Source organism: Streptomyces sp. NPDC020742 (genome assembly GCF_040641675.1).
Classification (GTDB): domain Bacteria; phylum Actinomycetota; class Actinomycetes; order Streptomycetales; family Streptomycetaceae; genus Streptomyces.
Genome location: NZ_JBFAEA010000021.1, coordinates 1 through 57,671, shown reverse-complemented (window position 1 = coordinate 57,671; position 57,671 = coordinate 1). Strand labels below are relative to the sequence as shown.

General features: G+C 71.7%; 45 protein-coding genes (1 of these 45 running past the window's edge). 35 read left to right on the top strand and 10 right to left on the bottom strand.

All coding sequences use genetic code 11. From position 1 onward, the window contains the following. The 7 genes from AB0G84_RS28105 to AB0G84_RS28075 all read left to right on the top strand — a co-directional run. Positions 1-37 carry the 3' end of a bifunctional diguanylate cyclase/phosphodiesterase gene (locus AB0G84_RS28105; protein ID WP_361326532.1) on the top strand. Its footprint begins 2,072 nt before the window's first position, so 37 of the gene's 2,109 nt are visible here — the last part of the coding sequence; its start codon lies off the left edge, out of view; its stop codon occupies positions 35-37. 152 nt (positions 38-189) lie between these two features. Continuing rightward, positions 190-456, top strand: coding sequence for a hypothetical protein (locus tag AB0G84_RS28100; protein ID WP_361326529.1), 267 nt, complete (start codon positions 190-192; stop codon positions 454-456). Between the two features lie 571 nt (positions 457-1,027). After that, positions 1,028-1,324, top strand: a complete 297-nt coding sequence (gene gatC, locus AB0G84_RS28095) for an Asp-tRNA(Asn)/Glu-tRNA(Gln) amidotransferase subunit GatC (protein WP_006602950.1) — start codon at positions 1,028-1,030, stop codon at positions 1,322-1,324. Beyond that, on the top strand, positions 1,321-2,823 hold the full coding sequence (gatA, locus tag AB0G84_RS28090) for an Asp-tRNA(Asn)/Glu-tRNA(Gln) amidotransferase subunit GatA (protein ID WP_361326525.1): 1,503 nt from the start codon (positions 1,321-1,323) through the stop codon (positions 2,821-2,823). The genes gatC and gatA overlap by 4 nt, the downstream gene beginning before the upstream one ends. A gap of 5 nt (positions 2,824-2,828) precedes the next feature. Beyond that, positions 2,829-3,062 (top strand): hypothetical protein, encoded by a 234-nt coding sequence (locus AB0G84_RS28085; RefSeq protein ID WP_033266953.1) that lies wholly within the window; start codon positions 2,829-2,831, stop codon positions 3,060-3,062. 16 nt (positions 3,063-3,078) lie between these two features. Continuing rightward, positions 3,079-4,587, top strand: a complete 1,509-nt coding sequence (gatB, locus tag AB0G84_RS28080) for an Asp-tRNA(Asn)/Glu-tRNA(Gln) amidotransferase subunit GatB (protein ID WP_361326522.1) — start codon at positions 3,079-3,081, stop codon at positions 4,585-4,587. A gap of 209 nt (positions 4,588-4,796) precedes the next feature. Further along, on the top strand, positions 4,797-5,699 hold the full coding sequence (locus tag AB0G84_RS28075; protein ID WP_361326519.1) for an LLM class F420-dependent oxidoreductase: 903 nt from the start codon (positions 4,797-4,799) through the stop codon (positions 5,697-5,699). Positions 5,700-5,831: 132 nt separating this feature from the next. Here AB0G84_RS28075 and AB0G84_RS28070 read toward each other — a convergent pair whose 3' ends face one another. Then, the gene (locus AB0G84_RS28070; RefSeq protein ID WP_361326516.1) at positions 5,832-6,677 is read right to left on the bottom strand and encodes a hypothetical protein; all 846 of its coding nucleotides are present in this window, start codon (positions 6,675-6,677) and stop codon (positions 5,832-5,834) included. A gap of 234 nt (positions 6,678-6,911) precedes the next feature. On the opposite strand from AB0G84_RS28070, the gene AB0G84_RS28065 reads away from it, so the two are divergent. Beyond that, positions 6,912-7,451 carry a 2'-5' RNA ligase family protein gene (locus AB0G84_RS28065; protein WP_361326513.1) on the top strand — a complete coding sequence of 180 codons (540 nt, stop codon included), beginning with the start codon at positions 6,912-6,914 and terminating at the stop codon, positions 7,449-7,451. Between the two features lie 20 nt (positions 7,452-7,471). On the opposite strand, the gene AB0G84_RS28060 is transcribed toward AB0G84_RS28065, so the two are convergent. From AB0G84_RS28060 to AB0G84_RS28050, 3 genes are read right to left on the bottom strand one after another with little or no spacing between them, the layout of a single operon-like run. Next, entirely contained in the window at positions 7,472-8,476 is a 1,005-nt protein-coding gene (locus AB0G84_RS28060) for an aldo/keto reductase (RefSeq protein WP_361326669.1), read from the bottom strand. Positions 8,477-8,495: 19 nt separating this feature from the next. Then, positions 8,496-8,699, bottom strand: coding sequence for a DUF397 domain-containing protein (locus AB0G84_RS28055; protein ID WP_361326510.1), 204 nt, complete (start codon positions 8,697-8,699; stop codon positions 8,496-8,498). Continuing rightward, complete coding sequence (locus tag AB0G84_RS28050) at positions 8,696-9,520, bottom strand: helix-turn-helix transcriptional regulator (RefSeq protein WP_361326508.1); 825 nt, start codon at positions 9,518-9,520, stop codon at positions 8,696-8,698. The genes AB0G84_RS28055 and AB0G84_RS28050 overlap by 4 nt, the downstream gene beginning before the upstream one ends. A 112-nt stretch (positions 9,521-9,632) precedes the next feature. On the opposite strand from AB0G84_RS28050, the gene AB0G84_RS28045 reads away from it, so the two are divergent. From AB0G84_RS28045 to AB0G84_RS28015, 7 genes are all read left to right on the top strand, one after another. After that, a complete protein-coding gene (locus AB0G84_RS28045) occupies positions 9,633-10,085 on the top strand; it encodes an ATP-binding protein (RefSeq protein ID WP_361326506.1) in 453 nt (150 codons plus the stop codon). An 844-nt stretch (positions 10,086-10,929) separates the two neighbouring features. Next, on the top strand, positions 10,930-11,526 hold the full coding sequence (locus AB0G84_RS28040) for a hypothetical protein (protein WP_361326504.1): 597 nt from the start codon (positions 10,930-10,932) through the stop codon (positions 11,524-11,526). Between the two features lie 270 nt (positions 11,527-11,796). Next, positions 11,797-14,055, top strand: a complete 2,259-nt coding sequence (locus tag AB0G84_RS28035) for an MMPL family transporter (RefSeq protein ID WP_361326501.1) — start codon at positions 11,797-11,799, stop codon at positions 14,053-14,055. 284 nt (positions 14,056-14,339) lie between these two features. Further along, positions 14,340-14,996 (top strand): hypothetical protein, encoded by a 657-nt coding sequence (locus tag AB0G84_RS28030; protein ID WP_361326498.1) that lies wholly within the window; start codon positions 14,340-14,342, stop codon positions 14,994-14,996. A gap of 292 nt (positions 14,997-15,288) precedes the next feature. Further along, entirely contained in the window at positions 15,289-17,979 is a 2,691-nt protein-coding gene (locus AB0G84_RS28025) for an ABC transporter substrate-binding protein (protein ID WP_361326495.1), read from the top strand. A gap of 273 nt (positions 17,980-18,252) precedes the next feature. Beyond that, positions 18,253-18,483: a hypothetical protein gene (locus tag AB0G84_RS28020; protein WP_361326492.1), complete on the top strand. Its 231-nt coding sequence runs from the start codon at positions 18,253-18,255 to the stop codon at positions 18,481-18,483. Positions 18,484-18,672: 189 nt separating this feature from the next. Then, on the top strand, positions 18,673-21,789 hold the full coding sequence (locus tag AB0G84_RS28015; protein WP_361326489.1) for an AAA family ATPase: 3,117 nt from the start codon (positions 18,673-18,675) through the stop codon (positions 21,787-21,789). A gap of 97 nt (positions 21,790-21,886) precedes the next feature. Here AB0G84_RS28015 and AB0G84_RS28010 read toward each other — a convergent pair whose 3' ends face one another. Together AB0G84_RS28010 and AB0G84_RS28005 are read right to left on the bottom strand one after the other, a co-directional pair. After that, a complete protein-coding gene (locus AB0G84_RS28010; protein WP_361326486.1) occupies positions 21,887-23,071 on the bottom strand; it encodes a PQQ-dependent sugar dehydrogenase in 1,185 nt (394 codons plus the stop codon). 218 nt (positions 23,072-23,289) lie between these two features. Next, positions 23,290-24,318 carry an aldo/keto reductase gene (locus AB0G84_RS28005; protein ID WP_361326483.1) on the bottom strand — a complete coding sequence of 343 codons (1,029 nt, stop codon included), beginning with the start codon at positions 24,316-24,318 and terminating at the stop codon, positions 23,290-23,292. Positions 24,319-24,406: 88 nt separating this feature from the next. Between AB0G84_RS28005 and AB0G84_RS28000 the strand changes: the two genes are divergently transcribed. The 8 genes from AB0G84_RS28000 (at position 24,407) to AB0G84_RS27965 (ending at position 35,746) form a co-directional block, all read left to right on the top strand. Next, positions 24,407-25,369: a 2-hydroxyacid dehydrogenase gene (locus AB0G84_RS28000; RefSeq protein ID WP_361326480.1), complete on the top strand. Its 963-nt coding sequence runs from the start codon at positions 24,407-24,409 to the stop codon at positions 25,367-25,369. Between the two features lie 324 nt (positions 25,370-25,693). Beyond that, positions 25,694-28,591 carry an EAL domain-containing protein gene (locus AB0G84_RS27995; protein ID WP_361326666.1) on the top strand — a complete coding sequence of 966 codons (2,898 nt, stop codon included), beginning with the start codon at positions 25,694-25,696 and terminating at the stop codon, positions 28,589-28,591. Between the two features lie 204 nt (positions 28,592-28,795). Continuing rightward, positions 28,796-30,670, top strand: a complete 1,875-nt coding sequence (locus AB0G84_RS27990; RefSeq protein WP_361326477.1) for an acetolactate synthase large subunit — start codon at positions 28,796-28,798, stop codon at positions 30,668-30,670. 39 nt (positions 30,671-30,709) lie between these two features. Further along, positions 30,710-31,234: an acetolactate synthase small subunit gene (ilvN, locus tag AB0G84_RS27985; protein WP_006602925.1), complete on the top strand. Its 525-nt coding sequence runs from the start codon at positions 30,710-30,712 to the stop codon at positions 31,232-31,234. Positions 31,235-31,339: 105 nt separating this feature from the next. Then, positions 31,340-32,338 (top strand): ketol-acid reductoisomerase, encoded by a 999-nt coding sequence (gene ilvC, locus AB0G84_RS27980; RefSeq protein ID WP_361326474.1) that lies wholly within the window; start codon positions 31,340-31,342, stop codon positions 32,336-32,338. Positions 32,339-32,609: 271 nt separating this feature from the next. Next, positions 32,610-34,214, top strand: coding sequence for a phosphoglycerate dehydrogenase (gene serA, locus AB0G84_RS27975; protein ID WP_361326471.1), 1,605 nt, complete (start codon positions 32,610-32,612; stop codon positions 34,212-34,214). A gap of 210 nt (positions 34,215-34,424) precedes the next feature. Further along, positions 34,425-35,069 carry a PRC-barrel domain-containing protein gene (locus AB0G84_RS27970; protein WP_361326468.1) on the top strand — a complete coding sequence of 215 codons (645 nt, stop codon included), beginning with the start codon at positions 34,425-34,427 and terminating at the stop codon, positions 35,067-35,069. Between the two features lie 77 nt (positions 35,070-35,146). Next, positions 35,147-35,746: a TetR/AcrR family transcriptional regulator gene (locus tag AB0G84_RS27965; protein WP_361326465.1), complete on the top strand. Its 600-nt coding sequence runs from the start codon at positions 35,147-35,149 to the stop codon at positions 35,744-35,746. On the opposite strand, the gene AB0G84_RS27960 is transcribed toward AB0G84_RS27965, so the two are convergent. After that, the gene (locus AB0G84_RS27960) at positions 35,715-37,400 is read right to left on the bottom strand and encodes an allantoin permease (protein WP_361326463.1); all 1,686 of its coding nucleotides are present in this window, start codon (positions 37,398-37,400) and stop codon (positions 35,715-35,717) included. The two genes, AB0G84_RS27965 and AB0G84_RS27960, sit on opposite strands and share 32 nt — an antisense overlap. 150 nt (positions 37,401-37,550) lie before the next feature. Beyond that, positions 37,551-38,813, bottom strand: coding sequence for a helix-turn-helix domain-containing protein (locus tag AB0G84_RS27955; protein ID WP_361326460.1), 1,263 nt, complete (start codon positions 38,811-38,813; stop codon positions 37,551-37,553). A gap of 207 nt (positions 38,814-39,020) precedes the next feature. Between AB0G84_RS27955 and AB0G84_RS27950 the strand changes: the two genes are divergently transcribed. The 3 genes from AB0G84_RS27950 (at position 39,021) to AB0G84_RS27940 (ending at position 42,249) form a co-directional block, all read left to right on the top strand. Continuing rightward, complete coding sequence (locus AB0G84_RS27950) at positions 39,021-39,947, top strand: proline dehydrogenase family protein (RefSeq protein WP_361326457.1); 927 nt, start codon at positions 39,021-39,023, stop codon at positions 39,945-39,947. 139 nt (positions 39,948-40,086) lie between these two features. Beyond that, positions 40,087-41,727, top strand: a complete 1,641-nt coding sequence (gene pruA, locus AB0G84_RS27945; RefSeq protein ID WP_361326454.1) for an L-glutamate gamma-semialdehyde dehydrogenase — start codon at positions 40,087-40,089, stop codon at positions 41,725-41,727. A 393-nt stretch (positions 41,728-42,120) separates the two neighbouring features. Then, positions 42,121-42,249, top strand: coding sequence for a hypothetical protein (locus AB0G84_RS27940; protein ID WP_361326451.1), 129 nt, complete (start codon positions 42,121-42,123; stop codon positions 42,247-42,249). A gap of 160 nt (positions 42,250-42,409) precedes the next feature. Here AB0G84_RS27940 and AB0G84_RS27935 read toward each other — a convergent pair whose 3' ends face one another. Then, positions 42,410-44,008, bottom strand: coding sequence for a fibronectin type III domain-containing protein (locus tag AB0G84_RS27935; RefSeq protein WP_361326448.1), 1,599 nt, complete (start codon positions 44,006-44,008; stop codon positions 42,410-42,412). 128 nt (positions 44,009-44,136) lie between these two features. On the opposite strand from AB0G84_RS27935, the gene AB0G84_RS27930 reads away from it, so the two are divergent. Together AB0G84_RS27930 and AB0G84_RS27925 are read left to right on the top strand one after the other, a co-directional pair. Beyond that, entirely contained in the window at positions 44,137-45,177 is a 1,041-nt protein-coding gene (locus tag AB0G84_RS27930) for a 3-isopropylmalate dehydrogenase (protein WP_361326445.1), read from the top strand. Positions 45,178-45,541: 364 nt separating this feature from the next. Beyond that, the gene (locus AB0G84_RS27925; RefSeq protein WP_361326442.1) at positions 45,542-46,630 is read left to right on the top strand and encodes a branched-chain amino acid aminotransferase; all 1,089 of its coding nucleotides are present in this window, start codon (positions 45,542-45,544) and stop codon (positions 46,628-46,630) included. 95 nt (positions 46,631-46,725) lie between these two features. On the opposite strand, the gene AB0G84_RS27920 is transcribed toward AB0G84_RS27925, so the two are convergent. After that, positions 46,726-48,180: a cytosine permease gene (locus AB0G84_RS27920; RefSeq protein ID WP_361326439.1), complete on the bottom strand. Its 1,455-nt coding sequence runs from the start codon at positions 48,178-48,180 to the stop codon at positions 46,726-46,728. A gap of 296 nt (positions 48,181-48,476) precedes the next feature. Between AB0G84_RS27920 and ureA the strand changes: the two genes are divergently transcribed. The 7 genes from ureA to cimA all read left to right on the top strand — a co-directional run bounded on the left by ureA (position 48,477) and on the right by cimA (position 57,483). Continuing rightward, entirely contained in the window at positions 48,477-49,187 is a 711-nt protein-coding gene (gene ureA / locus AB0G84_RS27915; protein WP_361326436.1) for an urease subunit gamma, read from the top strand. Beyond that, on the top strand, positions 49,184-50,872 hold the full coding sequence (locus AB0G84_RS27910; protein ID WP_361326433.1) for an urease subunit alpha: 1,689 nt from the start codon (positions 49,184-49,186) through the stop codon (positions 50,870-50,872). The genes ureA and AB0G84_RS27910 overlap by 4 nt, the downstream gene beginning before the upstream one ends. A gap of 101 nt (positions 50,873-50,973) precedes the next feature. Further along, positions 50,974-52,014: an agmatine deiminase family protein gene (locus AB0G84_RS27905; protein ID WP_361326430.1), complete on the top strand. Its 1,041-nt coding sequence runs from the start codon at positions 50,974-50,976 to the stop codon at positions 52,012-52,014. Positions 52,015-52,049: 35 nt separating this feature from the next. Further along, positions 52,050-52,667, top strand: coding sequence for a TetR/AcrR family transcriptional regulator (locus AB0G84_RS27900; RefSeq protein ID WP_361326427.1), 618 nt, complete (start codon positions 52,050-52,052; stop codon positions 52,665-52,667). Between the two features lie 80 nt (positions 52,668-52,747). Further along, positions 52,748-54,076: an MFS transporter gene (locus AB0G84_RS27895; RefSeq protein ID WP_361326424.1), complete on the top strand. Its 1,329-nt coding sequence runs from the start codon at positions 52,748-52,750 to the stop codon at positions 54,074-54,076. A gap of 95 nt (positions 54,077-54,171) precedes the next feature. After that, entirely contained in the window at positions 54,172-55,557 is a 1,386-nt protein-coding gene (locus tag AB0G84_RS27890; protein WP_361326421.1) for a S28 family serine protease, read from the top strand. A 285-nt stretch (positions 55,558-55,842) separates the two neighbouring features. Next, positions 55,843-57,483: a citramalate synthase gene (gene cimA, locus AB0G84_RS27885; protein ID WP_361326418.1), complete on the top strand. Its 1,641-nt coding sequence runs from the start codon at positions 55,843-55,845 to the stop codon at positions 57,481-57,483. Positions 57,484-57,671 lie beyond the last annotated feature (188 nt).

Below are 57,671 nucleotides of genomic sequence, written 5' to 3'. Positions count from 1 at the left end.
GGGCGCTGAGCGCCCTTCGGGACAGGTCCTGAACTGACGACCCGGCCACCGGCCGTCCCGTGTCCCCGCTCCGAGAACACACCGCGCGAACCGCACGAACCGCACGCACGGAACACACCGCGCGAGGCGCACGGCCCGAACGAACCGAGCGCACCGCACGAAGCCCACGATGCGCACGCCTCGACACCAGTGCCCGCCTCGACACCAGCGCCCGCCTCGACACCACTGCACGACCTGAACGAAGAGAACGGCCCGGAAGACCGGCCCGGTGACCATGGTCAGGCCGGGGGCGACCCCGACGGCCGGGACCTGACCGATGCGGCCGCCGACCCCGACCGCGCCGACCGCGCCGCCGACCCCGGCCACGCCGACCGTGCCGCCGACACCGGCCCCACGGCCGCCACCGGCCGCGCCGACGGCACCGATGGCACCGACGGACCACCGGAGACCGCCTGAGAGGGCGGCTCCGGTCCGCTGAGGGGGCGGCCCGGCCGTAACCACCCGTGGCCGGCGCCGCCGTCTCCCTGGGCCCGCCGTCTCCCTGGGCCCGCCGTCTCCCTGGACCCGCCGCTTCCCTGGGCCCGCCGCCTCCCTGGGCCCGCCGCGTCCCCGGACCCGGCGGCGCCCAGGTCCCGGCCCCCCCAGCGGCCCTCCGGCGTGACTGGTGCCCCGCCCACGATCCGCCCGAGCCCCGCCCCGTCAGCCGCCCCGCCGGACCCCACCCGCCCCGCCGTTCACCCGCCTCCCCGCCGTTCACCCGCCTCCCCGCCATTCACCCGCCTCCCGGCCCTCCTGGCCCCCCTCCCGGCTGCCCTCCCGGCCGTCCTCCCGCCGTCCTTCCGCTGCTCTCCCGCCGCCGTCCCGCCCTTCTCGCCGCTCCCCGGCGAAAGGGTTTCGCGGCAGCTCCGCCCTACGCCATAGGATTGGGCCGGAAAAAGTTCACAGGAGCCCGCGAGCATCCGCCTGGAGCCCGCCCCTGGAACACTCCGCCCGGAACACTCCGCCAAGAACACCAGAGGATCGCTGCATGCCTGGCATCACGCGCGAGGAGGTCGCTCACCTCGCCCGGCTGGCACGTCTGGAGCTGAAGGCCGAAGAGCTTGACCACTTCGCCGGACAGCTCGACGACATCATCGGCGCGGTCGCCCGCGTCTCCGAGGTCGCCGACCAAGACGTACCGCCGACCTCCCACCCGCTGCCGCTGACCAACGTCATGCGGCCGGACGAGGTCCGTCCGTCGCTGACCCCCGAGCAGGCGCTCTCCGGCGCCCCCGCCCAGGAGCAGCAGCGTTTCAAGGTGCCGCAGATCCTGGGGGAGGAGTGACCGACATGGCAGACCTGATCAAGCTCACCGCCGCCGAGACCGCGGCGAAGATCGCCTCCGGCGAGCTCACCGCCGTCCAGGTGACCGAGGCGCACCTGGCCCGTATCGAGGCCGTCGACGAGAAGGTGCACGCCTTCCTGCACGTCGACCGCGAGGGCGCGCTCGCCCAGGCCCGTGCCGTGGACGAGAAGCGGGCCCGCGGCGAGAAGCTCGGCCCGCTGGCCGGCGTCCCGCTGGCACTCAAGGACATCTTCACCACCGAGGGCGTTCCCACCACCGTCGGTTCCAAGATCCTCGAGGGCTGGCTCCCGCCGTACGACGCCACGCTCACCAAGAAGCTCAAGGCCGCCGACGTCGTCATCCTCGGCAAGACCAACATGGACGAGTTCGCCATGGGGTCCTCCACCGAGAACAGCGCCTACGGCCCGACCGGCAACCCCTGGGACCTGACCAAGATCCCCGGCGGCTCCGGCGGCGGCTCCTCGGCCGCGCTGGCCTCCTTCCAGGCCCCGCTGGCCATCGGCACGGACACCGGCGGCTCCATCCGCCAGCCCGCGGCCGTGACCGGCACCGTCGGCGTCAAGCCCACCTACGGCGGGGTCTCCCGTTACGGCATGGTCGCCTTCTCGTCCTCCCTGGACCAGGGCGGCCCCTGCGCCCGTACGGTCCTGGACACCGCGCTGCTCCACGAGGTCATCGCGGGCCACGACCCGCTCGACTCCACCTCCATCGACGCGCCGGTGCCGCCGGTCGTCGAGGCGGCCCGCAACGGCAGCGTCGAGGGCATGCGGGTCGGCGTCGTCAAGCAGTTCCGTGGTGAGGGCTACCAGGCCGGTGTGCTCCAGCGCTTCGACGAGTCGGTCGCGCTGATGAAGGAGCTGGGCGCCGAGATCGTCGAGCTGGACTGCCCGTCCTTCGACCTGGCGCTGGCCGCGTACTACCTGATCGCGCCCTCCGAGTGCTCCTCCAACCTGGCCCGCTTCGACGCCATGCGCTACGGCCTGCGGGTCGGCGACGACGGCTCGAAGTCCGCCGAGGAGGTCACCGCCCTGACCCGCGAGGCCGGCTTCGGCCCCGAGGTCAAGCGCCGCATCATGCTCGGCACGTACGCCCTGTCGTCCGGCTACTACGACGCGTACTACGGCTCCGCGCAGAAGGTGCGGACGCTGATCACCCGCGACTTCGAGAAGGCCTTCGAGCAGGTCGACGTGATCGTCTCGCCGACCACGCCCACCACCGCCTTCCCGATCGGCGAGCGCGCGGACGACCCGATGGCGATGTACCTCGCCGATGTGTGCACGCTCCCCGTCAACCTGGCGGGCAACGCCGCCATGTCGCTGCCCTGCGGCCTGGCTCCCGAGGACGGCCTGCCGGTCGGCCTGCAGATCGTCGCCCCGGCCATGAAGGACGACCGGCTCTACAAGGTCGGTGCCGCGGTCGAGGCCGCGTTCACCGCCAAGTGGGGACATTCGCTGCTTGAGGAGGCACCTGCCCTGTGAGCGCCATGACCAAGAAGGCCAAGAACTTCAAGAAGTCCAAGTCCGGCCTGTACCTGTCGATCGGCAGCACCGCGTTCGGCGCCATCAGCGTCGCCAAGCAGGCCAAGCTGGCCCGCAAGGAGAACGACACGCTCCGCCTGATCGACGCCGCCGTTTCGGCCGCGGCGATCGTCACCGGCCTGGCGATCCTCTACCGCGAACTGAAGCGCCTGGGCGACGACGACGTCCTGCTGGGCTGAGAGGGATTGTTTCACCGTGACTGTCACTGACCTGGTGTCGTACGAGGACGCCCTCGCGGCCTACGACCCCGTCATGGGCCTGGAGGTCCATGTCGAGCTCGGCACCAAGACCAAGATGTTCTGCGGGTGCTCCACCACCCTGGGTGCCGAGCCCAACTCGCAGACCTGCCCCACCTGTCTGGGCATGCCCGGCTCGCTCCCGGTCGTCAACGCGACCGGCGTCGAGTCCGCCGTCAAGATCGGTCTCGCCCTGAACTGCTCGATCGCCGAGTGGTGCCGCTTCGCCCGGAAGAACTACTTCTATCCGGACATGCCGAAGAACTTCCAGACCTCCCAGTACGACGAGCCGATCGCCTTCGACGGCTACCTCGACGTACAGCTGGAGGACGGCGAGATCTTCCGCGTGGAGATCGAGCGCGCCCACATGGAGGAGGACACCGGCAAGTCGACGCACGTCGGCGGCGCCACCGGCCGCATCCACGGCGCCCGGCACTCCCTCCTGGACTACAACCGCGCCGGCATCCCGCTCATCGAGATCGTCACCAAGCCCATCGTGGGCGCGGGCGAGCGGGCCCCCGAGGTCGCCAAGGCGTACGTCGCCGAGCTGCGCGAGCTCATCAAGGCGCTGGGCGTCTCCGAGGCCCGGATGGAGATGGGCCAGATGCGCTGCGACGTGAACCTGTCGCTGCGTCCCCAGGGCACCGAGAAGTTCGGTACGCGTTCGGAGACCAAGAACGTCAACTCCCTGCGCTCCGTGGAGCGTGCGGCCCGCTTCGAGATCCAGCGCCACGCGGCGGTGCTCTCCTCCGGCGGCACGATCATCCAGGAGACCCGCCACTTCCACGAGGACGACGGCTCCACCACGTCCGGCCGGGTCAAGGAAGAGGCCGAGGACTACCGCTACTTCCCCGAGCCGGACCTGGTGCCGGTGGCCCCCGCCCGTGCGTGGGTCGAGGAGCTGCGGGGGACCCTGCCCGAGCTGCCGCGGGTGCGCCGCAACCGCCTCCGCGAGGAGTGGGGCGTCTCCGAGCACGACATGCAGTCCATCCTCAACGCCGGCGCGATCGACCTGATCGTCTCCACCGTCGAGGCCGGTGCGGACCCCGCCGCGGCCCGTAAGTGGTGGATGGGCGAACTGGCCCGCCGCGCCAACGAGGACGGCGTCGAGCTGGCCGCCCTGCCGATCACCGCCGCGCAGGTCGCCCGGGTCACCGCGCTGGTCGCCGACGGCTCCCTCAACGACAAGCTGGCCCGCCAGACCATCGAGGGCGTGCTGGCCGGCGAGGGCGACCCGGACACCGTCGTGGAGAAGCGCGGCCTGAAGGTCGTCTCCGACGAGGGTGCCCTGGGCACCGCCGTCGACGAGGCGATCGCCGCCAACGCCGCCATCGCCGACAAGATCCGCGGCGGCAAGGTGGCCGCGGCCGGTGCCCTGGTCGGCGCGGTCATGAAGGCCACCCGCGGCCAGGCCGACGCGGCCCGGGTCCGCGAGATGATCCTGGAGAAGCTGGGCGTCGAGGGCTGACGCGTTCCGTTTCCCCGCACGAGCGGCCGTCCCTCTGCCGAGGGGCGGCCGCTCGCCGTTTCCCCACCGCTACCGGCCCGCTCCCGCCACCACCCGATCGGCCCGCCCGGGAATGCCCAGCCGCGCCGCCGTGCTGTGATCGCAGAAGGGCCCCTGACGTCACGTCATCCGACGGTGGAGGGGCCACCGCTCAGCCCCGTGGAGGAACGGTGCAGCAGCACGCTCTCGCTTCGCAGCTCGGCCGGGTAGGAGTCTGGCACGGCGGGCTCGGCCGGGTACCGGCGGCAACCGCCCGCCGGGCCGCCGCCGAGATCGAGCAACTCGGTTACGGCGCCCTGTGGTTCGGGGAGAACCCGGCGACCGAATCCGCCAGCCAGGCCGCCGTACTACTGGCCGCCACCGAGCGCCTCACGGTCGCCACCGGCATCGCCAACATCTGGGTGCGCGACGCCTCCGCCGCCAACGCCGCCGCCCAGACCCTCGCCGAGGCGTACGACGGCCGCTTCGTGCTCGGACTGGGTGCCAGCCACGCCCCGATCATCGGCCAGCGCGGCCACACCTACGCCAAGCCGCTGGCCGCCATGCGGGAGTACCTCGACGCGATGGACGCCGCCCCGTACGGCGGCCCGGCGGCCGACCCCGCGCCGGCCCGCGTGCTGGCGGCCCTCGGCCCCAAGATGCTGGAACTGGCCCGGGACCGGACGGCCGGCGCCCACCCGTACTTCGTCCCGCCCAAGCACACCGCCCGCGCCCGCGAGACGCTCGGCACCGGCCCGCTGCTCGCCCCCGAACAGGTCGTCCTGCTGGAGACCGACCCCACCAAGGCCCGCGCCCTGGCCCGCGAGCACCACACCCGCTTCTACCTCCAACTGCCCAACTACACCGGTAACCTCCGCCGCCTCGGCTTCGACGACGCGGACTTCGCCGACGGCGGCAGCGACCGCCTGGTCGACGCGATCGTGGCGTGGGGCGACGAGGACGCGGTGCTGCGCCGCGTACGGGCACACCTCGACGCGGGCGCCGACCACGTCGCCGTCCAGCCGCTGACCGCCGACGGAAGCCTGGGCCTGGACCCACTCCGCCGGCTGGCACCGGCGTTGTCGGCCGTCTGACCCGCCCGCCCGCACGTCGTCCGCACCCTGCCCGGGCCGGGGACGGGCAGGGTGCGGGCCGGGTGCGGGCTCGGCTCGGAACGAGGGGCGGCATCGGTCCGGGCCCGGGAGGGGACCGGACCGATGCCGCCGTCAGACGGCGCTACGAGCGCTGGTCCGCCCGGGCGGGGTGTCCCGGTGACTGACCGCCAGGTAGCCCACGAGCAGCACGATCGGCACCGTGAGCGCGAGCGTGACCGGACCGGTCCCCCAGCCGAGGCCGTCGCGCGCGGTGGAGACGCCCATCCAGTCGGCGAACGAGGCTCCGAGCGGGCGGGTCAGGACGTACGCGCACCAGAAGGCGGCGACGGCGTTCAGCCCGAGGAAGCGCCCGGACAGCGCGGGCACCGCGATGAGCGCGGCGAACAGGAGGCCGGAGGGGAGGTACCCCAGCTGGAAGGTTCCCGCGGTGAGGTCGCCCACCGCGGTGCCGAGCGCGAACGTGGTGAGCACCGTCGCCCAGTAGAACGTTTCGCGGCGGCGGGAGCGGATGCTGTGGATGGAGAGCGTCCCCTCGGTCCGGTACCAGGCCGTCAGGATGGCCGCCAGTGCCACGGTGAAGGCCACTGCCGAGACCGTGTACGGGATACCGGCAATGACGTGGACGACATCCGCGGCCATCGTGCCGAACACGCTGACCATGACGATCGCGGACCAGTAGACCCACGGCCGGTAACGGGTGGTCCGGAACTGGAGCACCAGGAGCGCGACGAGGCCGGCCAGTCCGAGGCTGCCCGCCGGTATCGGCCCGAGCGTCCGGCCGAGGTAGTCCGAGGCCGTCTCGCCCATGCCGGTGGTGAGGACCTTCACCACCCAGAACAGGGCCGTGACCTGCGGCACCTTGCTCCAGCCCGGTCCGTGTCCGCTGGGGGACAGCGGCTCTTGGCCGTACCCTTCCCCCAGGTGCAGGGTCGTCGCCCCGCCGGTCCACTGCGCCATCGTCCCGTCCGCCCTCCCGGCGCGCTGCGCCGTCTCGGCAACCCACTACATTTCGGGCACTGTTCAGCGGACCACGCGTGGTCGGTGGTCGCCGTCCAGCCATCGTCTACAGGACTGTAGACGATGGTGGGTGTGGGCTGCGCAGCGCGGTGGTCGGTGGATGCGGTGGGTCGGCCGGCCGTGGACGCGTCATACGTGCTGCCGTCGGCCGCTGAAGTGGCAGCATGCCGTGTCATGCCAGACGACAGTACGCATGGGTTTCAGGCGGGACAGACGGGACTCATCGTCAGGATCCCGGACGCGGAGCCGGCCGTCCGCACATGGCGCGAACGGTTCGATCCCTCAGCCCGAGCGGGGGTCCCCGCACATATCACCGTGCTCTTCCCGTTCCTCGACGAGAGCCGCATAGACGCGCGCGTCCGCTCGGCCCTCACCGATGTGTTCAGCCGACATCACGCCTTTGACCTGCGGTTTGCGAGCTGTGGGCGGTTTCCGGGGGTGCTGTACCTCGCTCCTGAGCCGGACACGCCGGTGCGGCGGCTCACTGAGGCGATCGCCGACCGGTGGCCCGAGGCGCCTCCCTACGGCGGTAAGTTCACCGACGTGGTGCCCCACCTGACCCTGGCTGACGGTCAGGACGATGCCGCCCTGGAGGAGATCGAGGCCGGCCTGCTCGGCGCACTGCCCTTCACGTCCCGGGTCTCGTCGGTGGACCTCATGGTGCACAACGGCACGCGGTGGCAAGTGCGGGCGTCGTTCGCACTGCGTGCATGAACGGGTCATGCGTCCCGGGCTCAGCGGCCCAGTCGCTCCAGGGCGGCGAGCGGATAGCGCTCCCCGGCGACCGCACCGTCGGGCACGGCGGCCCGCAATAGGGCGGCCTGCTCGGGGGAGAATCCGAGACCGGCCCCGGCAACGTTCTGCTCCAGATAGGCCCGGCGCTTGGTGCCGGGGATCGGCACGATGTCCTCGCCCTGGGCCAGCAGCCAGGCGAGTACGGCCTGCGCGGGCGTACAGCCGAGGGAAGCGGCGACGTCCCGCACTGCGCGGACCAGCCGCAGATTGCGATCGATGTGCTCCTCGGCGAACCGCGGCCACCGGCGCCGGGCGTCCTCGTCGCCGAGGTCGCTGCGAGCGGCCAGCGCGCCGGTCAGCATCCCCCGCCCCAGCGGCGAGTACGCCACGACCCCGATGCCGAGCTCCCGGCAGATCGCCAGCATCTCCCCCTCCACCACGTCGCGGGTGAAGAGCGAGTACTCCAACTGCACCGCGCTGATGGGGTGCACGGCGTGCGCCCGCCGCAGCGTCCGCACGCTCACCTCGCTGAGGCCCAGGTGCCGCACGGTGCCCGCCGCCACGAGTTCGGCCATCGCCCCGACCGTCTCCTCGATGGGCACGTCAGGATCGCGCCGGTGCAGGTAGTAGAGGTCGAGGTGATCGGTCCCAAGGCGCCGCAGCGACGCATGACACGCCTCGCGCACCCAGGCCGCCGAACCGTCGACCGCATTGACCCGCCCGGTGGCTTCGTCGTGCCGCAGCCCGAACTTGGTCGCCACCACCAGCCCGTCCCGCCGGGCGGTCCCGCGCTCGCGCAGCCACCGCCCGAGGAACTCCTCGTTGGCGCCCCGCCCGTAGGCGTCCGCGGTGTCGAGCAGCGTCACCCCCAACTCGACCGCGCGGTCCAGCGTCCGCACCGACTCGGCATCGTCCGGTACGCCGTACGACGTCGACATGCCCATACAGCCGAGACCGAGGGCGGAGACGAGCGGTCCGTGGGTACCGAGGCGGCGCTGCTGCATCGTCATGGCCCCTGCCCGCTCAGGTGGTGGCGAGGGCGAGGAATTCGGCCCAGGCGAGCGGGCTGAGCGTCAGCGTCGGCCCGTCGGGGTGCTTGGAGTCGCGGATGTGGACGTTGGAGGACGAGGCGGCCACCTCTACGCAGTCGCCGCCGGCACTGCCGCTGTAGGTGGACTTGAACCAGATGAGGCCGTCAGAGAAGGACTGGGCTGCTGTGCTGGTCATGACGCTCCTAGCAAGTCGTCCAGCAGGCCCCTGGTCTCCTCAGGTGTAAGAGCCTGCGATCGCAGCATCCCATACACCTGTTGATACACGCTGACCTCGTCGGGATCGTCGACCAGGAAGCTGATCCGTTGCGCTTCGATGTACACGAGGTGATCGTGCTCGGGTGTCTCCAGCAGGACGAGTGGACCGTCCAGCGAGGCATGGGTAGATCGCTCCGTCGGCATGATCTGAAGCCCTACGAAAGGGAGTTCGGCGCACGACCTGAGATGACGGATCTGTTCGCGCAGGGTGTCAGGTCCTCCAATCGGTCGATGGAGTACGACCTCTTCCAGGATGAAGTTGAGCACGGGACGAGGCTTCTTGCGCACCAGCAGGTTCTGCCGATTGAGGCGCGCGGAGACCCACTCGTCGGCCTGATCCTCGTCAAGAGGCGGGTAGAGGCAGTCGAACACCGCGCGTGCGTAGGCCTCGGACTGCAACAGGCCAGGCATTACCTGGTTCTGGTACGAGAGCACGGTCAGGGCCTCCTCCTCGTGCTCCACCAGGTCCTGAACGAAGGCAGGAAGCTTCTCCCGCTCGGGAACCTTCGACACCGCAACCGCCAACGCGCCCTTGGTGCCGAGCAGTTCATCAAACGTCTCCGCCAAATCGATCTTCAAGGCCCTCCGCCCCTGCTCGATCGACCCGATCGTGTCCTCGTGCAGCCCCACCGCCTCCGCCAGCTCAGGCTGCGTCAGCCGAGCCGCCTTCCGGAAGTGACTCAACTGGGCCCCGATCACATGCCAGGACGTGATCCTCTTCGGTTTGCTCGCTGGGTGCATGCGGCTTGCCTTCCCCCCGTTGCGACGGCCTGATGCGGCGAGAAGTCGTACAGCGGATCCGTACGACCTCACGCTGTGGCCCACCATAGTCACCCACTGTGACAGTGGCGTCATGCACAAGGAGATCCACGCACTCGGCTCCCGCACCGCCTTCTACCGTCGTGAGCGCCGTTCCGTCGCGCTGGCCAGGGAGTTCGCCCGCACCGCACTCGCCGACTGGGACCGGAAACAGCGGGCGGACGACATCGTGCTCTGTGTGAGCGAACTGGCCACCAACGCCCTGCTGCACGGTGTCCCGCCGGCCCGCGGCTACCGACTGTGGCTGTCGTTCGACGCCCCGGCCGGGCTGCTGCGCGTCGAGGTCCACGACAGTGGCGACGGGGAGCCGCGGGTGCCGCGGACGTCTCCCCTCGCGGCCCGGGAGGCCGAATCCGGGCGCGGGTTGCTACTGGTGAGGGCACTCGCCGATGCGTGGGGCGTCGGCGAGCGCGTACCCGGAAAGATCGTGTGGTGCGAATTCCGCGAGGGGAGCGCCGACGCCGACGAGGGTCATGGCGGCTCGTGAACGTGCGGGCCGACCGCCGACTGCCAAGCGTTGCCGTCGCCCATGCTTCGAACCCCTGATTCGGATGGGAAAGGAAGGGGCCGCCGGCCGGTCTCCTCCGTGGGTGCCCGCGTGGCTCCTTGTCAGAGCCATGTGACACAGTGTGTCCCGCGGCTGGGCGGGGGATTTGAGGGGGGCTTGCCATGTCGTTGAGTGGTCGTGGCACGCCATTTGAGGTATCCGCATCCACTTCTGTGCAGGCGGGGGAAGCGCTCTCGCGCTGGAATGAATTATCTGAGTACTGCCATGGCGGATACCCGTGGGGCCAGGAGGACTACCTCCCCGGTGTTGCTCTCCGTTCGACCATTCATGCGGCTCTGAAGGACAGTCAAGGCCGCGCTTCCCGTGGGCATGGCCACTCGGTGAATTCTCGGATGTCTCCCTCAGAAGTGAACTGAGGAGGCATTGACGGCTTTGATGTCTGTGCCCTCACGCCGTGACCCTCGCCAGCGCTGTCCGAATGTCCATGAAGAACGACCCGCCAAACGTCTTACGTGCCGATCTGCAAGGAAAGGATCTGGTTCAGAGAATGACCACGCCATACCCGTCACCCCAGGAATATCCCGGCGCATCGTCGGGCTTTCCGAACTCCGGGCAGCCTGGTGGACATCCGCCGCAAGGGCCCGGTGGGCACGTCCCTGCAGGGCCCTACGGGCAGCAAGGGCCGTACGGTGCGCCCCAGCCCGGGCCGCCCTACGGTGCGCCGCAGCAGGCTCCGTACGGATATGGCGGGCCGGGCATGGTGCCGCCGCCTCCGCTGCCGCCGAAGAGCAGCGCCGGGAAGGTGTGGGGGATCATCGGGGCGGTGGCCGGTGTGCTGGTGATCGGGGGTGTGATTGCGCCCGCGGTGCTGTCGGGCGGTGGCGGAGGCGGTACGGGTACGTCCTCCGCCGGGCCGAAGTACAAGATCACGGTGCCGCAGTCGCTGGTCGGTGGGAAGTACTCGTTGACCAAGGACGTGTCCCAGCAGATGGGCGCTCAGGTGCCGAGCGACGGGGTGAACGCGCACGATGTGCGTGCGGCGGGCGGGCAGTACACCGGTGGCACCAAGTCGCTGGTGGTGTCGGGGATTTACGGGTCCATGGACGATCCCGAAGAGGGCATCGACCACATGATCAATGGCATGACCACATCCCCCGGGGTGGAAGTCGCCGTTGCGGACAAGGAGTTCACGCCCAGTGGTGGCGGCGAACCGCTGAAGTGCGGTGTGGATGTGAAGCAGGTGGCAGGGCAGAAGGTCACGGTGCCGTTCTGTGCCTGGGGGACCTCCAGCACGACGGGCACCGTCGCACAGACCGATGCCGCCGAATTGGAGAAAGCCCCGGATTCGGTCGATCTTCAGGATCTCGCCGATGAGGTGAGCAAGATCCGGAGCGAGGTGCAGGTTCCGGACGGCGGGTGATCGGGAAAGGGTGGGCGATCGAGAGAGGGCTGACGAGCGGGAAAAGGGGACGGTCGGGAACGGTGGGTGAGTTCCCCAGCGGCGTCTCTTGTGGGAAAGTCCACAAAGAGGTCAAAGGATCTTTTTCGGGTGTCACTCTGCTCTGATGAGGGCCCGGTGCCGCCCGCCTGACCGGTTGGTGGCGGGGCGCTCCGTCCCCGTACATTCGCGCTCGGCACCACCCGTTACCCGGGAGATATCGACGCACAACCCGGGAAGCAGTCGAGGTCCGTGACCGCTCTGGCTCGGTGGTGTCTCAGGCGCCGCATCGTGGTGATCGTTCTTTGGCTTGCCGCCTTCGCGGGTGTGGCCGTCGCCGCGGGGGTGAACGGGTCCGCGTACTCCAACAACTACGAGGTGCCGGGGACCGAGTCCGGGCAGGCGACGGCGCTGATGGCGAAGGCGTTCCCGCGGCAGGCCGGGGACAGCGACACCATCGTCTGGCACACCGACCGGGGGACGGTGCGGTCCGCGGCCGTCGAGAAGACGATGCGGCGGACGTTGGGAGAGGTGAAGCGGCTGCCCGGGGTGGCCGATGTGCGGGGGCCTTATGGCAAGCATTCCGAAGGCGGCGCGCAGAGCGGGCGGCAGATCAGTGCGGACGGCCGTACGGCATTTGCCTCGTTGATCTTTGAGCGGCCGGCTGAGGAGTTGGATGCGGGGCAGGTCAGGAAGGTCGTCGACACGGCGCGGGCCGCGCGCGGGGACGGGCTGCAGGTCGAGCTGGGCGGGGCCGGGATCGCGGTGACCGAGGCACCGCGGGCGCAGTTCTCGGAGCTCATCGGGCTGGGGGCGGCGGCCGTGGTGCTGCTCCTGGCGTTCGGGTCGCTGGCGGCGACGTTCCTGCCGATCGTTACGGCGGTGGCTGCGGTGGGGACGGCATCGGCCGGGATCACGTTGCTCGGCCACGCCATGACCGTCGCCGACTTCGCGCCGATGCTCGGGAGTCTGATCGGGCTCGGAGTGGGGATCGATTACGCGCTGTTCATCGTGACCCGGCACCGGAAGGGGCTGCGGGCGGGGCTGTCGGTGGAGGAAGCCGCCGAGCGCGCCGTGGCGGTGTCCGGGCGGGCGGTGGTGTTCGCGGGGGCCACGGTGTGTATGGCGCTGCTGGGAATGCTGATCCTGCGGCTGGGGTTCCTCAACGGGGTGGCGTTGGCCGCCTCGCTGACCGTCGTGCTGACCGTGGCGGCCTCGGTGACGCTGCTCCCGGCGTTGCTGGGGCTGCTGGGGATGCGGGTGCTCGGCCGGCGGGAGCGCCGGCGGCTGGCCGAGGAGGGGCCGCGGCCCGAGCGGCAGACCGGGATGGCCGCCCGGTGGGCCGGGTTCGTCGAGCGGCACCCCAAGCTGCTGGGCGGGCTCGCCGCCGTCGTCATGCTCGCCCTCGCGCTGCCCACGTTCGGGCTGCACCTGGGCACCTCCGACCAGGGCAACAACCCCGCCACCTCGACGACCCGCAAGGCGTACGACCTGCTGGCGCGGGGCGGGGCCGGTGACGGGCCGGACGGCGGTTTCGGGCCCGGGTTCAACGGGCCGCTGACCCTGGTGGGGTCCCTGGACGGGGCCGAGGACCGGGTCGCCTTCGACGCGCTGCCGAAGCGGCTGCGGACCACACCCGGCGTCGCGCAGGCCAGCGGGCCCGCGTTCGACGGGAGCCGTAGCACCGGGGTGATCACCGTCGTACCGGACAGCTCCCCGCAGTCCCGGCAGACCTCCGACCTGGTGGAACGGCTGCGGACGGAGGTCCTGCCCAAGGCCGAGGGCGGGACCACGCTCCAGGTACGGGTCGGTGGCGTCACCGCGAGCTACGACGACTTCGCCGGCGTCATCGTCGGCAAGCTGCCGCTCTTCATCGGGGTCGTGATCGCGCTGGGGTCGGTGCTGTTGCTGCTCGCCTTCCGGAGCATCGGCATACCGCTCAAGGCGGCGCTGATGAACGTCGCGGCGGTCGCCTCGTCCTTCGGGGTCGTGGTCGCGGTCTTCCAGTGGGGGTGGGGGAGCGAGCTGCTGGGGCTGGGCAGCGCCGGCCCGATAGAACCGTTCCTGCCGGTGATCATGGTGTCGGTGCTCTTCGGGCTCTCCATGGACTACCAGGTGTTCCTGGTGTCGCGGATGTACGAGGAGTGGCAGCTGACCCGGGACAACCGCCGGGCGGTACGGGTCGGCCTGGCCGAGACCAGCCGGGTGATCAACTCTGCGGCCGTCATCATGATCGCGGTCTTCGCCGCCTTCGTGCTCAGCGGTGACCGGACCATCGCGATGTTCGGGATCGGCCTGGCTTCCGCCGTGGCCCTGGACGCCTTCGTCCTCCGTACGCTCCTGGTGCCCGCTCTGATGCACATGCTGGGCGGCGCCAACTGGTGGCTGCCGTCCTGGCTGGACCGGTGGCTGCCGCGGGTGAGCATCGAGCCGCCACCGGAGACGGACGGGGCGGACCCGGCGGACGGGACGACGGGCCAGGACGGGGAAGCGGCGCTGGTGCGCAGCTGAGCGAAGAGGCGCTGGTGCGCACATGAGCGGGGCGGGGGCTCAGGGAACGGGCGGATCGTGGGCGCTGGCGGCCGGCGGGTCCGGAGCGCGCCCAGGCGTGGCGGCGACGACATCCGACCAGCAGCGCCCCCTCCCGCAGCACCGCCCCGAACGCCCCCAGCAGTCCGACCCCGCGCGCCCCCACCACCCCTCGTATGCCTTCTGAGCTGTGCGAATGCGGTCCGAGGCGGCCGTCGTGCCCCGTTCTCATCTCGTTCTCAGACGCGGCGCCTACGGTCGCGCCCATGGGTACGACGAGGACGACCGAGAAGCGAACCGACGACGAGACCGTGCCGGCGCAGGCCGGCGGTGAGGCCACGAAGACCGAAGCGCTCCCGGAGACCACGGAGGCGGAGGCCGCGGCCAAGGCGGGCGCGAAGGCCGACGAGCAGCCCGACGAGAACGCGGCTCTCGCCGAGCAGGACGAGGCCAGCGAGACCGAGGAGGGCGAGCGGGCGGCCGGTGCGGACGCCGCGTCCGCGGACGACGTGTCCGTACGGCCCGCCGGTGGGGCCGGCGCCGGAGCCGGCGCGGTCGTCGCGGCGGGGCTCGGCCTCGCGTCCGTCACCGGCACCTGGCTCGGCACGCTGATGGCCGAGCGGCAGCAGCTGCTGGGCCAGATCAAGCTCCAGTCGGGCAAGGCCTCCGACCAGATCGCCGCCATGTACGGCACCCCCTGGCACACCACGGCCCTGGTCAACGCGGTCTTCGCGGTGCTGGCCGGGCTCGTCGCCGCGGTGGTGCTGTCCCGGCCGCGGACCACGTGGGTGCGCGCCGTCGCCTGGGGCGGGCTGGCGCTCGCCGTGCTGGGGCTCCTGATCTCCGCGGGGATGTACCTCGACCTGTTCGGGAGCATGCCCACCATTCCCAAGGCCCCGGCGGGCGGCCCCGCGGCTCCGTGACGCCGCCGAAGCGACCTGTCCGGTGAAGGCCACCGGGGTCGGCGCCCGCAGAAGACCCACCGGTTCGGCCGGTGGGTCTTTGTCGTTCTCCGGTCGAGCCTCACCGTTCTCCACCGGGGGTCTGCTGTTCCGGGGACGGCGGATGGCGGACGGCGGCCAACCCTCCACGCAGTGCTGCGCGGCCACCCTTTCCACGAGCCGATGGCGGAATCGGTAAGGAGATGGCCAGATTCGTCATCACTCAACTAACATGGGCAACTACCGTGTGTAGATCATACAGTTGACCGGCGAGGTGAGTGCCGCGAACAATTCCGTCGATCCGCCCTCGTTCCCCGATGATGCCGGGGCGGACTACTTCATCCGCGAGTACCGCACCGCCGTGAACCCCGCCCGGCGGGACCTCCTGGAGAACAAGCCACCGCTGCTCATCCTGAGCCCGTCGGGGAGCGATCCGGACGCGGACGCCCACCGGGTCCTGGAGGCGCTGCGCTGGGCTCTCGGCCCGCAGCACAAACGGGTGCCGCACGCCGTGCTGCACGCCGAGGACGGGGCGCCGCTGCTGAGCGTGCAGGCGGGCCGGGGGCTCGCATTCGACGTGCCCCGACGCTCGACGCCCGACCGGTTCCGCAACTTCTGGCTGATGGCGGACGTCATCGCCCACATACAGGGGAGCCAGCCGGGCGGCAGCGGCGTCGGGGCGCGCAAGTTACGTGACGACGTCTATCGGCAGCGGGCCGAACGGGGCGGGCTGCCCGGTCTGCTCTGGCACATGGGCGGTACGGACACCGCGCCGATCGGTGGGGTGCGCGGCTTCTTCGTCGGGCTCGTGTGGCACTCACTGACCCGGACGCTTCCCCGGTGGCTCTGGGCGCGCCGGCAGAACCGACGACTCGTGAGGTCCAAGCGGAGCGGCTGGCTCGGCAAACAGCTCAATGCGACCGCCGGCGGAGCGCCGCTGTTCGAGCTGCTCGACCAGGTGGGGGCCCGTCAGTCGTCCCGGCTGAGCCTGGAAGCCAGCCACCCCCGGCACAAGGAGGGGCTCGCCGCCCTCGAACTCCTGCTCTTGCGCGCCCTGTTGGAGGACCTGCAGAAGCCCGCGGTCGGGGGTCTGCTGCCCCAGCGCCGGCGCCGGGTGGCCCGCCCCGTGCTGCTGGTGGAGGTTCCGCCGGAAGGCGCCCCCGGAGCCGACGCGGCAGAGCGCTTCCTGCGCGCGTTCCACGCACTGCACTCCGGCCTCGGCGGGCCCGGCCCGCTGGTCATCGCGGTCGGCAGGCCGTCCGGCGGGCTGCAGACGGAGCTGGGCGTGGAGCGCACCAACCTCCGCCGGGCGAGCACCCTGTTCCACTCCAGCAACCCGCGTCCGGTCATGGTTCCCCTGGAGGAGGAACCCTTCGGGCGGCCGGGCCTGCAGATCCCTCCGGTGCAGCCGCGGAAGTTCCGGATGGGCTGGCGTGCGGTGACCGCGGTGGAACTCGTGGCGCTGGTCGCGGTGCTGGTGGGCGGGGTGACCGCACCCGGCCTCCTGGACCTGCGGCGGGACACCGGGTGCATGGGCGGGGACCATCCCGTCGCGGCCGCCGGTCAGAACAAGGTGGTCAGCGTCACGCCGAAGAAGTGGTACGACGCGACGCTGGCCCGAATCGCGAAGCAGAACCGGCGGGCCGAACAGTACGCCGCGTCGGGCCGGGCCGTGCGCACGGTCGTGCTCTTCGAGTCCGACCCGCCGACGACCGTGCAGGACACCATCTTCGACGGGTCCATTCCCGAACTCCGCGGCGTCGCCATGTGGCAGGAGTGGCTGAACAAGGACGCCGCTTCCAACTCCGCCCGAGTACCGCTGCGGGTGGACGTACGGCAGACCGGCCCCGCCTTCGTGCACGCGGCCGACCGCGTACGCGACCTCATCGAGGAGGTCAAGCGGGAGAACAGCGGCAAGGAGTACAAGAAGGTCGTCGGGGTCCTGGGCTTCGCACAGAGCACGAAGGCGACGCAGGAGGCGGTGGCGCTGCTGGGGCGGCCCGACGTCCGGATTCCGACGATCGGCACGACCGCGACGGCGGACGAGATGCAGGGCAGCGACACCTACTGGCCGTTCACCCCGGAGAACAGCCGGGAGGCGCAGATCGAGGCCGACTTCGCGGCCCGGTCCAACATCGTCGCGGACGCGGGGCAGGAGGCGTCGGGGGGTCCCGCACAGTGTGTCCCCGCAGCCCAGGCGGTGGTCGTGCAGACCCCGGGCGACCTCTACAGCATGAGCCTGGCCGACAAGTTCCGGCAGGACTTCACGGGGGAGGAGACGGTCATCAACTTCGCCCAGGGCCCGCTCCAGGACACCCCCGCGGGCACCCAGAAGGCCACCTCGGCGGACCGGCTGGTCAGCCAGGTCTGCCAGGCCGTCAAGGCGAATCCGGCCACCGCCGTGTACTGGACCTCGCGGGCGCGGGACTTCACCGCCTTCGTCAACGCCATGGACGCCAACGGCACCTGCTTCGAGCACGGCCTGACCGTGCTCGGCGGCAACGAGCTGACGAACGTGGCGCTGACCGGCGAGTACGACGACAAGGGCTGGCTGCGGCTGTACCACTCCGCGCACCGCCTGCCGACGGGGGACGAACACGCCAGCGCGAAGACGGAGGAGTTCATCAGGCTGTACAACAACGAGTACAAGAAGGACCCCTGGCAGCAGGACGGGCACTCCGCGGTCGCCTACGACGCGTTCCACGCCCTCTCCAAGGCGGTGGACGAGGCCCATTCGGACAGCTCCGTGGACCGGGACGCCATCTTGACCGCGCTGCGCAACGGGGTGCGTTTCGACGGCGCCACCGGGTTCGTCGACTTCTCCGAGGACAGCAACGAACCTCCCCGGAAGAAGACCCTGGTGATCCTCAAGCAGTCGGAGAACGGGCCCCGGGCGGTGGTGGCCTGCGGGGCCTACAGCCAGTCGGCACTGAAGGAGAAGCAGGGGCCGCCGTGTCCCTCGTGAGGTCGTCCGGGTCCGTTATGACGTCGCCCGGGCCCGGCATGACGTCGCCCGGATGCGTCATGACGTCGTCCGGGGCCGCTATGGCGTCGTCCGGGGCCGCGTCCTGGGTTCCTACGTCTCCCGGACGCCGTACCTAGGCACCCGCCCGCCGGCCGGCGTCGGCGTCTAAGGACCGCAGGGACCGGGAGATCGGGAAGTCTCCCGATGTGGCAGGCACCCCCTCACGGCGAGGCTTGAGACCAACAAGCCCACGCCACCAGGGGAGAGACCCGCATGTACCGCTCTGAGCCGGAGATCCGCGTCCGTTACGAGGAGCTGCGCCGCGAGGCCGACCGGCAGCGCCAGGTGCGCGAGGCCATCGACGCCCGGCACGCCACCGACGCCCGGCACGCCACCGACGCCCCGCGCGCCGCCGGCGCCCGGTCCGGGGAGGACGAACCCGGAGGGCGGGTGACTCCCGGTCGGGCCCGGTGGTGGCGGACGCGCCGTGCCACGGCTGCCTGACGGACCGTGCCGCCGGCCGGCGCGGGCCGGTCCGCCCGGCCGGCAGTCCCGCCACCTCGCTCCCGCTCAGGGGCGCCGGGAGCCTCCGGGCCCCGACCGCCCCGGCCCGGGCCCGAGCCGCCCCGCTCCGATCCCCCGACCTCGTCCCACCCGGTGAAACCCCCTGCCGGACTGTCGGACCGCTGTGCGATGCTCAGCAGCGTGGAGACCAGGTCCATCAGTCCCGTGTTCGTCGGCCGCGCGGCCGAACTCGCCGCACTGGGTGAGGCGCTCGCCCGTACGACGGCGACCGGTGAGCCCCAGGCCCTGCTCATCGGGGGCGAGGCCGGGGTCGGTAAGACCCGCCTCATCGAGGAGTTCGTCGAGATCGCCCGCGCCCAGGGCGCGCTGATCGCGCTCGGTGGTTGCATCGAGATCGGCTCGGAGGGCCTGCCGTTCGCGCCGTTCTCCGCGATCCTGCACACCCTCAACGCCCATCTGCGCGACGAGCTGGCCGCCGCCGTGGCCGGCCAGGAGGGCGAACTCGCCCGCATCCTGCCCGAGTTGGGGGAGGCCCCCGGGGAGGCGCACGACGAGGAGATCGGCCGGGCCCGCCTCTTCGAGCTGACCGCCCGCGTCCTGGAGCGCCTCGCCGCCGGCCGTACGCTCGTCCTCGTCATCGAGGACCTGCACTGGGCCGACCGCTCCACCCGCGAACTCCTCGCCTACCTGCTGCGGGCGCTGCACGACGCCGGCGTCCTGCTGGTGGCGACGTACCGTTCCGACGACATCCACCGCCGCCACCCACTGCGCCCCTTCCTCGCCGAGATCGACCGGATGCGCACCGTCCGGCGCATCGAGCTGGCCCGCTTCAACCGGGACGAGGTCCGCTGCCAGATAGCGGGCATCCACGGCCGCGACCCCGAAGAGGACACCGTCGACCGGGTCTTCCGGCGCTCCGAGGGCAACGCCTTCTTCGTCGAGGAGCTGGCCCGCAGCCTCGACGAGGGCTGTCTGCACGGCCTCAGCGACCCGCTGCGCGACCTGCTGCTGGTACGCGTCGAGGCGCTGCCCGAGGACGCCCAGCGGGTGGTGCGGACGGCCTCCGAGGGCGGCTCCACCGTCGAGCACGAACTCCTCTCCGCGGTCTGCCGGATGCCCGAGGACGAGCTGATCGCCGCGCTCCGGGCCGCCGTCGGGAGCAACACCCTGGTCCCCACCCAGGACGGTACGGGCTACCGCTTCCGGCACGCCCTGGTGCGCGAGGCCGTCGTCGACGACCTGCTGCCCGGTGAGCGCACCCGCCTCAACCGCCGCTACGCCGAGGCCCTGGAGGCCGACCCCTCCCTGGTGCGCGCCGATGCCTGCGCCGCCCGGCTGGCCAGCTACTGGTACAAGGCCCATGACGCAGCCAAGGCGCTGCCCGCCGTGCTCGCCGCCTCCGTCCAGGCCCGCCGCCGGCACGCCTACGCCGAGCAGCTGCGGCTGCTGGACCGTGCCCTGGAGCTGTGGGACGACGCACCGCCGGAGGTCCGCCAGGGCGTCCGCCCGGTCGACTACGCCGAGGCCTACCCCGCCTGCGGCTGCGACGACGACGCGCTGCGCTTCCTGGACCTGCTCGCCGAGATCGCGGTGGCCGCCCGGCTGTCCGGGGACGGCGAGCGGGCCTTCACGATCACCAAGCGCGCCCTGCGGGCGCTGCGCGAGGAGAACGACCCGCTGCGCACCGCCTGGTTCCTGGTGCAGCGCTCCCGGCTGTGCCAGGGCACCGGCCGTGGCGACGGTTGGGCGGACCTGGGCCGGGCCCAGGAGCTGGTGCGCGGCCTGCCGCCCTCCGTGGTGCACGCCGAGGTGATGGCCGCCGTCGCCAGCTGGGCGGTGCTGCACGAACCGGGCCCGGAGACCTACGCCACCGCCGAACGCGCCGTGGAGTACGCCCAGTTGGTGGGGGACGAGGAGGCCGAGCTGAACTCCCGGCTGACGCTCGCGGGCCTGCGCGTCGACTCCGGCGCGGTCGACGAGGGCCTCGCCGACCTCCACGAGACCGTCGAACGAGCCGTGCAGCGCGGCTACTTCTCCGTCATCGGCCGCGGGCACGTCAACCTCCCGTACTTCCTGGAGGGCGTCGGCCGGTCCCGCGAGGCCGTCGAGGTCACCGAGCAGGGCAGCGCACTCACCACCCACTACGGCCTGAAGAACAAGACCTGCTGGGTGCTGGGCAACCGCGCCGAATCCCTCCAGTCGCTGGGCCGCTGGGAGGAGGCGGCCCGGGCCGCCGCCGAATGCCGCCGGCTCGCCCAGGGCGCCCGGTCGACCGCACTGGCGGCCAGCTACCTCACCGACCTCGCCCTGGCCCGGGGCGACCTCGCCGAGGCCGAGCGCGAACTGGCCGTCGCCCGGGAGCACCACGGCACCCACGACCCCCAGCCGCAGCACACCCTGCCGATGGCCCGGCACGCCCTGCGGATCGCCGCGGCCCAGGGCCGCATCTTCGACGCCCGCGCCGTCCTGGAACAGGCCCTGGACGCCGGCTTCCCAGCCGGCACCCATCGCTACGCCTGGCCACTGCTGTGGTGGGCGGCCGCCGCCGAATCGGACGCCCGCGGGCTGCCGGCCGCCGAGCCCGGCCGGGCCGCGGTGCTCGCCCGTATGCACGAGGTGGCCAAGACGCTGCCCTGTATCGCCCCGATCTGGGAGGCGTACGCCCTCGCGGTTCACGCCGAACTCCGCCGCGCCGAAGGCCGCGAGACCCCCGACTCCTGGGGCGCGGTGGTCGCCGCCTTCGTCCCCCTGGAGCGCCCGCACGAGCTCGCCCGTGCCTGCTACCGCTGGGCCGAGTCGCTGCTGCACGGCGGAGAGCGGGCCACCGTCGGCCTGGACGGCCGCCCTCCGCGGGAGGCCGCCGCGCTCCTGCTCACCCAGGCGTACACCGCGGCCACGGAATTGGGGGCCCGCCCGCTCGCCGAAGAGCTGACCCTGCTGGCCCAGCGGGCCCGTATCCCGCTACCGGGACCGCAAGCGGCCACTGCGGGTGCCGGAGCCATGGACCACACCGCACGGGAGGCCTCACCCGCCGATACCGCGCCGGCCGACCCTGCGCCCGCCGAGTCGCTCGGCCTGACCCCGCGCGAACGGGACGTCCTGCGCCTGGTCGCCGAGGGCCGCAGCAACCGCCAGATAGCCGATGCCCTGTTCATCTCCCCGAAGACGGCCAGCGTCCATGTCTCCAACATCCTCGCCAAGCTGGGCGTCTCCGGTCGCGGCGAGGCGGGCGCGCTGGCCCACCGGCTCCGCCTGTTCGGCACGCCCGCGACGAGCCCGGGCTGACGGCGGAGCGGCGCACGGCTGGTGGGGGCGGGGATCGGGGAGCGCCGGCCGGAGGGGCACCCCCCTCCGGACAAGGCCGCGACCGGACCTCCGCCCCTCAGCTCACCTCAAGCCGGAGAATCCGGTCGTCGCCCTTGCGCGGCCTGCCCCGCCCGTCCGTGTTGCTGGTGACCAGCCACAGGCCGCCGTCGCCGGTCGCCACGACGGTGCGCAGCCGGCCGTAGGTGCCCGTCAGGAAGGCCTGTGGCGCCGCCACCGGCCTCGTCCCGTTGAGCGGGATCCGCCAGAGCCGTTCGCCGCGCAGCGTGGCCATCCAGATCGAGCCCTTGGCGTAGGCGATCCCGCTGGGCGAGGCGTCCGCGGTCCTCCACTCCACCACCGGGTCGACGAACCCGGAGGCCTTCTGGCTTCCCTTGGCCTTGCCCTCGACCTCGGGCCAGCCGTAGTTCCTGCCCGGCTCGATCAGGTTGAGCTCGTCCCAGGTGTCCTGCCCGAACTCCGAGGCCCACAGCCGGTGTTCGCTGTCCCACGCCAGCCCCTCCACATTGCGGTGCCCGTAGTCGTAGACCACCGAGTCGGCCGAGGGGTTGCCATGGGCCGGCTCGCCGTCCGGTGTCATCCGCAGGACCTTGCCGCCGAGCGACTCCTTGTCCTGGGCGAGCCCGGAGTCGCCGGTCTCGCCGGTACCGGCGTAGAGCATCTTGTCCGGGCCGAACGCGATCCGGCCGCCGTTGTGGATCTCCCCCTTGGGGATGCCGCGCAGGATGGTGTCGGGTGCGCCCAGCTGGTCGCCCCGGGGGCGCTTGTCGTCGTAGGCCATGCGGGCGATGCGGTTGTCGGACGCGGTGGTGAAGTACGCGTAGACCTGGTGGTTGGTGCCGAAGTCCGAGGGCACCGCGAGGCCCAGCAGCCCGCCCTCGCCCCCCGGGTCCACGCCCGGTACCGAGCCCAGTTCGGTGGTCTTCCCGCCGTGCGCCGCGACCCGGAAGATCTTCCCGGTGTCCCGGGAGCCGACCAGCAGATCGCCGCCCGGCAGCAGCGCCACGCCCCACGGGGACTTCAGCCCGGTGGTCAGGGTGCCGGTCACCTTCACGGTGCCCTTGGCGGGCGGCGCGGTGGCGGACGGGGGGCCGCCGGGCGAACGGGCGCCGGCGGAGGCACCGGGGCCGCCGCCCGGGGCCGCGGAGCCCCCGCCCTGCGGCTGCGCGCCGCCCGATGAGCAGCCCGCTGCCAGGAGCAGCGAAGCGGCGACCAACACGGCGGTCTGGGAGCGGCGTTGCACTGCGGGGTCCTCTCGTCGTCCGGGCGAGCACAAGAACACCACATCGCGCCGCCGAACGGGCCGACCTGGCGGGCCCCGGCCCGCCGCCGTTCGCCGGCACCGCCGCGCCGCCGTACGGCCGGCCAGGCCAGGCCCGCCGTGGCCCCGTCCCCAGGTCTGCCCTACGGCGCCGGAAAGGACTGCTCCACGGCCGGCTCGGCCTGCTCAGCCGGCCCGGGCTACCAGGACTGCCGGGCCGGCGGCAGCGCGGCGATCTCCGCCAGGTCCTCGGCCGTGAGCCGCAGGTCCGCGGCCTTGGCGTTCTGCCCGGCCCAGCGCTCCTTCTTGGTGCCGGGTACCGGCACGACGTGCCGACCCTGGGCGAGCACCCAGGCCAGCGCCACCTGGCCCGGTGTCGCGCCGTACCGGGCGCCGACCCGCCGCAGCCCGGCGACCACCGGCTGGTTCGCGGCCATCATCTCGGCGGTGAAGCGCGGGTGGCGGGCCCGTATGTCCTCCGGTTCGAAGCCCTGCCCGGGGGTGAGCGTGCCGGTCAGGTAGCCGTTGCCCAGCGGCATCGCCGCCAAGAAGCCGACGCCCCGCGACTCGCACCACGGCAGCAGCTCCTCCAGGGCCTCCGGCGACCACACCGACAGCTCGGCCTGCACGCTGCTGACCGGGAACACCTGCTGGATGCGCTCCAGTTGGGCGAGCGTGTTGTCGTGCATCCGGGAGCGCGGACGAACCCCCGCCCGCCGCTGCGTACGGGATGCCCGGGCCTGCCGTACTGCCCGTGCGCCCACCGCGCACAGCCCCAGCGACCGCACCTTCCCGGCGGCCACCAGCTCCGCCATGGCCCCCCAGGTCTCCTCGATGGGCACTTCGGGGTCGGCGCGGTGCAGCTGGTAGAGGTCGATCCGGTCGGTCTGCAGCCGTCGCAGCGAGGCGTCGCAGGCCCGCTTCACATAGCCGGGCCGCCCGTTGGCGACGATGTGCTGCTCACCGACGAGCAGCCCGCACTTGGTCGAGACGAACGCCTCCGCCCGCCGCTCCTTCAGGACCCGTCCCACCAGCAGCTCATTGGTGAACGGCCCGTACATGTCGGCGGTGTCCAGCAGGCTGCAGCCCCGGTCCAGCGCGCTGTGCACGGCCCGCAGCGACCCCTCTCCGCTGCGCTGCGACTCGGTGTACCCCCAGCTCATCGGCATACAGCCGAGCCCGATGGCACCCACTTCGAGGGCCGCCGCGCCGATCGTCCTGCGCTCCACCTGGTTGTGCCTCCGTCCCCTCGCCCCCGATCAAGGGCCAGACCAAACTAACGTCTGGGCAGAACATCTCTTCGCATAGCCTCAGGTCATGGCAACAGCAGACCCGCACGGCGATGTGAACGACGTATGGCTTCCGATCCCGCCCGAGGAGATCGAGGGTCTCCCCGGTGGCCTCCGCTACCTCCACTGGGACGCCGGCGTGGACTACCCGGCCGACCCGGAGCGGTGCGTCTTCTACACCGTCCCGTACATGAAGAGCGCCGAGATCAGCCTGCGCCCGCTGGCCCGGATGAGCCGGGTACGGGTGGTGCAGACGCTCACCGCGGGTGTCGAGCACATGCTGCCGGGGCTGCCGCAGATGCCGTCCGGCACCCGGTTGTGCAATGCCCGTGGACTGCATGACGCCAGCACCGCCGAGCTGGCGCTGGCGCTGATCCTGGCGGCGTTGCGCGGCCTCCCGGGGTTCGTCCGGGCCCAGGACGTGGGGGAGTGGCGGCCCGGCTTCCATCCGGCCCTTGCCGACAAGTCGGTGCTCATTGTGGGCTATGGTTCGATCGGCAGTGCCATCGAAGACCGGCTCACGCCCTTTGAATGTGCGCGGGTGGTGCGCGTCGCTCGCACCGCGCGTGACACTGTGCGCGGTCCCGTGCATCCACTCTCCGAACTGTCCGCCCTCCTGCCCGCGGCGGACGTCGTGGTGCTCGCCGCTCCGCTCACTGAAGAGACCCGTGGCCTGGTAGGACGCGATTTTCTGGCGCGGATGAAGGACGGCGCACTGCTGGTGAACATCGCCCGCGGCGGGATCGTCGACACCGCGGCGCTGCTCGCCGAACTGGAGGCCGGCCGACTGCGCGCGGCGCTCGACGTCACCGAACCCGAACCGCTGCCCGCCGACCACCCGTTGTGGCACGCTCCGGGCGTGCTCATCACTCCCCACGTCGGTGGTCCCAGCTCTGCTTTTCTGCCTCGTGCGAAGCGGCTGCTGAGGGACCAGCTGACGCTTTTCGCGGCCGGAGAGCCCCTGCGGAACGTGGTCGCCACCGCCGACTGAAACCGGTTGCGGGTAGCGCTACGAGGCCGTACGAATGCAGGGCGTATGCAAAAACTCCGCACTGTCACGCTCCGTAGAGACGCTATGTCCCTGAGTGACGGAACTGGTGTATCGTCCCGAGCGGGGACAGCGCCGGACGAATGCGGCGCACTGCGAAGGATCCGGAACGCGAGGGGGGCGACGGGCGATGTATGGCCGATGGACGATCCGCGAGATGCGCGATCCACGACCACCCGCGGAGATGCGGCGAGGACCTTTGGTGCACCGCTCGCGATGCCTTCCGGTGCGGGACAGCGGGAGAGCGCGGTGAGCGCCCCCGGCGCGATGCTCTCCAGGCCGCCGGCGCCCGCCGGCAGTCCGCCGAGCGCAGTACCACAGATCGTCCTCGCCGTGCTCTGCGGCGGCTACGCCCTCGGCGCCGCTCTCGGCTGGGGGTCCCACGAACTCGCCCTGATCATGGGGGACTTCGGGCTGAGCTTCGCGGCCCTGGTGGCGGCCGTCTCCTGCGGTCTGTACGCCCGCAAGCACCGCAGCCGGTTCCGCCCGGCGTGGCTGCTGTTCGCCGTCTCCTCCGGGATGGCCGGCCTCGGCAATGGCGTATGGGGCTGGTACGAGGTCGTCGAGCGCACGTCCGTGCCCAGTCCCTCACCGGCCGACTTCTGCTTCCTGCTGTTCGCGCCGCCGGCCATCGTCGGCCTGCTGGTGCTCGCCAAGCGGCCGGTGACCAGGGCCGGTTGGGTCTGCCTGGGCCTGGACTCCTGGCTGATCGCCGGGTCGCTGCTCACCCTCTCATGGAGCCTCGCGCTCGCCCACACCGCCCACTTCCAGGGCCGCAGCGTGGCTCAGAGCGCGCTGTCGCTGGCCTACCCGCTGTTGGACATCGTGCTGGTGAGCATGGTGCTCGCGCTGCACTTCCGACGCTCGTCGGTGCACCGCTCCGCCATCAACACCGCCGTCGCGGCACTGGCGTTGACGGTGCTGTGCGACGCCCTGTTCAGCTCGCCGCTGCTGCGCGAGCACTACCGCTCCGGGCAGATCCTGGACGCCGGCTGGTTCGCCGGCTCGATGCTGCTCGCCTACGCACCCTGGGTCGCCCGCCGCGCCGGCGAGGAGGACCCAGACGAGGGGGCACCGGCCGCCCGCCGCCCCCAGCCGCACGGCAGCCGCCCGATCACCGGGTCGCTCGCCGCGCTCACCCCGTACCTCGCCGCCGCCGTGTGCACGCTGGGGATCCTCACCAACGTCCTGGACGGTCGGCAGATCGACCGGGTGGTGCTCTTCACGGGCTGCACGGTCGTCCTCGCACTGGTCGTCCGCCAGGGCATCATGCTGCTCGACAACATCACCCTCACCCAGGAACTGGCGCAGAAGGAGAACCACTTCCGCTCCCTGGTGCAGGGCTCCAGCGACGTCATCATGATCGCCGCGCCGTCCGGTGTGCTGCGCTACGTCAGCCCGGCCGCCGCCGGTGTCTACGGGCGGGACGCGGAGGAGCTGGTCGGCTCGGAACTCGCCGCGCTGATCCACCCCGAGGACCTGGGGCGGGTCGTCCACGAGGTCCGCCGCTTCCTCGCCGCCGATCCGCAGGACGAACCCACCACCCGGATCGAGTGCCGCTTCCGGGCCGGTGAGCGGCGGGCCGGTGCCGACCGCTGGCTGAACGTCGAGTCGACGGTCAACCGCCACCACGGCGGCCTGATCTTCAACTCCCGCGATGTCACCGAGCGGGTCCGGCTGCAGGCCCAGCTCCAGCACAACGCCTCGCACGACGCGCTCACCGACCTGCCCAACCGGGCGCTGTTCACCGACCGCGTCACCCAGGCCGTCACCGGCCGCCGGGCCAGCGACCACGACACCGCCGTGCTCTACATCGACCTGGACGGCTTCAAGCAGGTCAACGACACCATCGGACACCAGGCCGGGGACGAGCTGCTGGTGCAGGCGGCCCGTAGGCTCGGTGAGTCGGTGCGCTCGGGGGACATAGCGGCCCGGCTGGGCGGCGACGAGTTCGCCGCGCTGATCACCGGCGACGGCACCCGCGACCGCGCCGCCCGCGAGTTCCGCATCCTGGAGATCGCCGACCGGCTGCGCATCAAGCTCTCCGAGCCGTACCGCATCGACGGCCGGGACGTCCGGGTGGCGGCCAGCATCGGCGTGGCCTTCGCCGAGTCGGGCGTCACCCCCGCGGGCCTGCTGCGCAACGCCGACCTGGCGATGTACCGCGCCAAGCAGGCCGGCAAGGGCCGGGTGGAGCTGTACGCGCCGCAGATGCAGGACGAGGTGGCGCACCGCGCGGAACTCGCCACCAAGCTGCGCACGGCCCTGCACGACGGCGCCTTCGCGCTGCTGCACCAGCCGGTGGTCGAGCTGGCCAGCGGGCGGGTCACCGCGGTCGCGGCGCACGCCCGCTGGCGCTCCGCCGAGGGCATCCTCTTCACCCCCGCCGAGTTCCTGCGGGTCGGGGACCGCGGCCGGCTCACCGCCGACGGCGACCGCGCCGCCGAGCTGGACCGCTGGCAGCTGGAGGAGGCCGTCCAGCAGGCGGCCGTACGGCACCGCGCCGGGCATCAGATCCCGGTGGCGGTCCGGCTCTCCGCCCGGCGGCTGCTGGACCGCGCCCTGTCTCCCAAGGGCGTCGAAACGCTGCTCACCCGGTACGGCCTGCCCGCGCGCTCGCTGGTACTGGAGCTGTCCGAAAGCGACCCCCGGCTCCCGCTGGACGATCTGGAGCGACGGCTGGTGGCGCTGCGCCGCCTCGGGGTGCGGATCGCCCTGGACGGCTTCGGCAGCGGCCACGCCGCGATCGGCGCGCTGCGCCGGCTCCCCATCGATGTGCTGCGGCTGGACCGCGGGCTGGTGGACGGCGTGGTGGAGTCCTCCCGGCTGCACAAGATCACCGCCGGACTGCTGCGGATCGCGGGCGACCTGGGCATGCAGTCGGTCGCGGACGGCGTCGACCTGCCCGAGCAGGTCCTCGCGCTGCGCTCGATGGGTTGTACGCACGGCATGGGCATGGCCTTCTCCGGTCCGCTCGACGAAGCCCGGTTGCGCCGGGCGTTGACGCGGACCAGCTACCCGGTGCCCGACCTGGCCGGACAGGGCCGCGCGGTGGTGCTCAGCGGCCGGGGTCTGCCGGCCCGGCGCGGTGCGTCGGCAGGCCCGGATTCGCTCGTACATCCGCCATTGCGCTCAAATAGTGAGACCTCCGTCCCACCCACTTGACACTCGGTGCACGGCGGGGGGAGGGTCAGTGCCATGCGCACCCGAATTCTCGTACTTGGAAAGCGCGTCGGCTGAAGCTGGGCCCTGAAGAATCCCAGCTGACCGCACCGACGCGCTCCCCTCGCTTGCCTCACGGCACGAGGGGTTTTTTGTTGCATAGCAACCTCACAAATCACGCCAAACCCTCTTCGAGAAGAGACGCAGATGACCGAGCAGGCCTCCGGGGCCCACCATCCGCAGCCGCGGGCCCGTACCGCCGGTGGAACGCAGCAGTCCGCCACCGTCGAGCACGTCACGGGCGCGCAGTCCCTCATCCGTTCGCTGGAGGAGGTCGGAGCCGACACCGTGTTCGGCATTCCGGGCGGTGCGATCCTGCCGGCGTACGACCCGATGATGGACTCCTCGAAGGTCCGGCACGTCCTCGTCCGTCACGAGCAGGGCGCAGGGCACGCCGCAACGGGATACGCCCAGGCCACCGGCAAGGTCGGCGTGTGCATGGCCACCTCGGGCCCGGGTGCCACCAACCTCGTCACCCCGATCGCCGACGCCCACATGGACTCGGTCCCGCTGGTCGCGATCACCGGCCAGGTCGCCTCCAAGGCGATCGGCACGGACGCCTTCCAGGAGGCGGACATCTGTGGCATCACGATGCCGATCACCAAGCACAACTTCCTGGTCACCGACCCCGCCGACATCCCCCGGACGATCGCGGAGGCCTTCCACATCGCCTCCACCGGCCGCCCCGGCCCGGTCCTGGTCGACATCGCCAAGGACGCCCTGCAGGCGCAGACCACCTTCAGCTGGCCGCCGCACACCGACCTGCCCGGCTACCGTCCGGTGACCAAGCCGCACGCCAAGCAGATCCGCGAGGCCGCCCGGCTGATCGCCGAGTCCAAGCGCCCGGTGCTCTACGTCGGCGGCGGTGTCCTCAAGGCCGGCGCCACCGCGGAGCTGAAGGTGCTCGCCGAGCTGACCGGCGCGCCGGTCACCACCACCCTGATGGCGCTGGGCGCCTTCCCCGACAGCCACCCCCAGCACGTCGGCATGCCCGGGATGCACGGCTCGGTCACCGCGGTCACCGCGCTGCAGAAGTCGGACCTGCTGATCACCCTCGGCGCCCGCTTCGACGACCGGGTCACCGGCAAGCTGGACTCCTTCGCCCCGTACGCCAAGGTCGTGCACGCGGACATCGACCCGGCAGAGATCGGCAAGAACCGCGCCGCGGACGTGCCGATCGTCGGTGACGCCCGCGAGGTCATCGCCGACCTGATCGTCGCCGTCCAGGCCGAGCACGACGCCGGGCACCAGGGCGAGGCCGCCCGGACGGGATACGCGGCCTGGTGGAAGGACCTCAACCGCTGGCGCGAGACCTACCCGCTGGGCTACGACCTGCCCGACGACGGCAGCCTCTCCCCGCAGCAGGTCATCCAGCGGATCGGCAAGCTCGCCCCGGCCGACACCATCTACGCCGCGGGCGTCGGCCAGCACCAGATGTGGGCCGCCCACTTCATCGACTACGAGCGGCCCGCCACCTGGCTGAACTCCGGCGGCGCCGGGACGATGGGGTACGCCGTTCCCGCCGCCATGGGTGCCAAGGCCGGGCAGCCGGACCGCACGGTCTGGGCGATCGACGGCGACGGCTGCTTCCAGATGACCAACCAGGAGCTGGTCACCTGCGCGCTGAACAACATCCCGATCAAGGTCGCGATCATCAACAACGGTGCGCTGGGCATGGTCCGCCAGTGGCAGACCCTCTTCTACAACCAGCGCTACTCCAACACCGTGCTGCACAGCGGCCCGGAGGCGGACGGCAAGCAGCCCAGCGCCGGTACCCGCATCCCGGACTTCGTGAAGCTGTCCGAGGCGATGGGCTGTGTGGCGATGCGCTGCGAGAGCCCGGATGAGCTGGACGCGGTCATCGCCAAGGCCAATGCCATCAACGACCGCCCGGTCGTGGTGGACTTCATCGTCCACGAGGACGCCCAGGTGTGGCCGATGGTCGCCGCCGGCACCTCCAACGACGAGGTCATGGCCGCCCGGGGCGTGCGTCCCGACTTCGGCGACAACGAAGACGACTGAGCCAGGACGACACGGACGCACGGAAGAAGAGAGAAGACCATGTCCAAGCACACGCTCTCCGTCCTGGTGGAGAACACCCCCGGCATCCTCGCCCGGATCGCCGCCCTGTTCTCCCGCCGCGGCTTCAACATCGACTCGCTCGCGGTCGGGGTCACCGAGCACCCCGACATCTCCCGCATCACCATCGTGGTGAGCGTGGAGTCGCTGCCGCTGGAACAGGTCACCAAGCAGCTCAACAAGCTCGTCAACGTCTTGAAGATCGTCGAGCTGGAGCCGGGCTCCGCCATCCAGCGCGAACTGGTCCTGGTGAAGGTCCGGGCGGACAACGAGACCCGTTCGCAGATCGTCGAGATCGTCCAGCTCTTCCGCGCCAAGACCGTGGACGTCTCTCCCGAGGCGGTCACCATCGAGGCCACCGGATCCAGTGAAAAGCTGGAGGCGATGCTGAAGATGCTGGAGCCGTTCGGCATCAAGGAACTCGTGCAGTCCGGCACGATCGCCATAGGCCGTGGCGCCCGGTCCATCACCGACCGCTCGCTGCGCGCGCTGGACCGCTCGGCCTGACACCGCCCGGTCGGTTGCCCCGACCGTATGGCGAGACCCACCGACCTTCCCCACCCCGCCCGACGTACTGTGTGGGCACCCGCGAGAACCAAGGAGATACCCGAAGTGGCCGAGCTGTTCTACGACGACGACGCCGACCTTTCCATCATCCAGAACCGCAAGGTCGCGGTGATCGGCTACGGAAGCCAGGGCCACGCCCATGCGCTGTCCCTGCGCGACTCGGGCGTCGACGTGCGCGTCGGTCTGCACGAGGGCTCCAAGTCCAAGGCGAAGGCCGAGGAGCAGGGGCTGCGCGTGGTGACCCCCGCCGAGGCCGCTGCCGAGGCCGACGTGATCATGATCCTGGTGCCGGACCCGATCCAGGCCGAGGTCTACGAGGAGTCCATCAAGGACAACCTCGAGGACGGCGACGCGCTGTTCTTCGGCCACGGCTTCAACATCCGGTTCGGCTTCATCAAGGCCCCGGCCGGCGTGGACGTCTGCATGGTCGCCCCCAAGGGCCCGGGCCACCTGGTCCGCCGCCAGTACGAGGAGGGCCGCGGCGTGCCGTGCATCGCGGCCGTCGAGCAGGACGCCTCCGGCAGCGCCTTCGCGCTGGCGCTCTCGTACGCCAAGGGCATCGGCGGGACCCGCGCCGGCGTCATCAAGACCACCTTCACCGAGGAGACCGAGACCGACCTGTTCGGTGAGCAGGCGGTGCTCTGCGGCGGTGCCTCCGCGCTGGTCAAGGCCGGTTTCGAGACCCTGGTCGAGGCGGGCTACCAGCCGGAGATCGCGTACTTCGAGTGCCTCCACGAGCTGAAGCTGATCGTGGACCTGATGTACGAGGGCGGCCTGGAGAAGATGCGCTGGTCGGTCTCGGAGACCGCCGAGTGGGGCGACTACGTCACCGGGCCGCGGGTCGTCACCGACGCCACCAAGGCCGAGATGAAGAAGGTGCTCGCCGAGATCCAGGACGGCACCTTCGCCAACAACTGGATGGCCGAGTACAAGGCCGGTCTGCCCAAGTACAACGAGTACAAGAAGGCCGACGAGAACCACCTGCTGGAGACCACCGGCAAGCAGCTGCGGAAGCTGATGAGCTGGGTGGACGACGAGGCGTAAGCCCGACGGACAGGGGGTCGCGACACCGGTCGCGGCCCCCTCGTCCGTGTGCCCCGCGTTCCGCCGACCGGGCGCCTTGTCCACCGCGTAGAACCACGCACGGGTGATCCTTCCGCAGCGGCACAGGACGCGCCCCCCACCGCCACTACACTGCCAATCACAAGCGCGTCAGGCTCACAGCGTCGTGCGTCTTCCACGCGGCTTTCCCCCTTCACCGCCTTCGGCCGTCGGGACGGCCGTCCGCGAAGGACTAGTGAGGAATGAAGACCACGTGAGCACTGCATACTCGGGTAAACCCGTTGTACTGATCGCCGAAGAGCTGTCGCCCGCCACCGTCGACGCCCTCGGCCCGGACTTCGAGATCCGGCACTGCAACGGCGCCGACCGCGCCGAGCTGCTCCCCGCCATCGTCGATGTCGATGCCGTCCTGGTGCGCAGCGCGACGAAGGTGGACGCCGAGGCCATCTCCGCCGCCAAGAAGCTCAAGGTCGTCGCCCGCGCGGGCGTGGGCCTGGACAACGTCGACGTCTCCGCCGCCACCAAGGCCGGCGTGATGGTCGTCAACGCCCCGACCTCCAACATCGTCACCGCCGCCGAGCTGGCCTGCGGTCTGCTGGTCGCCACCGCGCGGAACATCCCGCAGGCCAACACCGCGCTGAAGAACGGCGAGTGGAAGCGCAGCAAGTACACCGGCGTGGAGCTCAGCGAGAAGACCCTCGGCGTGGTCGGCCTCGGCCGGATCGGCGTCCTGGTCGCCCAGCGGATGTCGGCGTTCGGCATGAAGGTCGTCGCCTACGACCCGTACGTCCAGCCGGCCCGTGCCGCGCAGATGGGCGTCAAGCTGCTGACCCTGGACGAGCTGCTGGAGGTCTCGGACTTCATCACCGTCCACCTCCCCAAGACGCCCGAGACCGTGGGTCTCATCGGCGACGAGGCGCTGCGCAAGGTCAAGCCGTCGGTTCGGATCGTCAACGCCGCGCGTGGCGGGATCGTCGACGAGGCCGCGCTGGCCAGCGCGCTGAAGGACGGCCGGGTCGCCGGCGCGGGCCTGGACGTCTACGCCGTCGAGCCCTGCACCGACTCCCCGCTCTTCGAGTTCGACCAGGTCGTCGCCACCCCGCACCTGGGCGCGTCGACGGGCGAGGCGCAGGAGAAGGCCGGTATCGCGGTCGCCAAGTCGGTGCGGCTGGCACTCGCCGGCGAGCTGGTGCCGGACGCGGTCAACGTCCAGGGCGGAGTGATCGCCGAGGACGTCAAGCCGGGCCTGCCGCTGGCCGAGCGGCTGGGCCGGATCTTCACCGCGCTGGCCGGTGAGGTCGCCATGCGGCTGGACGTCGAGGTGTACGGCGAGATCACCCAGCACGACGTCAAGGTGCTCGAACTCTCCGCGCTCAAGGGCGTGTTCGAGGACGTGGTCGACGAGACGGTGTCGTACGTCAACGCCCCGCTGTTCGCGCAGGAGCGCGGGGTGGAGGTGCGGCTGACGACGTCCAGCGAGTCGCCCGAGCACCGCAATGTGGTGACCGTGCGCGGCACCCTCACGGGCGGCGAGGAGGTGTCGATCTCCGGCACGCTGGCCGGCCACAAGAACATCCAGAAGATCGTGGCGGTGGGGGATCACTCCATCGACCTCTCGCTCGCCGACCACATGGCGTTCATGCGCTACAGCGACCGTCCCGGTGTCGTGGGCACCATCGGCCGGATCCTGGGCGCTGCGGGCATCAACATCGGCGGGATGCAGGTCTCCCGGGCCGATGTCGGTGGTGAGGCGCTGGTGGCGCTGACCGTCGACGACACCATTCCGCCGCAGGTGCTCAGCGAGATCGCCGAGGAGATCGGTGCGACCTCCGCGCGTGCGGTGAACCTCGGCGACTGACCGGCCGGCACGGGTTCTCCGGGCCCGGACCCCGCTGCGGCGGAGTCCGGGCCCGTGCGCGTCTCGGCCGGCTCCGACAGTCCACGTCTCGGCCGGCTCCGACAGTCCGCGTCCGCGTTTGCACGGCTCCGCCGGTCGGCGCGCAATGGGAACGGGGCACGGGAGCCGTGCCCGCTCCCCGCCGACCCGTGCGGAAGGAGACGACGCACCATGAACACACCCCAGGGGGACACCCCGCACACGCTGACCGGTCTGCAGGTGGTCGACGCGGACGGCGTGAAGGTGGGCACGGTCCAGCAGGTCTACCGGGACGACGCCACCAACGACCCCGAATGGATCACCGTGCGCACCGGCCTGTTCGGGCTGAAGGAGACCTTCATCCCGCTCGCCGGAGCCCGCCGCAGCGGCGGTGACCTGCACGTTCCACACCGCAAGGAGACGATCCGGCGGGCCCCGCGGATCGATGCCCACGACCATCTCGACCCCTCCGAGGAGGAGGAGCTCTACCGTCACTACGGGCTGGACCGGGCGGGCGGGGGTGACCGGGCGCTCGCGCCGGACGCCGCCGGGGACCACCCCCGCACGGTCGGCGTCGCGGACCCCGGCGCCCCGGCCCGGGCCACGGCGGACCCGAAGCGGTCGGCGACGGAACCGGACCGGCCCGCCCCGCCGCGCGGGGAGCGCAACAAGCTGTTCGACGCCCCGGCGGCGGGCGCCGCGGCCTCCCGCGACCGTGGGCCGGGAGACGGTGGGTCGGGGTCGGGGTCGGAGAAGGCCGGGCACGCCGAGGAGGAGGCCGGCACCGACGACGGCCGGGAGCGACCACCGGGGCCCGGGTCGGACCGTTCGCGCTGACCCCGGCCGCACCTCCCTGTACGTACGTCTAAGACGGACGTCTGGTACGAGCGTATGCGTGGGGCTAGGCTGCCGTCATGGGACACCGTGAAGACCTTCTGGAGGGCGCCAAGCGCTGCCTGCTGGAGAAGGGGTACGCGCGCACCACCGCCCGTGACATCGTCGCCGCCTCCGGTGCCAACCTCGCCTCCATCGGCTACCACTACGGCTCCAAGGACGCCCTGATGCGCCAGGCCGTGATCGCCTCCAGCGAGGAGTGGGGCGCCGGTATGGCCCAGGCGCCGGCCGCCGGGGAGACCGGCCGGCCGGCGGACGAGGAACCGCTGGAGCGGTTCGCCGCGGCCTGGGACCGGGTGCTGCAACGGATCGCCGCCGAGCGGGAGTTCATCGCCGCGCAGGTCGAGGTGCTAGGCCTGCTGCCGCGCGACCAGGCGCTGCGCGAGGCGATCGGGGAGGTGCTGCCGGAGGGCGGCGAGGGCCTGGTGGCGCTCTTCGAGGGGGTGCCGGACACCGAGGTCGACGCAGAGGCCGCCCGGGTCGTCGGCTCCTTCTACCAGGCGCTGCTCACCGGTTTGATGGTGCAGTCGCTGGTCACCCCGGACACCATGCCCTCCGGCCACGATCTGGCCGCCGCGCTGCGCCGGGTCACCTCGGGCGAGGTGCTGGGCCCGGCCTGACCGGTGGCGCTGCCGGCAGCAGGTGGGCGCCGGTCCGGTCGGTGCTCAGGCACAGCGAGCAGACCACCGCGTCGTGCGCCGGGCAGGCCGCCAGGTCCGGCCGCTCGAAGTCCTGCCGGCACACATGGCAGGTGGCGGTCTCCGCGCTGGGGTTGCCGTCCGCGTCCAGCCGCGGTGCGTCGATGCCGTCGTCGGTGCGCCGCAGGTAGTACTTCCCCCTGGTCACCACGGCCGTCAGCGGGGTCAGGACGGCGGCGATCAGCGCCGCGGCGACCGGCGAGTACGGCTGGAGGGCGTCGCCCAGGGCGCCGAAGTACAGCGCGATCGACAGCCCGGAGGCGGCGGTGAAGGAGACCACGCCGACGGGGTTGACGGCGTACAGCATCCCCCGGCGGAACTCGGGCGCGTGCGGGGACAGCCTCAGCAGGTACTTGTTGACGAGGATGTCGGTGGCGACGGTGACGACCCAGGCGATCGCGCAGTTGGAGTAGAAGCCCAGGACGGAGTTGAGGAAGCGGAACATGTCCGCCTCCATCAGCGCCAACGCGCACGCCAGGTTGGCCAGGACGAACACCATCCGGCCCGGGTAGCGCCGGGTGATCCGGGTGAAGGAGTTGGTCCAGGCCAGCGAGCCGGAGTAGGCATTGGTCACATTGATCTTGATCTGGCTGATCACGACCAGGGCCACCGCCAGCGGGACCACCAGCCAGGACGGCAGCATCGCCGCGAACGCGCCGGTGAACTGGCGGATCGGCTCGGTGGCCGCGGCCGGCCCGGCCTGCGCCAGTACGTACACGGCCAGGAAGAGGCCGATCGCCTGCTTGAGCGCGCCCAGCACCACCCAGCCGGGCCCGGCCATGACCACGGCCGTCCACCAACTGCGCCGGTTCGCCGCGGTCTTGGGCGGCATGAAGCGCAGATAGTCGATCTGCTCGCCGATCTGCGCGATCAGCGACAGGCAGACACCGGCACCCAGCAGCACCGGGGCGGCGCCGAGGCCGACGTCGCCGTCGGTGCCGGCGTACGACAGGAAGCGGTGCACGGTGCCCGGGTCGGTGGCGACCAGATAGGCCAGTGGTCCCACCATCAGCAGCAGCCACAGCGGCGTCGTCCAGACCTGGAGCGTGCTGAGCGCCTTCATCCCGTACACGACCAGCGGGATCACCAGGAACGTGGCGACCAGGTACCCGAGCCACAGCGGCAGCCCGAGGCCCAGCCTCAGCCCCTGCGCCATGATCGAGCCCTCCAGCGCGAAGAAGATGAAGGTGAAGCTGGCGAAGATGACGCTGGTGAGCACCGAACCGTAGTAGCCGAAGCCGGAGCCGCGGGTGATCAGGTCCAGGTCGATGTTGTACCGCGCCGCGTAGTAGGCGAGCGGGAAGCCGGTGACGAAGATGACCACGGCCGCCACCAGGATCGCGGCCAGCGCGTTCCCGGTGCCGTGCGCCAGGCCGATGCCGGCGCCGATGGAGAAGTCGGCCATGTAGGCGATGCCGCCGAGCGCGGTGGTCGCCACCACCATCGGGGTCCAGCGGCGGTAACTGCGCGGTGCGAACCGCAGCGTGTAGTCCTCCAGGGTCTCCTTCGCCGCAGGCCCGTCGGAGGGTCCGGGCGGCTCCGCCGCCACCGCCGGTTCCACGTCAGCCTGGGTCATCCGCGCCTCCTGGGGTGCCGTGGGACCGCGAGGGGGTACCCGCGGTCCGGCCCGGAACGCTAGGAACTGCGTGTTACCGCCGATGACTTCCCGTGTGAACCGGCTGTTTCCTGGTGTGCGCGGTGCTGCCGGCCCGGGACCGGACCGCCGCTACAGCCGGGCCGCCTTGAGCGCCATGTGGAGCAGCAGCCGGTGTTCGCCGTCGGCCAGGTCGAGGCCGGTCAGCTTCTCCACTCGGCCGAGGCGGTAGTAGAGCGTCTGGCGGTGGATGCCCAGCGCCTGGGCGGCTCGGCCTGCCTGGCCGGCACAGTCGAGGAACACCTCGGCGGTGCGGGCGAGTTCGGCGTGCGCCGGGGTGAGCAGCGGGCCGATGGCGGGGTCGGGCTCGGTGACCGGCAGCGCGGTCAGCATGCGGTACGAGCCGATGGCGTCCCACTGGGTGATCGGGCCCAGTCGGGGTTCGGCGCGGGCCGCCCGGGCCGCGTCCAGCGCCTCCCGCCAGGTCACCGGTAGCTCGGTCAGTTCCTGGGTGCCGAGGCCGATGCCGGCGGTCCCCGGGAGACGGGACGGCGGCGGGGCGGTGCGTTTCGTCCCGCGCCGGTCCGCGGCCGCCGCGGCGCCCGCGCGCGGGGACCGCAGCAGCTGCTCGGCCACCGTATGGGCCGGGGTGAGCGCACCGGGCGAGCGCAGTCGTACCAGCGCGGCCAGCGTGGGCAGGGGCGTCGCAGACCGATGGCCGGCCGTGGCCCGCAGCGGACAGGCCGCGAGCAGGCCGGGCAGGCCCGGCAGCGGTGCCGCGCCGGTGTCGGTGGGGTCCCAGGGGGCCACCGCGATCAGGGTCAGCGGCGCCCCCGGGGTGAACCGCAGGGTGTCCCGCAGCGCCTCGCCCAGCGCGGCCGCCGCGGCCGGCCGCCCGTCGGCCGGTGCGAGCAGCAACTCCCGGAGCAGGTCGCCGAGTTCGGAGCCGGCCCGGGCCTCGTCCGCCAGTAGTGCACCGATCCGGGCGGCGGTCTCCATGGCCTGGGCGATCCGCGGGTCGGGCGGGGTGCCGTGGCCGCCCAGGGCGAGGTCGGTCAGGTGCCCGTCGTCCAGCAGCCAGACGTAGCCGTGCACGATGCCGCGATGGCGTACGGGCAGACAGATCCGGCCTTTGAAGACCCCGGCCGCCGGGTCCGGCGGAATGCGCAGCGGCGTCCTGGCGCGGGCGATCCCGAACGCCTCGAACCAGGCCCGTACCGCCGCCGAGGAGCGGCGCTGGAGGATCGACCGGGTCCGTACCGGGTCCATGACCTCGTCGTCCTCGCTCTCGTGGGCGCCGAACGCGATCAGGCCGAAGTCCCGGTCCTCCAACGTCGCCGGTGCGCCGAGCGCCGCCGAGATCTCGTCCACGAGCTGCTGGTAATCGCCCCGCATCGGTCACCCGGTCCTCTCCTGTCGCACTGGTCTCTCCCGTCCACCATTCTCATACAACTGTCTGAGATCCCGGCCACGAAGGCGTGACAGCTGTCGATGGCCGCGAAGTGGCGGGATCCTTAAATTTCAGGTGGCTCAATCTTGCCGACGTCTTCGCGCCGTTCGGCGTCCGCAGGCAGTTGTCATCCTGATTCGTGGAGGTGCCCCATGCTGGGTCCCGTGCTCCTCGCCGCCGCACGCAGCGACAGCATCCGCCGCCTCGTCGCGGCCGCCCCGGTCACCCGCCCCGTGGTGGAGCGGTTCGTCGCCGGCGAGCGCCTGGCCGAGGCCATGTCCGCGGTGCGGACGCTCTCCGCGCGCGGCCTGGAGGTCACCCTCGACCACCTCGGCGAGGACATCACCGACCCGAGCGAGGCGCTGCGCAACCGCGACGCCTACCTCGCGCTCGCCGCGGCCCTCAAGGAGCAGGGGCTCGGCGTCAAGGCCGAGATGTCGGTGAAGCTGTCCGCCTTCGGCCAGGCGCTGCCCGGCGGCCACGAGCTGGCGCTGAAGAACGTCACCCCGGTCGTCGAGGCCGCCGCCGAGGCCGGCACCACGGTGACCCTGGACATGGAGGACCACACCACGGTCGACTCCACCCTCGCGATCCTCGGTGACCTGCGCGAGCGCTTCCCGCAGACCGGCGCGGTGCTGCAGTCCTACCTGTTCCGCACCGAGGACGACTGCCACGCGCTGGCCGGGGAAGGCTCCCGGGTGCGGCTGGTGAAGGGCGCGTACAAGGAGCCCGCGACCGTCGCCTTCCAGGACAAGCAGGAGGTCGACAAGGCCTATGTGCGCTGTCTGAAGATCCTGATGGCGGGGCAGGGATACCCCATGATCGGGTCGCACGACCCCCGGATGGTGGCGATCGCCCAGGAGCTCGCGCACCGCAACGGGCGCAAGACCACCGACTACGAATTCCAGATGCTGTACGGCATCCGCGAGGCGGAGCAGCGGAGGCTGGTCGCCGAGGGGAATCGCATGCGGGTGTACATCCCCTATGGCACGGATTGGTATGGATACTTCATGCGTCGGCTCGCCGAGCGCCCTGCCAACCTCGGCTTCTTCCTCCGGTCGCTGGCGACCCGAGGCTGAGGCCCCGCGGCGGCGACCGTTCGGCCGGGGGCCCTGGGGGCGTCCCCCGGGACACCGCGGCCTCCGGTCGCCGGCGGCCCCCGACTGAGCCACCCGGCCCTTTACGTACGTACGAACCGACGATCGAAGGAGAACGGCCATGGACGCTGTGACCCAGGTCCCCGTGCCGGTGAACGAGCCGGTCCACACCTACGCCCCCGGTACGCCCGAGCGGTCCCGCCTGGAGGCCAAGCTCAAGGAGCTGGCCGGCAACCCGATCGAGCTGCCGATGACCATCGGGGGCGAGCGGCGGATGGGTGGCGGCGAGCGTTTCGACGTGGTCCAGCCGCACAACCACTCCGCCCGGCTCGGCACGTACGCCAACGCCACGGTCAAGGACGCGCAGGACGCGGTGGACGCCGCCCTGGCCGCCGCCCCGGCTTGGCGTGCGACGTCCTTCGATGACCGTGCCGCGATCATCCTCAAGGCCGCCGAGCTACTCTCCGGCCCCTGGCGCGAGACGATGGCCGCCGCCACCATGCTCGGCCAGTCCAAGACCGCCCAGCAGGCCGAGATCGACACCCCCTGCGAGCTGATCGACTTCTGGCGCTTCAATGTGCACTTCGCGCGCCAGATCCTCGCCGAGCAGCCGCCGGCGAACTCCCCGGGCGTCTGGAACCGCTCGGACCACCGCCCGCTCGAGGGCTTCGTCTACGCGATCACGCCGTTCAACTTCACCGCGATCGCCGGCAACCTCCCGACCGCCCCGGCCCTCATGGGCAATGTGGTCGTCTGGAAGCCGTCCCCGACCCAGACCTACGCCGCCGTGCTGCTGATGCAGCTGCTGGAGGAGGCCGGGCTGCCCAAGGGCGTGATCAACCTGGTCACCGGTGACGGCAAGGACGTCTCCGAGGTGGCGCTGACCCACCCCGACCTGGCGGGCATCCACTTCACCGGCTCGACCAAGACCTTCCAGTACCTGTGGAAGACGGTCGGCATCAACATCGAGAACTACAAGACCTACCCGCGCCTGGTCGGCGAGACCGGTGGCAAGGACTTCATCGTCGCCCACCCCTCGGCCGACCGTGCCGTGCTGAAGACCGCGATGACCCGTGGCGCCTTCGAGTTCCAGGGCCAGAAGTGCTCCGCGGCCTCCCGCGCCTACGTCCCGGCCTCCCTGTGGAACTCCGGCCTCAAGGAGGAGTTCGCCGCCGAGGTCGACGCGCTCAGCATGGGTGACGTCAGCGAGCTGTCGAACTTCATGGGCGCGGTCATCGACGAGCGGTCGTTCGCCAAGAACAAGGCGGCGATCGACCGTGCCAAGGCTGACCCGACCATCGAGGTCGTGGCCGGCGGCACCTACGACGACAGCGAGGGCTACTTCGTCCGCCCGACCGTCCTGGTCTCCACCGACCCGGACAACGAGATCTTCAAGGACGAGTACTTCGGCCCGATCCTCGGCGTGTACGTCTACGACGACGAGAGCGACGAGGGCTACGACGCCATGCTCACCCAGATGGAGTCCGCCTCGGCCTACGGCCTGACCGGTTGTGTCATCGCCCAGGACCGGGTAGCGGCCGCCGCCACCTGCGAGAAGCTGCGCTTCGCGGCCGGCAACTTCTACATCAACGACAAGCCCACCGGTGCCGTGGTCGGCCAGCAGCCGTTCGGCGGTGGGCGCGCCTCCGGCACCAACGACAAGGCCGGCGCCAAGCAGAACCTGATGCGCTGGACCTCCACCCGCTCCATCAAGGAGACCCTGGTCCCGCCGACGGACTACCGCTACCCGCACATGGGCTGACGCCCGCGGCAGCATCCGACGGACCGCCCCCGGCCACCGCGCCGGGGGCGGTCCGCGTTCATGGGGGGCGGTTCATGGGGGCGGTGCCGACCGATCCGTACCGTGGCGCCCTGTTTCAGGGGGTGCGGGATGGCACGGGAGGGGCCGGTGAGCAGGTCTCGGCGCGGGATCCGTCTCAGATAGTAGGAAGCCCAAGTAATTGTGCAGACATCACGGCCAGGCTGTCCTAGCGTTGTAGGAGCCGAACGTAACGCTCCATCGAGCGGATGCGGATGTGGCCCGGTGCATGAGCGCAGGTGACCCCTGCCGTGCCGAGGCTCCCGCCCCTTCCGGCCGCTTCAGGATCGACGCATCCCTTTTGTTCTCGGGGCTCTGGCATTGGAGACGTGAATCATGGCTGAGACTGCCGTCCGCAGGACCCGTCGCGCCCGTACGACCAGCGAAGCCGACCGCAGGAACGCCGCGGCAGCCCTCCAGCGCGCCCTCGACCGCCGCGACAACGGCGGCGCCACCGGGCACTGACATGCTGCGCGCGCACACCGTCGCGACGCCGTCCGGACCGTCCTCGGTACCGTGCCGCTGCTGGTGGCTGATCCGGGCGTCCGTCGTCCGCTGGATCTGTCACTCGTGAACGCGGTGGGGCGCCCGGGTCCCGGGCGCCCCACCGGTCGCGGTGCCCCGCTCAGCGCGAGCGAGTCACCTCGAAGTGGTCGATGCGCTCGCCGGATTCGGCGAGCGCGGTGACCTTCATCCGCGGGCGGTGGCCCGGGGAGACCTGCACGGCGATGAAGGAGTAGCCGGTGTAGCGGACCCGGGACCACTCCACGGTGTCCGCCACCTTCTGCTGTCCCTTCGCCCAGTGGTACGTGTCGACGTGGTCGAGGTCCTTGACGTGGCCCTCGTAGCTGTCGGGCACGGGGAAGTCGTACAGGGCCCGGCCCGCGCCGCCGGCGGTGACGTAGACGATGCCCTCGCGGGCGGCGTCCACGGACTCGCCGATCGGCACCTTCTTGGCGACCCGGCCGCCCTTGAGGGCGTCGGTCCGCTCGTAGACGTGGTTGTGGCCGTTGATGACCAGGTCCACCCGGTGCTTGTCGAACAGCGGCAGCCATGCCTCGCGCACCCCGCCCTCGGAGGCGTGCGAGGTGGTGGTGGAGAAGGCGCAGTGGTGGAAGAAGACCACCAGGAAGTCGATGCCGGGGGTGGCGCGGAGCTCGCCCAGCCGGCGGTCGAGCCAGCGGGTCTGCCGGCCGCCGGTGTAGCCCTGATTGGCCGGGATCTCGTACGAGACGTCATTGGCGTCCAGCGCGACCACCGCGACATTGCCGTAGGTGAACGAGTAGACGCCGGGGGCCTGTTCGGGGTCCGGGCCGTTGTCGGGCAGCGACCAGCGGGCGTTCTGGCCGCCGTAGCCGTGCGGCGCGTACCAGGCCTCCATGTCGTGGTTGCCGGTGGTCACCATCCACGGCACGGACCGGGCCACCGACTCGGTCTGGGCGAGGAACTGGTCCCACACCCGCGCGTCGTAGGTGTCGTGATCGGAGCCCTGGCCGTCCGGGTCGGCGTAGCAGATGTCGCCGGCGTGCAGGTGGAAGGACGGGTTCTGAGCCAGGATCAACTGGTCGTTCGCGAGCGCGTGGTAGCTGACGCCCTGGTCGCCGAAGGCGGTGAAGACGAAGCTCTCGGCGCGGGCCGGGGCGGTGCGGAAGGTGCCGACGGCGGAGAAGTGGCGCGGGTCGGCGGGGTCGAAGCCGTCGTGGCCCACGCCGTAGTAGTACGTGGTGCCCGGTGAAAGGCCGTCCAGCGCCGCGTGCAGGTAGTACTGCCGGACGGCCGGCAGCTTCGCGGACAGCGCGGGGGTGTGCAGGTCCCGCACCTCCGCCTCGACCTTGCGCCCCAGGTCCCAGGGCGTCAGGCCCACCCGGAGGTAGGGCCGCCGGACCGCGAGCGGCACCTGCCAGCTCACCCGCAGCTGGCTCCTGGGGTCCGCGCCGAAGGCCAGGTGGCGTCCGAAGGGGGCGACCAAGGAGCCGTCGACGGCCGCGGTGGCGGACGCGGTCAGCAGGGTGGGGGAGGCCTGGGCCGAGCCGGCCAGCAGACCGGAACCGGCGACCACCCCCGCGGTGGCCGCCGAGGTGCGCAGCAGGCCCCGGCGGGTCAGCTTGGTACGGAGGTAGTCGTGCTGCTCCGGCATGGTCATCCGGGCCGCCAGCCGCTCCGGGATGCCGACGCGCGGGGTGTGCGAGGGCCGTGGGGCGTCCGCCCAGGGATTTCCCGTCATGCCGGGCACTGTCGCAAGCCCACCCGAAGGCCGTGGGTCGCCGGGGTGAACGGCGGCTGACCGGCAGGCCACTGTCCGCATGACGGACGTTACGTGTCAATCAATGGGACGCAGCGTAGGGTCCACATATGTCTCGCAGCATTCGCCTCGCAGTGATCCCCGGTGACGGTATTGGCCAGGAAGTCGTGGCCCAGGGCCTGAAGGTCCTGACCGCGGTCCTCCCGCAGGACGTCAAGCTGGAAACCAAGGAGTACGACCTCGGTGCCAGGCGCTGGCACGCGACCGGCGAGACCCTGCCGGACGCGGAGCTGGAGTCGCTCAAGCAGCATGACGCGATCCTGCTCGGCGCGATCGGCGACCCGTCGGTGCCGTCCGGTGTGCTGGAGCGCGGGCTGCTGCTCAAGCTCCGCTTCGCCTTCGACCACTTCGTCAACCTGCGCCCGTCGAAGCTCTTCCCGAACACCGCCACCCCGCTGGCCGGCCGGCCGGAGATCGACTTCGTGGTGGTCCGCGAGGGCACCGAGGGGCCGTACACCGGCAACGGCGGCTCGCTGCGCACCGGCACCCCCGCCGAGGTCGCCACCGAGGTCAGCGTGAACACCGCGTACGGCGTCGAGCGGGTGGTCCGGGACGCGTACGAGCGGGCCAACGCCCGCCCCCGCAAGAAGCTGACGCTGGTGCACAAGAACAACGTCCTCGTCTACGCGGGCCACATGTGGAAGAAGATCTTCGACAAGGTCGGCGAGGAGTACCCCGAGGTCACCACCGACTATCTGCACGTCGACGCCGCGACGATCTTCTTCGTCACCCAGCCCGAGCGGTTCGACGTACTCGTCACCGACAACCTCTTCGGCGACATCCTCACCGACCTCGCCGCGGCGGTCACCGGCGGTATCGGCCTGGCCGCCTCCGGCAACATCAACCCGACCGGCGCCTTCCCCTCGATGTTCGAGCCGGTGCACGGCTCCGCACCGGACATCGCCGGCACCGGCAAGGCCGACCCGACCGCGACCGTGCTCTCCGTGGCCCTGCTCCTGCGCCACCTCGGCTTCGAGGCGCAGGCCGCCCGGATCGAGGAGGTCGTCGCGGCGGACCTGGAGGCCCGGGACGGCACGGCCCGCAGCACGGACGAGATCGGCGATGCGCTCGCCGCGCGGGTAGCGGGCTGAGGCCCGCGGCAGCAGAGCCGGCAGCAGCACCGACCGCGCCGGGCCCGGGGAGTCGCCCCTCGGGCCCGGCGCCGTCCGTGGGACCCGGGCCGGTTCTCCGCCCGGCCGGGTGCGACCATCGGATCCGGGCCGCGCACACCGGTTCCGGCGGCGCAAGGCCACGGGCGATAATCGGACGTGGTGTCGCCGTCCGCGGTGAACGCCGGACGTCCCCGTAACGACCGGTACGTTCGGCAGACGCCGTGAGCGCGGCCGCCACCAACCGCAGCGGTGTCGCATGGCCGGGGGCCGACCCCCCGACCCCCGGCCGGAGGGCTGGGCCGGTGACGGCGGTATCGGAACACGCAGTGAAGGACATGCACATATGACGACGCCCACGATCGAGCTCAAGCCCTCCTCGCACCCGCTGTCCGCGGCGGAGCGGGAGCAGATCCTGGCCGCTCCCGGCTTCGGTCGCCACTTCACCGACCACATGGTGACGATCAAGTGGACGGAGGGGCGTGGCTGGCACGACGGACAGCTCGTGCCGTACGGGCCGCTCTCCCTCGACCCGGCGACCAACGTCCTGCACTACGCACAGGAGATCTTCGAGGGCCTCAAGGCGTACCGCCAGCCCGACGGCTCGGTCGCCCTGTTCCGGCCCGACGCCAACGCCCGGCGGTTCCAGTCCTCGGCGCGCCGCCTGGCCATGCCCGAGCTGCCGGTCGAGTCCTTCATCGAGGCCTGTGACCTGCTGGTGCAGCAGGACAAGGACTGGGTGCCGGCGCACGGCGGCGAGGAGTCGCTCTACCTGCGCCCCTTCATGATCGCGACCGAGGTCGGCCTCGGGGTGAAGCCGGCCAACGAGTACCTCTTCGTGGTGATCGCCTCGCCGGCCGGTGCGTACTTCGCCGGCGGCGTCCGGCCGGTCTCCATCTGGCTGTCCGAGGACCGGGTGCGGGCCGTCCCGGGCGGCATGGGCGACGCCAAGACCGGCGGCAACTACGCCGCCTCGCTGCTGGCGCAGGCCGAGGCCGCGGCGCACGGCTGCGACCAGGTCGCCTACCTCGACGCCGTGGAGCACAAGTGGGTCGAGGAACTGGGCGGGATGAACCTCTACTTCGTCTACGGCGACAAGATCGTCACCCCGGTGCTCACCGGCTCCCTGCTGGCCGGTGTCACCCGCGACTCGCTGCTCTCCGTCGCCCGTGACCTGGGGTACGCCTCGGAGGAGGGCCGGATCTCCATCGACCAGTGGAAGGCCGACACGGAGAGCGGTGCGCTCACCGAGGTCTTCGCCTGCGGCACCGCCGCCGTGATCACCCCGGTCGGCACGGTCAAGAGCGCTGGCGGCGAGTGGACCCAGTCCGGCGGCGAGCCCGGCAAGGTCACGCTGCGGCTGCGGGAGGCCCTGCTGGACATCCAGCGCGGTGTCGCCGAGGACAAGCACGGCTGGATGCACCCCCTGGGCTGAGCCGGTCCGCAGGAATGACGAGGAGGCCGCCCCGGCACCGCGCCGGGGCGGCCTCCTCGTCTTGGGGCCTGGTGGAACGGGGCGCTCCGGGGCGGTCAGCCGACCTCCGCGGGGGAGTCCGGCGAGGCGGCGGCCGGCGCGTCCGGCGCGGTGCGCGGCGCCGGCACCGGGCGGGGGCGGCGGGCGGTGAGCGCCTGGTACAGGACGCCGGCCACCGCGGCGGCCAGCAGGAAGCTGAGGTCGATACCGCCGGTGCAGGCCAGCAGCGGCCCCCGGTAGAGCGGGGTGTCCACCGCCGCCAGGCCGACGGCCGAGCCCACCGCCCAGGCGGTGGTGGCCCGGACGTTCCAGCCGCCCCGGAACCAGTACCCGCCGCCGCGGGTGCCGCGGTTGTAGACCTGTAGGGAGTCCGCGTCGTAGGCCCCGCGGCAGCGGAGGAACCCCATGACGGTGATCACCGCCCAGGGCGTGCCGACGGCGGTCATCAGCAGCACGAACGAGGTCATCGCGTCCTGGGCGGCCCACAGGAAGTGGCCGGCGTAGACCAGCGCGGTGGCCAGGGCGGCGACCACGTACGTGGCCTGGGTGCGGGTCGCGCGCGGCAGGATCGCGTCCAGGTCCAGGCCCATGCTGTAGAGCATCAGGCCGGAGTTGCCCACCGAGCCGGCGGAGGCGTTGAGCAGCAGCGGGGCCAGGTACCAGAGCGGCGCGCCGGCCACCAGCGGGCCCGCGTAGTCGGCGCCGGCGCCCACCGCGAGCGCGGAGAAGGTGCCGAAGAGCTGCGGCACCAGCAGGCCCACCACCAGGCCGAGGTAGGTGGCCGCGAAGACCCTCTTCGGGCGGTGCCGGCGCGGGGAGATGTAGCGGCTGTAGTCGCCGAGCAGGGTGATGAAGGCGATCGGGCCGCTGAGCCCGGCGGAGACCGCGGCCAGCAACCAGGTCGGCCAGAAGCCGCCGAGCGCGTAGGGGGTGCCGGGTACCGGGGCGGTGGTGAAGGCGTGGGCGTAGGCGGCCACACCGGCCGCGAGCAGCAGCGTCAGACCGATGGAGAGCACCTTGCTCAGCCGCAGCAGCGCCCGGTGGCCGTACACCGCGCCCACCGCGGTACCGCCCGCCAGTACCGCGTAGACCAGCGCGTACGACGTCCCTCCGGCCGGCAGGCCGGTCAGGCGGTGCAGGCAGCCGACCACGGCGTCGCCGCCGACCCACAGGGTCAGCGCGGTGTAGCCCAGCGAGAGCAGCAGGCCGATCACCGAGCCGATCAGCCGGCCGCGCACGCCGAAGTGGGCGCCGCTGCTGGTCGACAGGTTGGTCGCGCTGCGCAGTGACACCAGCGCGAGCGGGGCGGTGAGCACCGCCCCGACCAGGGTGCCGGCCGTCAGGGAGCTGACCGAACCCCAGAAGCCGAGCCCGAAGGAGACCGGTAGCCAGCCGAAGATCACCACACCGAGGGCCAGGTTCGATCCGAGCAGGATCGAGACGAGGTCGCGGGGACCGCTGGTGCGCTCCTCGTCCGGGATGGTGTCGACTCCGCGTTGTTCGATCGGCATGAGGGCTCCCCTGAGAGGCCGGAGGGCGGTGCGCGAGCGGTGCTCCGCGCGCAGCGCCCCGCGTGCAGTGCTCCGTGCTGTGGGCCGTGGCGGTGGGCTGTGGCGGTGGGCTGTGGCGGTGGGCCGTGCGCGGCGTCGGTGGCACGCGCTGCGAGAGATGGTGAGCAGCGTTCTATTAGCCGCTCGTTTAGAACAGCGCTCAATGTCGCTCATCCCCATGCCACAGGTCAATGCTTTCGTATTAGTCAGTCTCGGGTTTAGAGTGCTGCTCTAATCGAGTGGGAAGGTGGGAAGGGATGCGGCTGACTCCGACGGAACGCGACCGGCTGCTGCTGTTCGGTGCGGCCGAGCTGGCGCGCACGCGCCGGGCCCGCGGACTGAAGCTGAACGTGCCCGAGGCGACCGCGTTGATCGCGGACACGGTCTGCGAGGCGGCGCGGGACGGGCGCCGCCTCGCTCAGGCCATCGAGGCGGCACGCGGCGTGCTCGGCCCGGACGATGTGCTGCCGGGGGTGGCCGAGGTGGTCACCGAGGTGCATGTGGAGGCCGTCTTTGACGACGGCTCCCGGCTCGCGGTGGTCAGCGACCCGATCGGGGCCGGCCCGGCTGCCGGGGGCGACGGCGCGGAGCGGGCGCCCGCGCCCGGCGCCGTGCTCCCCGGACCGGCCGACCCGGAGCCGGCGCCCGCGGTGGTGCTGACCGTGCGCAACACCGCGACGGTGCCGATCAGCGTCACCTCGCACTTCCACTTCTTCGAGGCCAACCCCCGGCTGGACTTCGACCGCTCCGCCGCGTACGGCATGCGGCTGTGCGTCCCGGCCGGCTCGTCGGTGCGGTTCGACCCCGGCGGCACCTCGGAGGTCGGTCTGCTGCCGATCGGCGGCGACCGGATCGCGATCGGCTTCGCCGGTCTGGTCGACGGCCCGCTGGACGCACCGGGCGCGAAGTCGGAAGCGCTGCGGCGGGCCGCCGCCTGCGGCTACCTGGGAGCGGAGGAGCAGGGATGACCATCGACCCCCACGAGTACGCGTCGGTGCACGGCCCGCGGGCCGGCGACCGGGTGGTCCTGGGCGACTCCGGCCTGGTGGTCCGGGTCGAGTCGGACTCCCAGAAGCCCGGCGACGAGTTCCTGGCCGGCTTCGGCAAGACCGCCCGGGACGGGCTGCTGCTGAAGGCCGCCGCGGTCCGCGAGACCTGCGACGTGGTGATCAGCAACGTGCTGGTCATCGATGCGGTCCAGGGCATCCGCAAGGTGTCCATCGGCATCCGTGAGGGCCGGATCCACGCCATCGGACGGGCCGGTAACCCCGACACGCTCGACGGCGTCGACGTCGTCGTCGGCACCGGCACCTCGATCGTCTCCGGCGAGGGCCTGATCGCCACCGCCGGTGCCGTGGACACCCATGTCCACCTGCTCTCGCCGCGGGTGATGGAGGCCTCGCTGGCCTCCGGCGTGACCACCATCATCGGCCAGGAGTTCGGCCCGGTCTGGGGCGTCGGGGTCAACTCGCCCTGGGCGCTGGGCCGTGCCTTCGGCGCCTTCGACGCCTGGCCGGTCAACATCGGCTTCCTGGGCCGGGGTTCGTCCTCCAGCGACGCCCCGCTGGTGGAGGCGCTCGCCGAGGGCGGCGCCTGCGGGTTCAAGGTCCACGAGGACATGGGCGCGCACGCCCGCGCCCTGGACACCGCGCTGCGGGTCGCCGAGGACCACGACGTCCAGGTCGCGCTGCACAGCGACGGGCTGAACGAGTGCCTCACCGTCGAGGACACCCTGCGGGTCCTGGACGGTCGGACCATCCACGCCTTCCACATCGAGGGCTGCGGCGGCGGACACGTCCCCAACGTCCTGAAGATGGCCGGCGTCCCCCACGTCATCGGCTCCTCCACCAACCCCACCCTGCCCTTCGGGCGGGACGCGGTCGCCGAGCACTACGGCATGATCGTCTCGGTCCACGACCTGAAGACCGACCTGCCCGGCGACGCGGCCATGGCCCGCGACCGGATCCGGGCCGGCACGATGGGCGCCGAGGACGTGCTGCACGACCTCGGGGCGATCGGCATCACCTCCTCCGACGCCCAGGGCATGGGCCGGGCCGGCGAGACCGTACGCCGCACCTTCGCGATGGCCGGCAAGATGAAGGCCGAACTCGGCCCGATGGCAGGCGACGGCGCCCACGACGACAACGCGCGCGTCCTGCGCTACCTCGCCAAACTCACCATCAACCCCGCCATTGCACACGGCCTTTCGCACGAGATCGGGTCGATCGAGGTCGGCAAGCTGGCCGACCTCGTGCTCTGGAAGCCGCAGTTCTTCGGCGCCAAGCCGCAGCTGGTGCTGAAGTCCGGCTTCCCGGCGTACGGCGTCACGGGCGATCCCAACGCCGCCACCGACACCTGCGAACCGCTCGTCCTCGGGCCGCAGTTCGGGGCGCACGGCGCCACCCCCGCCGAGATCTCGGTCGCCTTCGTGGCCCGTGCCGCGGTCGAACAGGGCGGCGACCACCTGCCCACCCGCCGACGCCGGGTGGCGGTCCGCGGCACCCGCGGCATCGGCCCGGCCAGCCTCGTCCACAACTCCCGGATCGGCGACGTCCAGGTCGACGGGCGCAGCGGACTGGTCACCCTCGACGGCGACCCGGTGCGCTCCGAACCGGCCGAGACGGTCTCGCTGTCCCGGCTGTACTTCCTCTGACGGCGCCCCGCGCACCGCAGACGCCCCAGCCCGCCCACCGGCACCCGGCGCCGCCCACCGGCACCCGCGCCGCCCGCCCCCATCACCGTGAGGACCCCCGCATGAACACCCCTGCCGCCGACGGCTTCCGCATGCCCCCGGAGTGGGCCCGCCACGAGCGCACCTGGATGGCCTGGCCCGGACCCAACGTCACCTTCGGCCCGGAGGGCGGCGGGGCGCTGGCCGAGGCCCGCCGCGCCTGGGCCGGTGTCGCCCGCGCCGTCCGCCGCCACGAGCCGGTCACCGTCGTCGTGGGTCCGGGGCAGTCCGAGGGCGCCCGGGAACTCCTCGGCCCGGACGTGGACCTCGTCGAGCGCCCGCTCAACGACGCCTGGATGCGCGACATCGGCCCCACCTTCCTCACCGACGGCAAGGGCGGACTAGCCGCCACCGACTGGGTCTTCAACGGCTGGGGCGCCCAGGAGTGGGCCCGCTGGGACCTCGACGCGGCGATCGGCGCGGAGGTCGCGGGGCTGGCCGGCGCCCGCCGCTACGCCACCCCGCTGGTCAACGAGGGCGGCGGCATCCACATCGACGGCGAGGGCACCGTCCTGCTCACCGAGACCGTGCAGCTCGACCCGGGCCGCAACCCCGGCCGCTCCCAGGAGGAGGTCGAGGCGGAGATCCATGCGCACCTCGGCACCACCAAGGCGATCTGGCTGCCGCGCGGACTGGCCGCCGACTACGGCACGTTCGGCACCCGCGGCCATGTCGACATCGTCGCCGCCTTCGCCCGGCCAGGGACCGTGCTGGTGCACACCCAGCCCGACCCCGACCACCCCGACCACCCGATCTGCCAGGAGATCGGCAAGCTGCTGCGCGGCGCCACCGATGCCCGGGGCCGGGCGCTGGAGGTCGTCGAGGTGCCCGCGCCGACCGTCACCGAGGTGGACGGCGAGCCGGTCGACTACTCCTACATCAACCACTACCTCTGCAACGATGGCGTGGTGCTCTGCGCCTTCGACGACCCCCGTGACGAGGAGGCGGCCGCGCTCTTCCGCCGGCTCTTCCCCGAGCGGACGGTGACCCTCGTGGACGCCCGTACGATCTTCGCTGCGGGTGGCGGCATCCACTGCATCACCCAGCAGCAGCCGAAGGCCTGACCCGCAGGCCACGCCCAGCCCACCCGGAGGTCCCCTTGTCCGGTCCCGTGCGCCGCCCCCGGCGCCGGCTCACCCAGCCCCGCGAGCAGGTCCTCGCCGCGGCGATGGCCACCATCGCCGAGCAGGGCCTGGACCGGCTCACCATGGCCGGGCTGGGCCGCGAGGTCGGCATGAGCAGCGGCCACATCCTGTACTACTTCGGCACCAAGGACGCGTTGCTGCTACAGACCCTCCAATGGAGCGAGGAGCAGCTCGGCGCCGAGCGCCGGGCCGCCCTCTCCCGCCGCGTCCCGGCCCGCGAACGGCTGGACGCCCTGGTCGACCTCTACCTCCCCGAGGGCCACCGCGACCCGCGCTGGACGCTGTGGCTGGAGGTCTGGAACCGCTCGCAGAACGCCGACGAGGAGACCCGCGAGCGCCAGCTCGACCTGGAACTCGCCTGGCACCGCGACCTGGTGGCCCTCCTCGTCGAAGGCGCCTCCAAGGGCGAGTTCCGGAAGGTCGACGCCGAGCGCTTCGCCACCCGCCTGCGCGCCCTCCTAGACGGCTTCGGCACCCACCTCGTCGTCGGCCTCCCCGGCACCGACCGCGCCCAGGTCCAAGAGCACCTGCGCGACTTCCTGGACGAGGCGCTCGCGGTCCCGGGGGCGTGACCGCAACGCACGTAAGTACGCGCGATCGTTGCCGTTCCGGCCCTTGCCGCCCGCCCCCCGTTCCGCGACCGTTTGCGGCTATGGGACGAGAGCAATGGAAGAAGATCTGGGTCGGCTCGGCCGGCAACATGGTCGAGTGGTTCGACTGGTTCGTCTACGCCAGTTTCGCGGTCTACTTCGCGGACTCCTTCTTCCCGAAGGGGAATGACACCGCGAACCTCATGAACACCATGGGGATCTTCGCGGTCGGCTTCTTCATGCGCCCGGTGGGCGGCTGGCTGCTGGGACGGATCGGTGACCGGCGGGGGCGCAAGGCGGCGCTCACCCTGACCGTGTCGCTGATGTCCGCCTCGGCGATCCTGATCGCCGTCGCACCGACCTACGCCGTCGCGGGTTACGGCGGAGTGGCCGTTCTGCTCCTCGCCCGGATGCTCCAGGGCCTCTCCGTCGGCGGGGAGTACGCGGCCAGCGCCACCTACCTCACCGAGGCCTCCGCACCCGGCAGGCGCGGCTTCGCCTCCAGCTTCCAGTACGTGTCGATGACCGCGGGACAACTCCTCGGCCTGGGGCTGCAGATCGTGCTCCAGCGCAGTCTGTCCGAGGACGCGCTGCACAGCTGGGCCTGGCGGATCCCGTTCATCGTCGGCGCGCTGGGCGCCGGGATCGTCTTCTACCTGCGCCGCAACATGCTGGAGACCGAGGTCTACGCGGCGGACGAGGGCGCACAGACCGACCCCGAGCGCGGCACCCTCAAGGCGCTGCTGGCCCATAAGCGCGAGGCGCTGCTGGTCATCGCGCTCACCATGGGCGGCACGGTCGCGTACTACACGTACACGACCTACCTCACCAAGTACCTCTCGGGCAGCGCGGGGATGTCCAAGCCGACCGCCTCCCTGGTCAGCTTCTGCGCCCTCTTCCTCTTCATGTGCATCCAGCCGCTGGCCGGGAAGCTCTCCGACCGGATCGGCCGGCGGCCGCTGCTGATCACCTTCGCGATCGGCTCGACCCTGCTGACCGTGCCGATCCTGACGCTGCTCAAGCACGCCGGCAGCTTCTGGCCGGCGCTCGGCCTCTCCCTGCTGGCGCTGCTCGTGGTCACCGGCTACACCTCGATCAACGCCTGTGTGAAGGCCGAGCTCTTCCCCACCGGCGTCCGCGCGCTGGGCGTGGCGCTGCCGTACGCCATCGCCAACGCGCTGTTCGGCGGCACCGCCGAGTACGTCGCCCTGTGGTTCAAGGACGGCGGCATTGAGTCCGGCTACTACTGGTACGTCGCCGGGTGCGCCGCGGTCTCGCTGATCGTCTACCTCACCATGCGGGAGACCCGCACCATCGACCTGCACCGGGTGGGGGCCGCACCGGACGCGACCGCCGCCCCCGTGCCGGGACGCACCCCCGTCGCCGACTGACCGCACCCGCCCACCGCCGCCTCCCCCACCGGGGGGAGGCGGCCTCCTGCCGGCCGGGGATCCGCCACCGGGCCGCAGCAGCTTGGCTAGAGGGCATGACGAGAGCGACGAGAACCAGGCGCTTCCTCCTACCGCTGCTGCTGGGCGGTCTGCTGGCCCCGGCGACCGCGGCACCGGCGATCGCGGCGGCCCGGCCCGCCGCACACCACGCGGAGGCCCCCCGTCCCACCTCCGACGACCTCCCCGCCCGGCTCGCGGCCCTGCCCGGCATGCGACTGGTCAGGGACACCCCCGCCCCGGGCGGCTACCGCGCGATCGAGCTGCGCTACCGCCAGCCCGTCGACCACCGCCACCCCGGTCGGGGCACCTTCGAGCAGCGGCTGTTCCTGATGCACCGGGCCGCCGACCGGCCGATGGTCCTCTACACCAACGGCTACGACCTCGACTACCAGGACCCCGCCTTCCGCACCGAGCCGACCCAGATCCTGGGCGCCAACCAGCTCAGCGTCGAGCAGCGGTACTTCGGCACCTCCCGCCCCCACCCCACCGACTGGACGAAGCTCGACATCTGGCAGGCGGCGAGCGACCACCACCGGATCGTGCGGGCGCTCAAGAGGGTCTACCGCGCCGCCTGGATCTCCACCGGCGGCAGCAAGGGCGGCATGGCGACCGTCTACCACCGGCGCTTCTACCCGCAGGACGTGGCCGGCTCCGTCGCGTACTCGGCCCCGAACAACACCGACGACCGGGACAACACCGCCGAGGACCGCTTCCTCCAGCGGGTCGGCACCCCCGCCTGCCGCCGTGCCCTCACCGACGTGCAGCGCGCGCTGCTGGGCGCCCGCAGGGCGGAGACGGCGGGCCGGCTCGCCCGCGCGGCCGCCGCCCACGGCGACACCCTGCGCACCGTCGGCAGTGCCGACCGGGCGCTGGAGTTCAACGTGCTGCGGCTGCCGGAGCGCTTCTGGATGAGCCAGGACGAGGCGGCCTGCGCCCGCATCCCCGGCCCCTCCGCCGACGGTGCGGCGCTCTACGCCTGGTTCGACCAGATGGTCAGCCTCTGGGGCTACACCGATGCCTACCTCTCCGTCGCCGCCGCGTCCTTCTACCAGCTGGGCACCCAGCTCGGCTCCGCCTCGCTGGCCGCCCCGCAGCTCGCCGGACTGCTGCGGTACCCCGGTATCCAGCAGATGCGCACCCTCGTGCCACGGAGCATCCCGATGCGCTTCCAGCCCGGCGCCATGGCCGACATCGACCGCTGGGTGCGGCACCACGGCAGCCGGCTGATGTTCGTCTACGGCGAGACGGACCCCACCCGGGCCGAGCCGTTCCGCACCGGCCCCGGCAGCCGCGACACGCACGTCTACCTGGCCCCGCACACCAACCACCTGGCGCGCATCGACAAGCTGGCGGCAGGGGACCGGGACCGGGCCACCGCGATGCTCCGCCGCTGGGCGAATGCGGACGATCCGACCACATAGTGAGACCGTCGCGTAGGTGACCAAGGGGGTGTGGCAGACTGCGGACCGTGCTCTCGTTCGCCATGATTATTGGCAGCAGGCGCGCCGGTCCGCAGTGACCGCCCCGTACGAACCGAGTACGGCGTGGCCACCGTCGTCCCAGACCCGCGCGCAGACCTCTCGCACCCGCGAGGGGTTTTTTCGTTTCCGGCCCACACTCCACCGGAGGCGGAGCGCGAGGGAGCATGGAGGGGCGGTGGAACCGGTTATTCCGGTAGACCGAGATCCGACAGGAGCCAGACCAGCATGACGGACGCACCCCAGGCCTCCCCGTCGCCCCACCCCCGTCCCGACGGCGCGGTGCCCGACGCCTTCCACGTCTTCGACACCACCCTCCGCGACGGCGCCCAGCGCGAGGGCATCAACCTCACCGTCGCCGACAAGCTGACCCTCGCCCGGCACCTCGACGACTTCGGCGTCGGCTTCATCGAGGGCGGCTGGCCCGGCGCCAACCCCCGGGACACCGAGTTCTTCCAGCGCGCCCGGGCGGAGATCGACTTCCGGCACGCCCAACTGGTCGCGTTCGGCGCCACCCGCAAGGCCGGGGTCCGCGTCGAGGACGACCCGCAGGTCGCCGCCCTCCTGGACTCCCAGGCACCGGTCATCACCCTCGTCGCCAAGTCCCATGTCGGGCACGTCGAGCTGGCTCTGCGGACCACGCCCGAGGAGAACCTCGCGATGATCCGGGACACCGTCGCCCACCTGCGCGCCCAGGGCCGCCGGGTCTTCCTCGACTGCGAGCACTTCTTCGACGGCTACGCCCTGGACCCGGTCTACGCCAAGCAGGTCGTGCGCACCGCCGCCGAGGCCGGCGCGGACGTGGTGGTGCTCTGCGACACCAACGGCGGGATGCTCCCCGCACAGGTCACCGCCGTGGTGCGGACCGTGCTCGCGGACACCGGCGCACGGCTGGGCATCCACGCCCAGGACGACACCGGCTGCGCCGTCGCCAACACCCTGGCCGCCGTGGACGCCGGCGCCACCCATGTCCAGTGCACCGCCAACGGCTACGGCGAGCGGGTCGGCAACTCCAACCTCTTCCCGGTGGTCGCCGCGCTGGAGCTCAAGTACGGGCGCCGGGTGCTGCCCGAGGGCAAGCTCGCCGAGACCACCCGCATCTCGCACGCCATCGCCGAGGTCGTCAACCTCACCCCCTCCACCCACCAGCCCTACGTCGGCGTCTCGGCCTTCGCCCACAAGGCCGGCCTGCACGCCTCCGCCATCAAGGTCGACCCGGACCTGTACCAGCACATCGACCCGGCGCTGGTCGGCAACACCATGCGGATGCTGGTCTCCGACATGGCCGGCCGGGCCTCCATCGAACTCAAGGGCAAGGAGCTGGGCTTCGACCTCGGCGACGACCGCGAGCTGGTCGGCCGGGTCGTGGAGCGCGTCAAGGAGCGCGAACTCGCGGGCTACACCTACGAGGCCGCGGACGCCTCGTTCGAACTGCTGCTGCGCGAAGAGGTACAGGGCCGGCCGGTGCGCTACTTCACCGTCGAGTCCTGGCGCGCCATCGTCGAGGACCGCCCCGACGGCACCCACGCCAACGAGGCGACCGTGAAGCTGTGGGCCAAGGGCGAGCGGATCGTCGCCACCGCGGAGGGCAACGGCCCGGTCAACGCCCTGGACCGGGCGCTGCGGGTCGGCCTGGAGCGGATCTACCCCCAACTGGCGACCATGGAGCTGGTCGACTACAAGGTCCGCATCCTGGAAGGCGCCCTGGGCACCGGCTCGATCACCCGCGTCCTGGTCTCCACCAGCGACGGCCGCGCCGAATGGTCCACGGTCGGCGTCGCGGAGAACGTCATCGCCGCCTCCTGGCAGGCCCTGGACGACGCCTACGCCTACGGGCTGCTGCGCGCGGGGGTTGCCCCGCAGGGGTAATTCCCACGTTGTTGTCTCCCCCCGCCGTGGGGGTTGTTCGCCGGTGGGCCGGCGGCCCGGTACGCCTTCGGCTGTCTCGCCGTGGGGGTTGTTCGCCGTTGCGCCTGCGGCGGGCGGTGCCGCTGCGCGGGGCTGTTGGGTGCGGTGACGGGCCTGCGGGGTCTGGTGTGTGGACTGCTTCGCTTTAC

Excerpts from the sequence above, each read along its gene's own strand:
- gatC (WP_006602950.1), top strand. The coding sequence starts at position 1,028 with ATGCCTGGCATCACGCGCGAGGAGGTCGCTCACCTCGCCCGGCTGGCA.
- AB0G84_RS28085 (WP_033266953.1), top strand. The coding sequence starts at position 2,829 with ATGACCAAGAAGGCCAAGAACTTCAAGAAGTCCAAGTCCGGCCTGTAC.
- AB0G84_RS28070 (WP_361326516.1), bottom strand. The coding sequence starts at position 6,677 with ATGGCGCAGTGGACCGGCGGGGCGACGACCCTGCACCTGGGGGAAGGG.
- AB0G84_RS28065 (WP_361326513.1), top strand. The coding sequence starts at position 6,912 with ATGCCAGACGACAGTACGCATGGGTTTCAGGCGGGACAGACGGGACTC.
- AB0G84_RS28060 (WP_361326669.1), bottom strand. The coding sequence starts at position 8,476 with ATGCAGCAGCGCCGCCTCGGTACCCACGGACCGCTCGTCTCCGCCCTC.
- AB0G84_RS28055 (WP_361326510.1), bottom strand. The coding sequence starts at position 8,699 with ATGACCAGCACAGCAGCCCAGTCCTTCTCTGACGGCCTCATCTGGTTC.
- AB0G84_RS28050 (WP_361326508.1), bottom strand. The coding sequence starts at position 9,520 with ATGCACCCAGCGAGCAAACCGAAGAGGATCACGTCCTGGCATGTGATC.
- AB0G84_RS28045 (WP_361326506.1), top strand. The coding sequence starts at position 9,633 with ATGCACAAGGAGATCCACGCACTCGGCTCCCGCACCGCCTTCTACCGT.
- AB0G84_RS28030 (WP_361326498.1), top strand. The coding sequence starts at position 14,340 with ATGGGTACGACGAGGACGACCGAGAAGCGAACCGACGACGAGACCGTG.
- AB0G84_RS28020 (WP_361326492.1), top strand. The coding sequence starts at position 18,253 with ATGTACCGCTCTGAGCCGGAGATCCGCGTCCGTTACGAGGAGCTGCGC.
- AB0G84_RS28015 (WP_361326489.1), top strand. The coding sequence starts at position 18,673 with ATGCTCAGCAGCGTGGAGACCAGGTCCATCAGTCCCGTGTTCGTCGGC.
- AB0G84_RS28000 (WP_361326480.1), top strand. The coding sequence starts at position 24,407 with ATGGCAACAGCAGACCCGCACGGCGATGTGAACGACGTATGGCTTCCG.
- AB0G84_RS27995 (WP_361326666.1), top strand. The coding sequence starts at position 25,694 with ATGCTCTCCAGGCCGCCGGCGCCCGCCGGCAGTCCGCCGAGCGCAGTA.
- AB0G84_RS27990 (WP_361326477.1), top strand. The coding sequence starts at position 28,796 with ATGACCGAGCAGGCCTCCGGGGCCCACCATCCGCAGCCGCGGGCCCGT.
- ilvN (WP_006602925.1), top strand. The coding sequence starts at position 30,710 with ATGTCCAAGCACACGCTCTCCGTCCTGGTGGAGAACACCCCCGGCATC.
- AB0G84_RS27970 (WP_361326468.1), top strand. The coding sequence starts at position 34,425 with ATGAACACACCCCAGGGGGACACCCCGCACACGCTGACCGGTCTGCAG.
- AB0G84_RS27965 (WP_361326465.1), top strand. The coding sequence starts at position 35,147 with ATGGGACACCGTGAAGACCTTCTGGAGGGCGCCAAGCGCTGCCTGCTG.
- AB0G84_RS27960 (WP_361326463.1), bottom strand. The coding sequence starts at position 37,400 with ATGACCCAGGCTGACGTGGAACCGGCGGTGGCGGCGGAGCCGCCCGGA.
- AB0G84_RS27955 (WP_361326460.1), bottom strand. The coding sequence starts at position 38,813 with ATGCGGGGCGATTACCAGCAGCTCGTGGACGAGATCTCGGCGGCGCTC.
- AB0G84_RS27950 (WP_361326457.1), top strand. The coding sequence starts at position 39,021 with ATGCTGGGTCCCGTGCTCCTCGCCGCCGCACGCAGCGACAGCATCCGC.
- pruA (WP_361326454.1), top strand. The coding sequence starts at position 40,087 with ATGGACGCTGTGACCCAGGTCCCCGTGCCGGTGAACGAGCCGGTCCAC.
- AB0G84_RS27940 (WP_361326451.1), top strand. The coding sequence starts at position 42,121 with ATGGCTGAGACTGCCGTCCGCAGGACCCGTCGCGCCCGTACGACCAGC.
- AB0G84_RS27935 (WP_361326448.1), bottom strand. The coding sequence starts at position 44,008 with ATGACGGGAAATCCCTGGGCGGACGCCCCACGGCCCTCGCACACCCCG.
- AB0G84_RS27930 (WP_361326445.1), top strand. The coding sequence starts at position 44,137 with ATGTCTCGCAGCATTCGCCTCGCAGTGATCCCCGGTGACGGTATTGGC.
- AB0G84_RS27925 (WP_361326442.1), top strand. The coding sequence starts at position 45,542 with ATGACGACGCCCACGATCGAGCTCAAGCCCTCCTCGCACCCGCTGTCC.
- AB0G84_RS27920 (WP_361326439.1), bottom strand. The coding sequence starts at position 48,180 with ATGCCGATCGAACAACGCGGAGTCGACACCATCCCGGACGAGGAGCGC.
- ureA (WP_361326436.1), top strand. The coding sequence starts at position 48,477 with ATGCGGCTGACTCCGACGGAACGCGACCGGCTGCTGCTGTTCGGTGCG.
- AB0G84_RS27910 (WP_361326433.1), top strand. The coding sequence starts at position 49,184 with ATGACCATCGACCCCCACGAGTACGCGTCGGTGCACGGCCCGCGGGCC.
- AB0G84_RS27905 (WP_361326430.1), top strand. The coding sequence starts at position 50,974 with ATGAACACCCCTGCCGCCGACGGCTTCCGCATGCCCCCGGAGTGGGCC.
- AB0G84_RS27895 (WP_361326424.1), top strand. The coding sequence starts at position 52,748 with ATGGGACGAGAGCAATGGAAGAAGATCTGGGTCGGCTCGGCCGGCAAC.
- AB0G84_RS27890 (WP_361326421.1), top strand. The coding sequence starts at position 54,172 with ATGACGAGAGCGACGAGAACCAGGCGCTTCCTCCTACCGCTGCTGCTG.
- cimA (WP_361326418.1), top strand. The coding sequence starts at position 55,843 with ATGACGGACGCACCCCAGGCCTCCCCGTCGCCCCACCCCCGTCCCGAC.